The following is a 57351-nucleotide window of genomic DNA, read 5'->3' as shown; positions in this document are numbered from 1 at the left end:
TGCTGGGCAAGTTCTGGCGTGATTTCTCGGCCGCGATTGGTGAGACGTCCGAGCTGCGCATCTCGGAAGTACTGGACAAACTGGATGAAGCGCTGGCCCCGCAGCTTTACCCGCCGCGCGAAGACGGATCAGACCCGCGCGTCTGTCCCAAATGCGGCACGGGCCAGCTGCATCTGAAAACCTCGCGTACCGGCGGGTTCGTGGGTTGTGGCAATTACCCCGAATGCACCTATACCCGTCCCATCGCAGGTGAAGGCGCGGAAGGGGATGAACGCCTGCTGGGCGAGGATGCAGGCGATGAAATCTGGCTGAAATCCGGTCGGTTCGGGCCTTACGTTCAGCGTGGCGAACCGACGCCCGAGAACAAGAAGCCGCCGCGTGCCTCCCTGCCCCGAGGTTGGAGCAAGGACGATATGGACCTGGACAAGGCCCTGACGCTGTTGTCGCTGCCCCGCCAGATCGGCGAACACCCCGAAGGCGGCATGGTCAGTTCGAATTTCGGACGGTTTGGGCCGTATATCATGCACCAACTGCCGGAAGAGGCGAAGCCCGTCTATGTCAACGTCAAAGACCCCAACGACGTGTTCGAGATCGGCATGAATCGCGCGGTAGAGATGCTGGCCGAGAAACGCGCCAATCCGGGGCGCGGACGGCGGGCGGCTGCGACACCGTTGAAGGAACTGGGCGAACATCCCGATGGCGGTGCGATGCAGGTTCTTGACGGTCGCTACGGGCCATATGTCAAATGGGAAAAGGTCAATGCCACCATTCCCAAGGACATCAAGCCCGAGGACGTGACCCAGGAAATGGCCATCGAACTGGTCAATGAGCGGGCGGCCAAGAAAGGCACCAAGAAAAAGGCCGCGCCGAAGAAAAAAACTGCCGCCAAGAAAACCACCAAGAAGGCGGCGACCTAGGTAGAAATACCACCACCCCTTTGGATTCGTTGACTTCCCTGTGACGTGGCGGCACAACCTGCCCATCACCATGTCATTGGGGGAGTTTTCCATGAAAAAAATCTATGCCAATGCCACCGAAGCGCTGGATGGGGTGCTGACGGATGGCATGATGATCGCAGCAGGCGGTTTCGGCCTGTGCGGCATTCCTGAACTGCTGCTCGAGGCGATCAAGGACTCGGGTACGCAGGACCTGACCTTTGCCTCGAACAACGCGGGCGTTGATGATTTCGGCATCGGCATCCTGCTGCAGACCAAGCAGGTCAAAAAAATGATCAGCTCTTATGTTGGCGAAAACGCCGAGTTCATGCGTCAGTATCTGGCCGGTGAGCTGGAGCTGGAATTCAACCCGCAGGGTACCCTGGCCGAGCGTATGCGCGCCGGTGGTGCGGGTATCCCCGGCTTCTACACCAAGACCGGTGTGGGCACCGTGATTGCCGAGGGCAAGGAACACAAGGACTTCAACGGCGAAACCTATATCATGGAAGAAGGCATTTTCGCCGACCTCGCCATCGTCAAGGCGTGGAAGGCCGACGACACCGGTAACCTGATCTTCCGCAAAACCGCCCGCAACTTCAACGTGCCTGCCGCGACCTGCGGCAAGATTTGCGTGGCCGAGGTGGAAGAAATCGTGCCGCGCGGCTCGCTGGATCCGGACAGCATCCACCTGCCCGGTATCTACGTGCATCGTATCATTCAGGGCGATCACGAAAAGCGCATCGAACAGCGCACCACCCGCAAGAAGGAGGACGCATAATGCCCTGGGACCGCAATCAGATGGCCGCCCGTGCGGCGCAAGAGCTGGAAGACGGCATGTATGTGAACCTCGGCATCGGTATTCCGACGCTGGTGGCGAACTATGTGGGCGACAAGGACATCACCCTGCAATCCGAGAACGGTATGCTGGGCATGGGCCCCTTCCCGTTCGAGGGCGAGGAAGACCCCGACCTGATCAACGCGGGCAAGCAGACGATCACCGAACTGTCGCGCACCTCGTATTTCGACAGCGCCACGTCCTTTGCCATGATCCGGGGTGGCAAGATCGCCGCTGCCGTTCTGGGCGCGATGGAAGTGGATGAGGAAGGTGATCTGGCCAACTGGATGATCCCCGGCGTGCTGGTCAAAGGCATGGGCGGCGCGATGGACCTTGTGGCCGGTGTGGGCCGCGTGATCGTCGTGATGGATCACACCAACAAGCACGGTAAGTCCAAGCTGCTGAAGAAATGCACCCTGCCGCTGACGGGTAAAAAGGTGGTGGACCGCATCATCACCAACCTGGGCGTTCTAGATGTGGTCGATGGCGGCCTGAAGATCGTCGAAATCGCCGAAGGCGTGACCGAGGATGAAATCCGCGCTGCCACCGAGGCCAATATCGTCAACTGATCCGTATCACCGAATAGGCCCGCCGAAACTGGCGGGCCTTTTTTTAGTTCAGGGTCTGGAAGACGCAGCCGTCCGAAATCAGCTCGGGCGGAGTGGAACACAGAGCCTTGGCAATCTGAAAGGCCGCAAGCACCTTGGGCACATAATCCCGCGTTTCGGCATAGGGCGGCACGCCGCTATGTTTGCGCACGGCCCCTTCACCTGCGTTATAGCCGGCCAGCACCAGAATCGGATCATTGCCGAATTCTTCCATCAGCCAATTCAGGTATTTCACCCCGCCCGAAATGTTCTGAGAAGGCTGGAAACTGTCCTGCACCCCAAATCGCTTGGCGGTTGCAGGCATCAGCTGCATCAGTCCTTGCGCACCGGCCGAGCTGACCGCATCCGCACGGCCCGCAGATTCAACCGAGATCACCGCCAGCACCAGCGCAGGCGAAACCTCTGTCCCAACCGTCGAGCGCAGAATCTCGATCCCCTGCTGCTGTGCGATGGTTTGTAGGGTCTGCAGGCGCGGCGAGGCCACGTTGGTTGCAGCCAACGCTTTTATGGCGTCATTCAGCCGCCCCGCCCCCGAAGCAGAGAGTGCGGGCGAGATTTTATCCCAAAAGGCTTTATAAGACCCGACCGGCTTGTTCTGCGGTCCTGCGCCCGGAGCGCTTGGGGGGACGGCTGTGATACGTGTCGCAGCTTCGGGTATGGAAATCTCAGCCCCGGTGCTGGGTGCGTATGGCGCTGCCGCATGTTCCTCGGGCGAAATCTGAACGGTCACCTTGGGCCGCGTGCCGGGCTTGGGCGCCTTCACTCTCTTATATACGCCCCTGGGTTCAACCTCGGTTGCGACGGCTGGCATTGATGCTGACACCATTAGCGCCAGAATGCCGGCGCAGGTCATTGCGTCCCGGAGTTTCATTTTGCCTGCCTCGTGCTTTTTCTTTTCAATAGTTTGAACCGCGAATCCCTTTGAAAAGCCAGAAAAACACGGCGAATTGGGGCAATTTCGCCTCATTTGCCGCAATTTTGCATCGGCGGCGACAGGGGGCGCCTCCCATTGAGATTTTTAATCCTTTTGTTTTCAATGTGTTAAGTTAAAAACTACCAAAAAGTTAAGCTTGGAAGGAAAAAATCGGTGTTTGGCCCAATTCCTGCCACGCCTGACAGGCAAACATAATGCCATACCGAGACGGTCGGGAGCGGACTGAGAGAGAAAGCTCTGTTAGACGCCGAGGTTTAAATGACTTTTTTGATCCTTTAGGAGGGACGTAACATGATCAAGTTCATCAAGAACTTCCGTAAAGACGAAGACGGCGCCGTAACTGTTGACTGGGTTGTTCTGACCGCAGCTGTTGTTGGCCTGGCCGCCGTGGCCTACACGCAAATTGGCAACGGCACCGAAGCGATCGCAGACGCCGTTGGCTCGACCCTGAGCTCCGCAGCCTCGAATGTCGCCGACGATATTCCGATCAACCCGGACTCCAACGACTAAGAACAGCCGACCGAAGACATTCTTTAGTGGGGCCTTGCCTGTTTAGGCGTGGCCCCATTTCTTTTGCAACAACTCCAAGCCCGGCGCTTTCATGATGAGTAAAATCCGAAAATTCATAGAGCACGAAGAAGGGTCAGTGACGGTTGACTGGGTCGTGCTGACAGCAGCGATCGTGGGGATTGGCGCAGGTGTCTACGCTTACTTCGGCCAGCCCGTCAAAGAGCTGGACGCCAGAGCCGGTGCCGCCCTGAGCAACGTCGATGTCGCCGAAGAGATCAGCGTCAAATTCGACACGCCCGATCCCTGATCAACGCAGATTGGATTGTCCCGAAAACTACGGAGGCAAAATTTATCAAATATTGTCCCCTTTTTCGACACAATCTACCTTTATTCAAAACTGATCTTTGTCGTAACTTCTGCGGCAAAAAAAACGGAATAGAAAAAACGAGGGGACGCGAATGCGTTTGGTATTTGGACTTGTCCTGATTGCCGGGGTGGCTTTGGCCGGGGGCGCGGTCTACATGGCCCGCGACTATATCGCTCAGTACCAGGACCAACTCGCCCGTGAACGCCAAGCCACAAAAGATGCGCTTGCAAACGTCAAAACAGTGCCAACCGTCGGAGTAATCGTTACCAATCGGGCCATGAAGTATGGCGAGCCCTTGGTCAAAGACGATGTACGGATCGTGAACTGGCCCGAGGATGCGATTCCCGAGGGCAGCTTTGTGGACATGGCAGTATTGTTCCCGGAAGAAGCCAAAGGGGAACGATTCGTATTGAGAGCGGTGGAAAAAGACGAAGCGCTGATGAAGGTCAAGGTCACCAAGCCCGGCCAGGCGGCAGGCCTTGTTTCCCAAATTGAAAAAGGCATGCGCGCGTTTGCTATCAGCGTCGATGTTTCGTCGGGCGTTTCCGGCTTTCTGCGTCCAGGCGACAGCGTGGATGTGTATTGGACCGGCTCTGTCAGCCGCGAATTCGAAGGCGGCGGTGGCGAAATCACCCGCCTGATTCAGACCAACATAGAACTGATCGCAGTGGACCAGATCGCCGGATCTGACGTGACGGGCGCGACGATCGCGCGTACCGTGACCGTTGCTGCAACACCGGAGCAGATCGCGGCTTTGGCGCAGGCGCAGAACACTGGCCAGTTGTCTCTGGCTCTGGTTGGTGTGCAGGATGATACGGTCGCAACTGCGGTAGAAGTGGACCAGCGTAAATTGCTGAACCTCAAGGAATCGGCCCCTGCTCCGGCCCCGGTCGCAGAAAAGGTCTGCACCGTAAACACGCGGCGCGGCGCCGAGATCATCAAAACCCAGATTCCCTGCACAAACTGACGTTAAATCAGAGATTTACGACCACAAGCCGCGCCACGTGCGCGGCTTGTTTCGTTTCGGATGTTGCGCATTGTCCACATAAGGAAAATTCCGGAAACCATTGATTATTGCAATAAATTCGTAATTCGCGCAGTGTTACCCTGCATAGGGCATTAGACCTAAAAACGAGGCGTGATCGGAGAGGCAGGTCACATGAAAATACGTTCTTGGATCAGCGCAACCCTTCTTGGGTTGGCGCTAATAGTTGGTCCGGTCGGCCAAACGGCCTGGGCTGAAACTTTGCGCGTGGTGAAGAATGGCACAGCGGAAACGCTGAACGTTCCGATGAACCGCGCTATTGTCGTGGAAAGCGAAGAACCGTTCGCCGAGCTCAGCATCGCCAATGCCGGCATCGCCGACATCTCGTCGCTTTCGGATCGCACGATTTATGTGTTGGGCAAAACACCGGGCCTGACCACGCTGACCCTGTTTGACGGCGCGGGCAACTTGCTGGCGAACGTTCGGGTCCGTGTATCTCCGGATGTGTCCGAGTTTAAAGAGCGGCTGCGGCAGATTCTGCCGGCGGAACCGATCGAAGTCCGGACCGCCAATGATGGCATCGTGCTTTCGGGCGTCGTGTCGAGCAGCGCGAAACTGGAGCGCGCCCTGGAACTGGCTGAACGTTACGCACCCGATCGTGTTTCGAATCTGATGTCGGTCGGCGGTGTGCAGCAGGTAATGCTGAAAGTGCGCTTTGCCGAAATGAACCGTTCGGTGGCCAAAAGCCTGACCGCGTCGCTTGGTTTCGGCGGCGGTGACGTGACCGGCGGTTTCAACACCCTGAACACGCAGCCAGCGCTGAACAACGCTCTGAACAACAACATCCCCCCTCTTCAGACCAATACAGGTGCCATCCTGTTTGGCTTTGGGGCCGGATCGACGCAGGTACGCCTGTTGCTTGAGGCTCTGGAAGCCAAGGGGCTTGCACGCAGCCTGGCGGAACCCAACCTTTCCGCTTTGTCGGGACAGGAAGCGACCTTCCTTGCCGGTGGTGAAGTTCCAATTCCCGTACCGCAGGAATTTGGCGTAATCGCCATTGAATACAAGGCGTTCGGTGTTGAAATCGACTTCATCCCGCGTGTCGTTGATGGCGATTTGATCAATCTGGAATTGGCCACCTCGGTGTCGAGCATCGACACCAACTCGAACTTCACGATCCAGGGTGACACGATTCCCAGCTTTATCACCCGCCAAACCAGCACGACGATCGAGCTGCGCGACGGAGAGAGCTTTGCCATTGCCGGCCTGATTCAGGATGAATTCACGGACCTGAGCAGCCAGCTTCCCTGGATCGGTGACGTTCCGGTTCTGGGTGCCCTGTTCCGCAGCGCTGAATACCAGCGCGAGCAAAGTGAACTGGTCGTCATCATCACCGCCCATCTGGTGTCGCCGACACGCGGCGAAGCACTGGCTTTGCCGACAGACCGGGTCAAACCGCCCAGCGAATTTGATCTGTTCGTGAACGGCCGGGTCGGTCGTACAACGCGCCCGGGTGCCGGCGCAGCCTCGGAAGTGGCCAAGCAAGACTTTGGCAGCTCCTATGGCTACGTTCTGGATTGATAGGAGGATAAGACCAATGCAGAAGTGGATCATCACACTGGGTCTGTCGGTCGCTGTCGCCGCATGTACGCGTGAGGCCGGGTACGAAGTCGACCAAGGCGCGTTCGGGAATGCGACCCTGAACAACCTCCAGGTCATGAACGGCGAACTGACATACGCTCAGATTCTGGGCCAGCGATTCGCGGCCGAGGTTCCGACGCAGATCAACTTTGCCTTCAACAGCGCACAGCTGGATGAAACGGCTCAGCGGGTACTGCTGCGCCAGGCATCGTGGATCAAACAGTTCCCCGAGGCCAGGTTCCGCGTATACGGCCATACCGATGCGGTTGGTTCGACGTCGTACAACAAAGCCCTGGGTCAGCGGCGCGCCAATGCCGCCGTTGCGTTCCTGACGCAGCAAGGCATTTCTCGCTCGCGCCTCGAGGCTGTCGTGTCCTTTGGCAAGTCGCGGCCGCTCATCGACACTCCGGACAGGGACCGCCGCAACCGCCGCACCGTGACCGAAGTGTCCGGCTTTGTGGATCGCAACCCGCTTGTTCTGGACGGGAAGTACGCGGAAGTCATCTATCGCGAATACGTTGCAAGCGCGACTTACGGAAGCCGTCTGAGCAAAGATACCGCTCTGGGTGAGACCAGCGAGTAACAATAAATAGGAACTGGGCGGCATCGTCGCCCATTTCCCTACAATTGGTTCTTTTGCGCCCAAATCTTGCCTAAGTTCCAAGCCAAATTTTCAACAATTAGGTGACTTGCGGTCGATCATGGCCGCACTGGGGCAAAAGCGAACCAGACAGGGTCTTCAGGCCCACTGTGTTTGCCTGCCCCCGCGACGAGGATTGTGTTAATGACGAGCGCATCGCCACAAGATGATAAAAATGCCATTCTGGCCTGTACCATCAGCCGTGATGTCCAGAACTTCGATCTATTGATTGAGGATATGGAAGCAGCACTGGGGGAACGCTGGGGCGACCTGGGCTTTGCCGAAGCTCTGGCCTTTTTCAGCCAACCCGATGCCGATTCTCTGGAATTCGTGGCATTGGCCATTGATGGCGAAGATGAAGACAACCTGTCTCTGATGGGCGAAATCATCACTCGTGCCAAAGAAAAGAAGATCAAGGTTGTTCTGATCGCCGAAGATGTCACACCGGCATCTCTGCATCAGCTGCTGCGCAAGGGTGCGGATGAATTCGTCCCCTACCCTTTGCCCGAGGGCGAGTTGCAGGAAGCGATCGCCCGGATGAACCGTCCCGACCCGGTTGCGGTTCACGAGGCGGCCTCGCCACTGACACAAGGCGAATCAAAGGAAGGCGCCCTGTTCGTCGTGCACGGCCTGGCCGGAGGCGTAGGGTCCACCACAATGGCGGTCAACCTAGCCTGGGAACTGGCCACCGTTTCCGAAAAAGAAGAACCATCGGTCTGCCTGCTTGATCTGGATCTGCAGTTCGGCACGGTATCGACCTATCTGGACCTGCCCCGCCGCGAAACCGTTTTTGAAATGCTGTCCGACACCGACTCGATGGATGAGGAAGTGTTCGCGCAGGCGCTGCAGACCTATGAGGAAAAGCTGCAGGTTCTCACCGCGCCGTCGGACATGGTGCCGCTCGACCTGATCACCCCGGAAGATATCCAGCGGGTGATCGACACGGCCCGCCGCCACTTTGACTATGTCATCGTGGACATGCCCTCGACGCTTGTTCACTGGTCGGAAACCGTTCTTCAGGCCGCACACGTTTATTTCGCGCTGATCGAGCTGGACATGCGCTCGGCCCAGAACGCTTTGCGCCTGAAACGCGCCCTGCAGGCCGAGGAACTGCCGTTCGACAAACTACGTTTCGCCCTGAACCGGGCACCGAAATTCACCGATCTGAACGGCAAGAGCCGGGTAAAGCGGATGGGGGAAAGCCTGGGCATCTCTATCGACCTGCAACTGCCGGATGGTGGCAAGCAAGTCATGCAAGCCGGTGACCATGGGCAACCGCTGGCCAATGCGGCCGCCAAAAACCCGCTGCGCCGCGAATTCGCAAAACTTGCGAAGTCGCTTCATAGCCTGGGCAGCAACAACGCTGAAGCTGCATAACTCAGTTTGGAAGGGAACGAGCCGCCGTGTTTTCAAGATACAAGAAACAGCCCGAAGCGCAGCCGGTTCAAACCCCGGCCGCTACACCGGAACCCGCAGTTCAAAAAAAGTCCTCGGCCAATGCCGTTGCCCGGCGCCCCGCGCCGAAGAAAGCTGCCGAGCCCGTGGTCGCCGACAAAGACCGCAAGCGCAAAGAGCGTCTTGGCGAAATCAAGATCGAACTGCACCGGGAACTGCTCGAGAACCTGAACCTCGCTGCGCTTGAGAATGCCGGCGAATCGGAATTGCGCGCTGAAATCAGCGCAATTGCCAGCGAAGTTCTGGAAACGCGCAATATCGTCCTGAACCGCGAGGACCGCACGCAGCTGAACAAAGAGCTGTATGACGAAGTAACGGGTCTGGGTCCGCTTGAGACCCTGCTGCAGGACGACACGGTCAACGATATTCTGGTCAACGGTCCCCAACAGATCTTTGTGGAGCGCGACGGCCGGCTGGAAATCAGCGACATCACCTTCAAGGATGAAAAGCACCTGATGCGGATCATCGACAAGATCGTGTCCGCTGTGGGTCGTCGCGTCGACGAATCCAATCCTTATGTTGACGCCCGTCTGGCCGATGGTTCGCGTTTCAACGCTATGGTCCCGCCGATTGCGGTGGATGGTTCGCTGGTTTCCATTCGTAAGTTCAAGAAAGACAAGCTGGGCATCGACGATCTGGTCAATTTCGGCGCCTTTACCGAAGAGATGGCTGCCTATCTTCAGGCTGCTGTGTCGACCCGGCTGAACATTATCGTCTCGGGCGGTACGGGTTCCGGTAAGACGACCACGCTGAACGCCCTGTCCAGCTTTATCGACGACGCCGAACGCATCCTGACCATTGAGGATACGGCGGAACTTCAGCTGCAACAGACCCATGTGGGCCGTATGGAAAGCCGCCCGCCCAACGTCGAAGGCAAGGGCGAGGTCAGCCCCCGCGACTGTCTGAAAAACGCCCTGCGGATGCGTCCTGACCGCATCATCGTGGGCGAGACGCGGGGCGCCGAGGTGATCGACATGCTGCAGGCCATGAACACCGGCCACGACGGCTCAATGACCACGATCCACGCCAACTCGGCCCGTGATGGTATCTCGCGTTTGGAAAACATGATCGCGATGGCCGGGATCGAAATGCCGATCAAGGCGGTCCGCAGCCAGATATCATCAGCTGTGAACCTGATCGTGCAGGCCAGCCGTCTGCAGGACGGTTCGCGCCGGATGACCTCGATCACCGAGATCACCGGCATGGAAGGTGACGTGATCTCAATGCAGGAAATCTTTAAATTCCAGCGGGTTGGCCTGACACCGGACAACAAGATCATCGGTCATTTCACGGCAACAGGCGTGCGCAGCCACTATTCCGAGCGCTTCCGCCTGTGGGGCTTTGATCTGCCGACTTCGATCTATGAACCGACGACTATGTAGGAGATCTGGATATGCAACTGCCTGTTGAGGCGCTCATATATGTCGTGATCTTCATCGCGGTGTTCTTTCTGGTCGAAGGCATCTATCTGGTGGCCTTCGGGAAATCCATCAGCCTGAACAGCAAGGTCAACCGCCGTCTCGACATGCTCGACAAAGGTGTCGGGCGGGAACAGGTTCTGGAACAGCTGCGCAAGGAAATGCAGCAGCATATGAAGACGCAGAGCATCCCGCTCTATTCGCTGCTGGCCGACAAGGCGCAGAAAGCGGCAATCGCCTTCACTCCGCGACAACTGGTCATGGTCATGGTTCTGTTGTCCGGCTTTGCCTTTGTGGGCCTGAGCATCGGCACCGCGACGGATATGGTTCTTCGGGTCGCCCTGTCGGTCTTTATCGGCGTTGGCGGTGTTTACACCTGGGTCAACCGCAAGGCAAAAAAGCGCATGGCGCTGATGGAAGAGCAACTGCCGGATGCGGTTGAACTGATGGTTCGTTCGCTGCGCGTGGGTAACCCGTTCGTTTCATCCGTCCAGATCGTTGCGAACGAGGTGCAGGATCCGTTGGGTACGGAATTCGGCATCATCGCCGATGAATGCGCCTATGGCCGTGACGTCGGTGAGGCCCTGAAAGACATGGCAGAGCGTCTGGGTATGCAGGACCTCCGCTTTTTGTCGGTGGCCGTCGGTATTCAGCAACAGTCGGGTGGTAACTTGGCCGAAATCCTGGCCGGTCTGGCCAAGGTGATCCGTGCCCGTTTCCGCCTGTTCCGGCGCGTCAAGGCAATCACCGCCGAGGCGCAATGGTCCGGCAAGTTTCTGTCCGGGTTCCCGCTTTTCTGCCTGATGTTCATTCTGGTAACCGACCCCAATTACTATGACGACGTGATCGATCACCCCCTGTTCATCCCCCTCTGTTTCTTTGTCGGCATCATGCTGACGCTGAACCTGATCGTGATGCGCGTTCTTACCAACATTAAGGTCTGAGGGCATAGCAATGGAATTCCTGACCCAAATCAACGACCTGATCAAACAATACCTGGGCGAGTTCGGACCGCTGATCGTCATCGGCGTTCTGGGGCTGGCCATGATCCTGATCGCGGTTTCTCTGATGCTGAACCAGCCGGAGGACCCGCTGAAAAAGCTGCAGAAATCGACCGCTGCCCCCAAGGCGGACAAAAGGTCGAAAAAAGACAAGCTCCGCAACAGCAGCCGCAACGAGCAGCTGCAGAAATTCGCCACCTTCCTGGAACCCCAGAACGAGGAAGAACTGTCGGCGATGCAGCTCAAGTTGCGCCAGGCCGGGTATCACTCGAAGGATGCGGTGCGGTTCTTCCATTTTGCACAGTTTGCCCTGGGCATTGTCGGCATCCTTGTCGGCGTGATGCTGGTGACGGTGCTGGCAGGCGACCAGGAGTTCACCGGAAGCCAAATGACAATCCGCGTTCTGATTCCGTCAGCCGCAGGGTATTTCCTGCCGCGCTACTGGATCACCCGGCGCGTCGAGGAACGGAAAGAGGCGATCACCGCCGGGTTCCCGGATACGCTTGACCTTATGCTGGTCTGCGTCGAGGCCGGTCAGTCTCTGGACCAGGCCATCGTGCGCGTAGCCCGCGAGATGAGCGCCTCGTACCCTGATATCGCGCAGGAATTCGAAGTTGTCGCCCATGAAATGAAAGCAGGCAAGGACAAGGACACGGTGCTTCGTGATTTCGGAACCCGTTGCGGCGTTCAGGATGTCAGTTCATTTGTGACCGTGATGATCCAATCGGCAACATTTGGTACATCCATTGCCGAAGCCCTGCGGGTTTATGCCAGCGAAATGCGTGACAAACGCGTGATGCGGGCCGAAGAGGCCGCGAACAAGTTGCCAACCAAAATGACACTTGCCACAATGATGCTGACGGTACCGCCTTTGCTGGTCATTCTGGTCGGACCTTCGGCAAAAGGGATCGCAGATTTTGGAAAAGGTGCTGGCGGATAACCTCATGACAACCAGCTTCAGGCGTATTCGTTCAGGAATACGCCTGACAATTAGGGCCGCCGTGGTGATCGCCATGGTGGCCTCTTGTACGGATATGGGCACGACGGACGATCTGGATGCCCCCGGTATCGACCCGAAAGGCCAGGGTGCAGACGAAATCACTGTTGGAAACCGGCTGATGGCCGCCGGAGAATACGAACTGGCACTGGATTCCTTTACGCGCGCCGCGCTGGATCAGGGGATGACGGCGCAGATATTGACCTCGATGGGTACTGCCAATCTGGGGCTCAAACGCCTGGGACAGGCCGAAGACCTGTTGCGCCGCGCCGTAAAAACTGACCCCGAATGGTCCGTTGGGTGGAACAATCTGGGCGTTTTGCTGGTCGAGACGGGCGAATACCCCGAGGCCGCGCAGGTCTTCAAACGCGCCTATGCGCTGGACAATGGCGAAAGTGACGCAATCCGCGACAATCTGCGCTTAGCCCTCGCAAAAATGGAAAATCCTGCTAATAATACAGCCGAAGAACAAGAATATACGCTGGAGCGGCAAGGCGACGGGCAATACACGCTGCGCAAGCTCCCATAACACAGGCAAGAGCAGTAAGGGACGCAAAAAATGCGCCAACAATTCTTGATTGCGCCGATGATGATGTGCGGGCTGATCCTGTCCGCCTGCGAAAAAGAAACCGAGGAAGAAAAAGTCGAACGCACCTATCAGGAGGTCAACGTCATTGACGAAACCAACCTGAGCGAGGTGCTTCTGACCGCCGCTGACCCGAATGAAGCCGTCACCTACTTCCGGGGCGCAGCCGCCAAAAACCCGGACAGAATTGACCTGCAGCGTGGATTGGCGATTTCTTTGTCCCGCGCGAAACGAACGACCGAGGCCGCCGCCGCCTGGAAAAAAGTGACTACCATGAAGGGCGCTGCAAATGTCGACAAGGTCGAATATGCCGACGCCCTTGTGCGTGCCGGAAACTGGAGTCAGGCCAGAACCGTTCTGGATTCCGTGCCGCCCACTTATGAAACCTTCAAACGTTACCGCCTCGAGGCGGTGGTTGCGGACTCCAAAAAGGATTGGAAACGTGCGGATCATTTCTATGAAACCGCTGTCGGTCTGACCACACGGCCCGGCGGGGTGATGAACAACTGGGGCTATTCCAAGCTGACGCGTGGCCAATACGCCGAGGCCGAACGCCTGTTCAACGAAGCGATCCAGCAAGACAAGAGCCTGTTCACCGCCAAGAACAATCTGGTTCTGGCCCGGGCCGCGCAGGGCAACTACAGTTTGCCGGTTGTCCCGCTGACGCAGATCGAGCGCGCCATGTTGCTCAATACGATGGGAATTTCCGCAGTCAAACAAGGGGATGTGGCCACGGCCAAGAACCTTTTCCGCGAAGCCATCGCCACGCATCCGCAGCATTATGACGAGGCCGTCCGCTCGCTCAGGGCGCTTGAGGATGCCTGACAGATGAACATTCCCGCGAATGCGGCGCTGTTATTTCTGCCCTTCGTTCTGCCGATCTGCCTGTACGTGACGTTCACGGACTTGCGCGCCATGAAGATCAAGAACCAGGCGGTCTACGCGGTGTTTGCGGTGTTCGTTATCGGTGGTCTGTTCGTTCTGCCACCATGGTCGACTGCGTGGACAACCGCCACGGTGGGTCCATTGTCAATCTCGTTGCCCCCCTATGTCTGGCATCTGCTGCATGTCGTACCGGCTCTGGCCTTTGGCATCCTGTTCTACGTGATGCGCCAGATGGGGGCCGGTGACGCCAAGTTTCTGGCAGCAGCCTCGCCGTTTATCTGGCCCGGCGACTATCTTCTGGTGGTTCTTATTCTGACCACGATGAATGTGGCGGCTTTGACCACTCACCGGCTGGCGCGCAACACGGGGCTGCGGAATTTCGCACCGGATTGGAAAAGCTGGAGCAGGGCCAGACACATACCGATGGGTCTTTCGCTGGGCGGCAGCCTTGCCCTCTATCTGATTCTTGGCACTGTTTACGGCTCGTAAACTATCATTAAGCCGCCTTGTCCGTGCCTTGGTACTGACACAAAGCCGGGCCAGATTTTCCCCAAGCGGCCCTTTTTGGGGCCTTTGGCGCGAAAACTGGATAGACGGGCAACGCTCATGAATATGCAGACGACCTCGGTAATGGCCCCCCCTGCCCCCAAGGGTTTGGGCGAAATGAAACTGCCCATCGTCATGATGCGCGACATTTTGTTGAAGACAATCTTCCGCAAGAACGTGGACACCGTTTCCGAGATCGCCGGTGCGGTCTGTCTGCCGGGTTCCGTCACGCAGGAACTGATCGACATGGCCCGCGAGCAGAAGCTGATCGAGGCCACCGGTACCCTGAACGCCAACAGCGGTAACGAGATGGGCTATCAGTTGACCGATGCCGGCAAGGCCCGCGCCCTGGACGCGCTGAGCCAGTCTGAATACTTCGGCGCCATGCCCGTGCCGTTGGATGTGTATCGCGAGCAGGTCAAGCGCCAGTCGATCCGCAACATTCAGGTCACCCGCGATCAGCTGACGGGTGCGATGGGCCATCTGGTTCTGCCCGACAGCCTGCTGGACCATCTTGGCCCCGCGGTCAGCGCCGGCCGGTCGATCCTGATGTATGGCCCGCCGGGCAACGGTAAGTCCTCGATCTCGAACGGAATCAAGGATGCGCTGGGGGACAATGTCTATGTGCCCTTTGCCATCGAGTATGCCGGTCAGGTGATCACCGTCTATGACCCGATCGTGCACACCGCAGTCGAGCAGGAACCCGATGATCCCAACAGCCTGCGCCGCCGCAAAAGATTCGACACGCGCTATGTTCAGTGCGAACGCCCGACCGTTGTGACGGGTGGTGAACTGTCGTTGAGCATGCTGGATCTGGTCTACAACCCCACCGCGCGGACCTATCAGGCACCGTTGCAGCTGAAATCGACCGGCGGCATCTTCATCGTGGACGACCTTGGACGTCAGCAGGAACCGCCGCAGGCGCTGATCAACCGCTGGATTGTCCCTTTGGAAGAGAAAAAGGATATTCTCGGCCTGCAATCGGGCGAAAAGTTCGAGGTCCCCTTCGACACGCTGGTCATCTTCTCGACCAACTTCCACCCCAACGAGATATTCGACCAAGCGGCCCTGCGCCGGATCTTCTTCAAGATCAAGATCGACGGCCCAAATCAGGAGAACTTCCTGAAAATCTTTGCCATGGTGGCCCGCAAACGCGGAATGCCGCTGGATGAGGCCGCGCTGGTGCATCTGCTGAAGGTCAAATACCCGACCATCAACAATATCTACGCCAACTATCAGCCGATCTTCCTGATCGATCAGATGATCTCGATCTGCGAATTCGAGGGCATCCCCTATCAGATGAGCCCCGATCTGGTCGACCGCGCCTGGGCCAATATGTTCGTCAAGGAAGAAAAGATCATTCACTGACCCCTGCAATTCTGATCCAGGGCAGGTAATCATGCGACAATGACGCAGATTCCCGCCCGGATCACCGATTGGTTCACCGCCAAAGGCTGGTCGATCCACCCCCACCAACAGGACATGTTCGACCGGGCCTCGGACCCGGCCACGCTGCTGATCGCCCCGACCGGCGGCGGCAAGACCATGGCGGGGTTCTTGCCCACTCTGGCCGAGTTGGCCGAGGGGGATCATGCAGGGCTGCACACGATCTATGTCTCGCCGCTCAAGGCATTGGCCGCCGATATCCGCCGCAATTTGCGCGGCCCAGCGGATGAAATCGGACTGCCCATCCGGATCGAGGACCGCACCGGGGATACCTCGGCCACGCAGAAGAAACGCCAACGCGTGGACCCGCCGCATATCCTGCTGACCACACCGGAAAGCCTGGCCCTGCTGACCTCGTACGAGGACGCACCCCGGATGTTTGCAGGTGTGCAAAGGGTGATCGTCGATGAAATCCACGCCTTGGCGGAAAGCAAGCGAGGCGATCAACTGATGCTGGCTTTGGCCCGGTTGCAATCGCTCTGCCCTGAACTGCGCCGGGTCGGGCTGTCGGCCACGGTCGAAGACCCCGCAGCCATCGCGCGGTTTCTAGCCCGGCACCCTGATCCCTGCCAGATCGTGCAGGCCGACCCCGGCCCCGACCCCGACATCCGGATGCTGGAAACGCAGGAAATGCCCCCCTGGTCCGGCGGTGGGGCGGCTTATGCGATCCCGGCGGTGTTGGAGCAGATCAAGCAACACAAGACCACGCTGATCTTTCACAACACCCGCGCGCAGGCCGAGATTTTCTTTCACAACCTCTGGCTCGCCAACGAAGACGGCCTGCCCATCGGCATCCACCACGGCAGTCTGGATCGTCAGCAACGCGAAAGGGTCGAGGCCGCCATGGTCCGCGGCGACCTGCGCGCCATTGTCTGCACCGGTTCTCTGGATCTGGGTATCGACTGGGGGAACGTCGACCTGGTGATCCAGATCGGGGCGCCGAAGAACGTCAAACGTCTGGTGCAGCGGATCGGGCGGGCCAATCACCGCTATAACGCGCCCTCCAAGGCCTTGCTGGTGCCCGCCAACCGGTTCGAGGTGGTGGAATGCGTCGCCGCGCTCGAGGCGGCCAAGGCCCATGATCTGGACGGTGAGCCGCGCGGCGCAGGCCCTCGCGACGTCTTGTGTCAGCATATTCTGATCGCGGCGGCGGCCGGACCGTTCGACGCAGATACGCTGTTCACTGAAATGACCGCCGCCGGGCCTTATGCGGATCTGACGCGCGCAGAATTCGACGCTTGTCTGGAGTTCTGCGCCACCGGAGGCTATGCCCTGCGTGCCTATGACCGCTGGCAACGGCTGCAACAGCGCGCCGATGGCCGCTGGCAGCTGCGCGACCCGCGTGCAGCGCAGCGCATCCGCATGAATCTGGGCACCATTCAGGACACCGACACGCTAAAAGTGCGGCTGAAGCGCAATCGCGGGGGCAAACCTCTGGGTGAGGTCGAAGAGGGCTTTGCCGCCTCGCTGACCCAAGGGGACACGTTCCTGATTGGCGGGCAGATCGTTCGCTATGAAGGCCTGCGCGAGATGGTGGTCGAGGTCAGCCGCCGCGCGGATCGCAAGCCTAAGGTTGCCGTTTTCTCGGGTACGAAATTTGCCACCTCAACGCAGCTGAGCGATCGCATCCTGCGGATGTTCGCGCAACCCCACTGGCCGCAACTGCCCGGGCACACGTCCGACTGGCTGGCCCTGCAACGCGACATGTCCCGCCTGCCCCAACGTGACCGTCTGCTGATCGAGAGCTTTCCCAATGACGGGCGCGAGAACCTGTGTGTCTACGGTTTCGCCGGGCGCAACGCGCAACAGACGCTGGGCCTGTTGCTTACCAAACGGATGGAGGAAACCGGGTTGGCACCGCTGGGTTTCGTGGCCACCGACTATGCGACGCTGATCTGGGGGCTGGATGCGGTAACCGACCCACGCCCCCTGTTTCAATTGCAGACCCTGCGCGACGGGCTTGAGACCTGGCTGGCCGGAAACGCAGTGATGAAACGGACATTTCGCGCCTCGGCCACCATTGCCGGTCTGATCGAACGCAACACCGGCGGGCAACGTAAAAGCGGGCGTCAGGCGACGTTTTCCTCGGATATCCTCTATGACACCTTGCTGAAATACGACCCCGACCACCTGCTGATGCAGATCACCCGCCAAGAGGCCATGCGCGGACTGGTGGATTTCGGGCGGATCGAGGCGATGGTTGAACGCATCGGTGACCGGATTGACCTGCTGCGGCTGGATCGCGTCTCACCTCTCGCGGCGCCGCTGTTCCTTGAGGTCGGCAAGGTGCCGGTCAAAGGCGCGGCCGAGGAACGCCTGCTGGCCGAAGAAAGCGCCCGTCTGATGCAAGCCGCAGGACTGAAACCCGGCTGATATCGCTTGCGCACCGGACGGAAACGCGCAAAGAACGTATCATGAACAGCATCGCGTTTTCTTTCGCCGGGCAAGGCCTCTGCGCGCTGGGGTCCGGGGCATTGTGGTGGCCCGAGCAGAACCTGCTTTGTGTCTCTGACCTGCATCTGGGCAAGTCTGAGCGTATCGCCCGGCGCGGCGGCCCGACCCTGCCGCCTTATGACAGCCAGGAAACGCTGACGCGTCTGGCCGCCGATATCACGCACACCAATCCGGGAACCGTCATCTGTTTGGGTGACAGCTTCGACGATCTGGATGCGTCCATGGCGATGGGTTCGGATGAGAAACGGGATATCACCGCCCTGCAGGCCGGGCGGCGCTGGATCTGGATCGAGGGCAATCACGACCCCGGCCCGATTGATCTGGGCGGGGCGCACTTGTCTGAAAGCAAAATCGGCCCGCTGACCTTTCGACATATCGCTCAGGCAGAGGCCCAAGCCGAAGTGTCCGGCCATTACCACCCCAAAGCCCGGCTGCGCGCACGCGGGCGCGCGATCATCCGCCCCGCCTTTCTGGTCGATCAGACACGGCTGATTCTACCCGCCTACGGTACCTATACCGGCGGGTTGCGCAGTTCGGATAACGTGTTGAATGCATTGATGGACGACCGGGCCATGGCAATCCTGACCGGCCCCCAGCCGCGGATCATTCCCATGCCAAGATGAGCTGGCTCAGATAACGCCATCCTGCTCTAGCATCGGTTTGTATTTTCGGCTGACGGGAACCAAGTCATTGTTCTTCAGCCGCATAAAGGTCTTGCCCCCCTGCCGCTCGACCCCGGCAATGGCAGCATCCGCTACCCAGTGCGAGCGATGCGTGCAATGACCCGGCACCGGCTCCATCTCGGCAATCGCATCAACCAGGCGGGACCGGATGGTGAATGTCCCCTCGGACGTGACCACATCCACGGCGTGGTCCCGGACAGTCAGTCGATAAATCTGGCCCTGAAAGGTTTCCGGCAGACGCTTTGCCAGCCGCGGCTGCACGGGATCGGCCTGCTCCGGTGGCACCTCTATCCGCCTGCGTCCCCTCACCAGCATCAGCCCGGTGACGAACAGCGCCCCGTACGGGGCCACTGACAGGAACCCGGGGGCTTGGTGTCCATTGATGGTGATTAACAGGTAGGACAGCAGCCAAAGCGCCGGAACGAAAAGCGCCAGATTTACCAGAACCAACGCGGTATCGCGCCAGGAAAAGTGAATTCCCGACAAACAGGTCCGCGTCACTTGTCTGGCGGTCCATGTCACACACAGCGCCAGCACCACGACCCCAACCCAAAACACCAGGCGTTGAAAATAGGTCAGGTCAATGGCTGAGAACGGTTGAAAAGCAGAGGCCAGCAACGGCGGAAAGGCAAGCGCGGCAATAATTCTGCGCAGCGAGACCTCGGCCAGAATTGGGCTCAGTATTATGTTCATACCTACTCAACAATAAGCCTACGGGTCCAGCACAAACCCCGGAGACTCGCAATACCACAACGTAACTGGCTGGATTCACTTGTTTATCACTGAACCCGTTACATTCAAACCCCGAGATTTAAAACTTAGCGCGAGCATGTTGAAACAATCGGGCCGAAGAGCGTTTCCACCCCTCGGCCCAAAATCAATTGCAGTGCGCCAAGGATCAGGCCGTCAGGCCCTCGGGCTCTGGCAGGCCGTTTGCGCGGCAGCAGGCGGTCAGGGTGTTGGCCAGCAGGCAGGCGATGGTCATCGGACCAACGCCACCCGGAACCGGGGTGATCGCGCCTGCACGCTCGGCAGCGCTGGCGTAGTCAACGTCACCGACCAGTTTGTTCTTACCGTCACGCTCGATGCGGTTGATGCCCACGTCGATCACGGTGGCGCCTTCCTTGATCCAGTCACCCGGAACCATCTCGGGGCGGCCAACGGCGGCGACAACGATGTCGGCGCGGCGGACGACATCCGGCAGGTCCTTGGTGCGCGAATGCGCGATGGTCACGGTGCAGCTGTCGCCCAGCAGCAGTTGCGCCATCGGTTTGCCCACGATGTTCGAACGGCCAATGACAACAGCGTCCATGCCCGACAGCGAGCCGTGGTGGTCGCGCAGCATCATCAGGCAGCCCAGCGGGGTGCAGGGCACCATCGACTTCTGACCGGTACCCAGCAGGCCCACGTTCGAGATGTGGAAGCCATCAACGTCCTTGGCAGGATCGATCGAGTTGATCACCAGATCTTCGTTCAGGTGCTTGGGCAGCGGCAGCTGCACCAGGATGCCATGCACGGCGGGATCGTTGTTCAGCTTGTCGATCAGGGCCAGCAGGTCTTCTTCAGACGTATCTGCATCCAGTTTGTGCTCGTACGAGTTCATGCCGACTTCGACAGTCATCTTACCCTTCGAACGGACATAGACCTGGCTGGCCGGGTCTTCACCCACCAGAACCACGGCCAGACCGGGCGTGATGCCGTTTTCCTCTTTCAGCTTTGCAACCTGATTGGCCACTTGCGCGCGCACCTTCGCCGCAAAGGCCTTACCGTCGATAACCTGGGCTACCATCCTGTGATCCCTTCCTTCCAAAAACAAATCGGGCGCTGGGCGCCCGGGTGTTCAATCAGGGCCGAGCACACGTTCTTCACGTGCAATCGACCAGTCAATCAGAATGCGCCAAAGCTGCTCGGCAAGATCGGGGTCCATCCCCAGTTCACCGGAACTTGCGCGCACGCGCTGCACCACGTCTTCGACGCGCTCCGGGATGCGGGCCGGCAGGCCCTCGCCGGGTTTCAGCTGCGAGGCGCGGTCAATGTAACCTGCGCGCGTCACCAACATCTCGATCAGTTGGCGATCCAGCTTGTCGATCTGAGCCCGCAATTCCTGCATCGATTGGCAGTCTTGCGGTGGTGTCAGAGTGGGCATAGCGATCTCCTCATGGCCCGGGGATATCCCCGGACCACGAGATGTCCTATTCGGAGGCTTAGAACAAGCCCTCGATCTGGCCTTCTTCGTTGAGGCGGATTGTCTCAGCCGCCGGTTTGCGGGGCAGGCCGGGCATGGTCATGATCTCACCGCAGACAACCACGATGAAGCCGGCACCTGCGGACAGGCGAACTTCACGTACAGGAACCGAGTGGCCAGTGGGCGCACCGCGCAGCGACGGATCGGTCGAGAACGAGTACTGGGTTTTCGCCATGCAGACCGGCAGGTTGCCGTAGCCCGCTTCTTCCCACTCGCGCAGTTGGTTGCGGATTTTGTTATCTGCCAGGACCTCGTCGGCGCGGTAGATGCGCTTGGCGATGGTTTCGATTTTCTCGAACAGCGGCATTTCGTCGGGGTAGATCGGCGCGAAGTTCGCGGTGCCACCTTCGACGATTTCGACAACCTTCTCGGCCAGCGGCGCAGAGCCGTCCGAACCCAGTTCCCAGTGACGCGACAGAACCGCCTCGACACCGTGATCGGCGCAGTAGCTCTTGACCGCTTCAACTTCGTCATCGGTGTCGGTGACAAAGTGGTTGATAGCGACAACAACCGGAACACCGAAGGACTTCACGTTCTCGATGTGGCGGCCCAGGTTGGCGCAACCGTTGACCACGGCGTCGACGTTCTCGGCACCCAGATCGGCCTTGGCAACGCCGCCGTTCATTTTCATCGCGCGCACGGTGGCAACCAGAACAACTGCCGACGGTGCGATGCCAGCTTTGCGGCACTTGATGTTCATGAACTTCTCGGCGCCCAGGTCGGCACCGAAACCGGCTTCGGTCACGACATAGTCAGCGACTTTCAGAGCGGTCTTGGTCGCGATGACCGAGTTACAGCCGTGCGCGATGTTCGCGAAGGGGCCGCCGTGGACGAAGGCCGGGTTGTTTTCCAGCGTCTGCACCAGGTTCGGCTGCATGGCGTCTTTCAGCAGGACGGTCATTGCGCCTTCGGCCTTGATGTCGCGGCAGTAGACCGGGGTCTTGTCGCGGCGGTAGGCCACGATGATGTCGCCCAGACGCTTTTCCAGGTCTTTCAGGTCGTTTGCCAAGCACAGGATCGCCATGACTTCGGACGCAACGGTGATGTCAAAGCCGGCTTCGCGCGGGAAGCCGTTCGATACGCCACCCAAGCTGGCGGTGATCTGACGCAGGGCGCGGTCGTTCATGTCGACCACACGACGCCATGCAACGCGGCGCACGTCGATCTCAGCTTCGTTGCCCCAGTAGATGTGGTTGTCGATCATCGCCGACAGCAGCGAGTGGGCCGAGGTGATGGCGTGGAAGTCGCCGGTGAAGTGCAGGTTCATTTCCTCCATCGGAACAACCTGCGCGTAGCCGCCACCTGCAGCGCCACCCTTCATGCCGAAGTTCGGGCCAAGCGAGGCTTCGCGGATACAGATCATCGCGTTCTTGCCGATGCGGTTCAGGCCGTCACCCAGACCAACGGTGGTGGTGGTTTTACCTTCACCCGCCGGGGTCGGGTTGATCGCGGTGACCAGGATCAGCTTGCCGTCTTCACGGTCCTGAACCGAGTTGATGAAGTCTTGGCTGACTTTGGCCTTGTCGTGGCCATAGGGCAGCAGATCGGCGGAATCGATGCCGATCTTGGCACCGATTTCCTGAATCGGCTTCTTGTTCGCTTCGCGGGCGATTTCGATGTCGGATTTATAGCTCATTGGGCAGGGTCCCTGATTGAATGCCGTGCAAAACCGGCGCAGAGCGTCGGCGCTGCGCAACCCATACCGTCGTGTACCAAACAGATGGCTGTGGATTCCGACATAATTATGCCGCGAAACGGCGTTGCGTCATTTCAGCGGTTTCAGATCGGAAACGAGTGCCCCTTATGGTGCCCACGTCCTTTGATCTGGCACAAACAGGGTCATCTGGTCGCCCAGCTTCAATTCACCCGGCCTTTCAACCCAGGCGGTGACCCCGCGCCGCCCCTGTGCAGCCGGTTTGAATGCAGCCCCATGTCCGGGCAGATCCGCCTCGATCTCACGGCCGGGGATCACGCAGGGACGGTTTTCCATATCAACCGTGATGGTGACACCACCCGTGACCTGTAGCCGTGAAGAGGGTGGGATGTGGGTAAAGTCCGGGATCCCCCGCAACACGATGCTGGCGCCCAGAAAGGACGGGTCCAGCTGGTCCAGCGCCATCTCTTGTGCGGTCGCCTCAATCTCTTCGGCTGACAGTACCGACAATTGCCGGACATTGCGGATTTCCGTGCCCTGCGGATAGAGATTTCTCATCCGCACGCATGAGGCCCGGTTCTCGCCTTCATGCCGTGCACCGCGATCCCCGGCAAAGCCAAGGTCCATCGCATTAACCGCATGGGCGCGGATCGAACCGCCCGCGGGAACATGGCCCAGCCAGACCACTTCGCCCTTGTACTCGGTCTCACGCATCACCGGCATGTTCGCCCCTCACTTTCGCGTTTTGTCGCCTCGCACTAGAAAGCAGCCAATCCGGATTGGAAAGAAAAAAGACCCGGGACAATGCCCGGGTCTGATGTCGTTATGCCGAAGGTTCCGGCTCCATCCCGCCATCGGGCGGAGACTTCTTGACCTTGGTCTTCGGAATCGCGGTCACGCTGGGCGCGCTGCCTTCATCCGGCTTGTCGCCCTCGTCATCACCCTCGCTGGGCGATTCCCCGTTCATGACGCGCTTGATCTCATCTCCGGTCAGGGTCTCGTATTCCAGCAGACCTTGCGCCAGACGTTCCCATTCTTCGTTCTTTTCGGTCAGAATTTCGTGGGCGCGTTCGTAGCCCTGCTGGATCAGGCGCTTCACTTCTTCTTCGATCAGCTCTTTGGTATGAGCCGAGACTGAGAACCCGGCAGTGTTGCCCTGATAGCCTTCGTGGGCTTCGGCGTAGTCGATATTGCCGACCTTGTCCGACATGCCCCAGCGCATCACCATGGCGCGCGCCAGTTGGCTGGCCTGCATGATGTCACCGGCTGGGCCGTTCGAAACGTGATCTTCACCGTATTTGATCACCTCAGCAGCCTTACCCGCCATGGTCATGGCCAGCTTCTGCTCACACTCATCGCGGTGATAGTTCAGGCGGTCCATCTCGGGCAGCGAAACCACCATACCCAGCGCACCACCGCGCGGAATGATTGTCGCCTTGTAGACCGGATCGCACAGCGGCAGTTCCAGACCAACAACGGCGTGACCAGCCTCGTGATATGCGGTCTTTTCCTTCTGGTCCTGGGTCAGCACCATCGAACGACGCTCGGCCCCCATCATCACCTTGTCCTTGGCGTTCTCAAAATCTTCCATGGTGACAAAGCGACGACCCACACGGGCAGCCATCAGCGCGGCCTCGTTCACGAGGTTTGCCAGATCGGCGCCCGAGAAGCCTGGCGTACCACGCGCGATGATGCGCAGATCGACATCGGGACCCAGAGGTGTCTTGCGCGCGTGAACGCCCAGAATCTTTTCACGGCCCTTGATGTCGGGGTTGCCGACGGTGACCTGACGGTCAAACCGGCCCGGACGCAGCAGCGCCGGGTCCAGAACATCTTTCCGGTTGGTTGCGGCCAGAATGATCACACCTTCATTGGCCTCGAACCCGTCCATCTCGACCAGCAACTGGTTGAGGGTCTGTTCGCGTTCGTCGTTGCCGCCGCCATAACCGGCGCCACGATGGCGGCCCACGGCGTCAATCTCGTCGATGAAAACGATACAGGGCGCGTTCTTTTTGGCCTGCTCGAACATGTCGCGCACACGCGATGCACCGACACCCACGAACATCTCAACAAAATCGGAACCCGAAATGGTGAAGAACGGCACGCCTGCCTCACCCGCGATTGCACGAGCCAGCAGCGTCTTACCAGTACCCGGAGGGCCAACCAGCAGCGCACCTTTGGGGATTTTGCCACCAAGGCGCGAGAATTTCTGCGGATTGCGCAGGAATTCCACGATCTCTTCAAGTTCTTCCTTCGCTTCGTCGATACCCGCAACGTCATCAAAGGTCACGCGCCCATGTTTTTCGGTCAGCATCTTGGCCTTGGACTTGCCAAAGCCCATCGCACCGCCTTTGCCGCCACCCTGCATCCGGTTCATGAAGTAAATCCATACACCGATCAGCAGCAGGAAGGGCAGCAACGTAATCAGGAAGGACTGAAAGCCCGATTGCTGCTGTTTCACCGCCTGAACAGGAATGTCTTCCTTGATCAGCAGCTGGGTGACCTCGGCATCGCCGGGCTTGATGGTGACATAGGTCGCGCCGCTTTGGGTGGTATAGCGAATCTGCTCACCATCCAGCGTCACATTCTTGACTTCGCCGCCTTCAACAGCGGTGACAAAGTCGGAATAGGTTTTTTCATTGCTCTGAAGTGTTCCGCCCTGACCACTGAAGAAGTTGAACAGTGCAAGGATCAGCAGAAACAGAACGACCCAGAAGGCGATGTTACGAGCGTTGCCCAAGGAAAATCTCCCAAAAGATTTCGGCAGATGGGGACCTGCCGGGTTGCTCTATAAAATAGAGATGATTCAAGCATGTTCAATGCGATAAAAGAGAAGAGTAAAACTCGGGTCTGTGCGAGGCGAATTCAGCCGACCAACCGTTTGAATAATCGGCCAGAGGTGCTGCCAGCAGGCTTTCCCCGCTCCAAACCGCGGGCGAAGACAAGAGCGCCTGGCGCGGTTTACCCAAGGCGCGCCACTCGGGCACCTGCGGCAAACCGGCCTCTCCCAGTGCGCGGACCTCGGCGTCTGCAGTCAGCGGCCCGGTCAAAACCCAGCGGTCATCCCAGACCTCCTGCGGGTTGGCGGTTTCCGTTGCCACCGCGTTTAGCTCTCTGCAAAACCACATTTTATCCTGATGCGGGATCAGAAGGCAGCCCGCCAGGGTCAGCGTCTGCCCTGCGCCAACAGCAGTAACTGCCTGATCAACGGCCGCCCCGCGCGGCGGGTAGCCCTGCCCCGCAATCCAGCCAATGATGCCGACGACCAGCCGCCTTTGGATTTCCACAGGAAGCAGTCCAAAACCGTTACGGTCGATACAGACATCCCCGCCGTCCACTTTCGCGAACTTTCGCGCGGATTCCTGCGTATAAAGCGCCAGCGCCTCACGCGCTTGTGCAAGATTTTCAGCGACCCGGGCCAGAGATTGTGCCGAAATCCCAAGCGCCCCAAGCCCCGTCAGTGCCTCGCGCGCCTTGATCCGATCGAATTTCTGATCGTGATTCGAGGGATCTTCGATCCATCCTTCACCAAGGTCCGACAAGTAATCCCGCAAGCTTTGGCGCGTGACCCCCAGCATCGGACGCAACAGAGTGACTTCGTTCTGATCCCGCGCATAAGGCATACCTGAAAGACCACGGACCCCTGCCGCCCGGCCCAGCCGCATCAGCACCGTTTCGGCCTGATCATCTGCGGTATGGCCCAGAGCAATCGCCGGGATGTCATTGCGTCGCGCCCAGTCGGTCAACAACCGGTATCGCGCCTGCCGCGCCTGATCCTGCAAGTTTCCCGCACCATCCCAGCCCTGCCACAGCAGCGTTTCGTGGGGGATGCCCAGACGCGCGGCCAGTTCGGCCACCTGATCGGCCTCGGCGGCCGCTTCGGGGCGTAGGCCGTGATTCACCGTCGCGGCAAACAGCCGGATTGGTTCGGTTTGTGCAATTTCGTGCAGCAGACGCAGCAAAGCCACCGAATCTCCGCCGCCCGAGACGGCAACACCCAAACGCGGCGGCAACCGGTCAGGCAGCCGCGCGCGGAGTTCGGATCGGAGCGTGTCGGCCTGCTTGGTCAAGAACAGCCCAGCGACGCCATTTCCTGCGTGGCGGCGGATGCGGTGGCCGAGGCCGGAAAGCGCACGCCAACCTCGGACAGGGTGATGCAGGCCTGATCGGTCTGGCCAAGACGCCCAAGTGCGGCCCCCAGTTCGAACAGGGCTTCGGGCGCGAATGCGCCTTCGGAATCACCGGTGAAGCTGGCCAGGAACGCCCGAGCCGCCTCACGCGTGTCACCCAGACCTTCCAGCGCCTGCCCGCGTTTCAGGTTAGCCTCGGGCGCAAGGGGGCTGCCGGGGTATGAGGTTTCGAATTGCGCAAACTGATCGGCGGCGGCCTGAAAGTTGCCCTCGGCCAGAGCCAGCGCAGCGGCATCGAAATCTGCCTGTTCACCTACCGCCAATTCTCCCTGTTCGATCACCGGAGGCGTCGTTGGTGTTGCAGTTGCTGCTGCGGTGATCTGCGTATCTCCGCCAAGGGTCGAGGTTTCACCCAATGTGCTCAGATCACCACCTTCCAGCTCAACCAGACGGAATTCCAGATCGCCGATCCGGTTGGTGCCATCAGTCACAATGTTCTGCACCCGCTGATTCAACTGTTCGGTCTGCCGGGTCAGACGTTGCAATTCAGCCTCGATGGCGTCCACCCGTTCCAAAACGGAACTGCCGGACAGGTTCGGGGCCGGAGAGCCGGTGGTCGAAAACTCGCGCTTCAGGCGCTGAACTTCCACATGCAGCACCGTCAGTTCCTGCCGGATATCCGCCAGAGTCTGCTGATCCTGCGCTTGTGCCATACCCGCGGTCGCAACAACCGCGGCCAGAACCCATCCTGCAACTTTCATCGTCTTACCCCAAGGTTGAACCGGTCAGCACCGTCACCGCGCGGCGGTTCTTGGAATAGCAATCCTCGGTGCTGCAAATCTCGATCGGGCGTTCCTTGCCATAGCTGACAGTGGTCAGACGGTTGCCCGCCACACCGCGCGAAATCAGAAACTCGCGCGCGGCATTGGCCCGGCGTGCGCCCAGAGCGAGGTTGTATTCGCGTGTGCCCTGCTCATCCGCATGGCCTTCGATAGTGGCCACATAATCCGGGTTCGCCATCAGCCAATCGGCCTGCCCTTGCAGAATCTGCTGCGCCTGCGGTGTCAAAGTCGACTGGTCCACCGAGAACAACACCCGGTCGCCGATGGTTTGCTCGAAATAGGCCGGCGAGCGCGGATCGCTGGGCGAGCCCGGTGCGATTGCGCCATTCGCGCCGTTGCCGAAACCACCACCCAGCGCGGACGGATCATTGTTGGTACAAGCGGCCATCACGCTCAGCGTGCCCAAGGCCAGGATTTTGCCCAATACGTTCATTTCAAGTGCCTCGTTGTTTTATCGGTTTATTGCCGTCTCTGTAGCACAGTGCAGGTTTTTTGTGAACTTTTCCAAGCCCCTGCCCCGATCAATTCTGCAATGGGCCCCATGACGGGTCACTGCCGCCATCCGGGGTGCGCACAGGGCGCAGGTTCCGCCCCGAGATATCCACCGAATACAAGCTGGCCCGGCCGCTGGCCCCCTGCGTTTCGCGGGTGAACATGATGACCCGGCCGTTGGGCGACCAAGTGGGGCCTTCGTCCAGGAAAGACGAGGTCAGCAGACGTTCCTCACTGCCATCGGTGCGCATGACACCGATATGGAACCGGCCCTTGTTCTGTTTGGTAAAGGCGATCAAATCCCCGCGCGGCGACCAGACGGGCGTGCCGTAACGGCCTTGCCCGAAACTGATCCGGGTCGCCTCGCCGCCATTTGCGGGCATGATATACAGTTGCGGCGTACCGGAGCGGTCGCTTTCAAACACGATCTGAGAGCCATCCGGCGAATAGCTGGGCGCGGTCTCAATCGCCGGCGTGTTGGTCAGGCGCACGCTTTGGCCCGAGGCAATGTCCATCTTCCACAGATCGGTGTTGCCGCCCTGAATCAGCGAATACACAATCGACCGCCCGTCCGGCGAGAAGCGCGGCGAAAAGCTCATCGTGCCGTCCTGTGTTTTCAATTCGGTCCGGCGGACGCGGTCCACGTCCAGAACGTAAATACGCGGTTGGCCGCTTTCGTAGCTGGTATAAAGCAATCGGTCGCCCGTGGGCGAAAAGCGCGGGGCCAGAACGATGGCGGCGCTGTCGGTCAGGTACTGCACATTCGCGCCGTCGTAATCCATGATCGCCAGACGCTTCAGGCGCTGATCCTTGGGGCCACTCTCGGAAACAAACGCCACGCGACTGTCAAAATAACCGCCTTCACCAGTGATCCGGCTATAGACCTGATCGGCCACCTTATGCGCCATGCGCCGCCAGCCATCGGTGGTACCTGCAAATTGCAGACCATTGCCCAGTTCCTGACCCGAGAATACATCCCACACCCGGAACCGTACCGTCAGGCGGTTGCCCGAGACGTTCACTGCACCGGTCACCAGCGCCTCGGCATTGATGGCTTTCCAGTCGGCGAACTGGACCGGGGCCTCGAAACTGCTGACCCGGCTGATGAAAGCCTCGGGTGCGATTTCGCGGAACAGCCCAGTGCCCGTCAGATCGGCCGCAACGACCCGAGAGATGTCGTTGGCGTATTGCGTCGCCGCAGGGCCATCTGGCACGAAGTTCGGCACGGCAAAGGGCAAGGGCTCGATGATCCCCTGATCCAGTTCCAGACGCAGCGGTCCGCTCTGGGCATGTACCGGTGCCGCCAAAATCGTCAGGCCAAGCAACAGGCTGGTCAGAAATCTCATCATTTGATCCGCATCCTCTCGGGATTGAATGTAATCTCAATATCCCGCCATTGGTCGTATTTGTCAGCAGGCAGGGTGTATCCTTTGGCGCCACAGCGCAAAATTGCTCGTCTGGCGGCTTCATAGGCTTGTTTCGCTGACGCCGCTGTGCCGCCAGAGCTGTCGATCATGCGCAGGCTGCCGCCGACGATCTTGCCGTCCTGGGTCAGCGAAAACCCAACAACCACAACAGTTTGCAATGCGTCCGTGGACAAGGAACCCACGTTCCAGCACTTAGACACGGCCAGACGCATGGCGTCTTTCTCTCCGCTGGTCAGCGGCGGGCCAGAGGGCTCGCTGCCCTGCCCCAATGCCTCGGCCAGGGCATCGTCGATTGCAGTGTCGTCCTGCGCAGGCTCGGGCGGCGTCGGGTCCCGCTCTTCGGCCACTTCGGGCTGTGCAGGAGGAGCAGGCCGGTTCGGCCGCACCCGCGGTCGCGGAGAGGTGCGCGGGGCGTTGTCCTTGGTCTCTTCCGCCTCGGTCACGATCTCATCGGTCGCCTCTTCCGGGGCGGTCTGATCCTGCTGTTCCTCTTGGGTTTCGGCCCCTTCATCCAACGACACGGCGGGAGTCTCCACCTCGTCCGGCTGCGCCTCGGGCGGTGGCGGCGCGATGGGTTCCGGTGCCACCTTGTCGGCGGGGCGCGGCTGCGCCTCGGGACCCGGAGGCACCGGCAGCACTTCGGTCACGGGCTCGGGCTGTTCCAGCGTCGGGGGTTCCTCAACCACTTCGGGTTCGGGCGGTTCCTCGACCGGATCGGGCACCGGGTCGGGCTCTGGTTCCGGGGGTGCCACGACCTCGGGCGGGGTCAGTTCCTCTTCCACCGGCGCGGGTGGGATCACCTCTTCCTCGGGTGCTTCAGGTGGTTGCAAGGCGGCGGGGGTCGGCACCTCGGGGGCGGCGCGCTGCGCGGTCATCGCTGCAAATTGCTCACCCGTGACCACCGACACCTCCTGCACCGGAATCGGCAGGGGTTCGGACCGGAATGTTCCGCCGAAAAAAGCCCATCCAATCAAAACGACGTGGGCAATTGCCGAGATCTTGGTGCCGGTATCCACCGTGCGGCCTCACTCTCCGCCTTCTTCCAGCGTCGGGCCACCGGTGTCTGTCACCAGGCCCACATTGGAAAACCCACCTGCGTTCAACGCGCCCATGATCTGCATCACCTGCGCGTAAGGGATCGCCCCGTCGGCCCGCAGGAACACGCGGTCGCTGCTGCGTTCTGACGCAATCGCGCGCAATTTGCCAATCAACTCTTCACGCACGACATCCGTAGTCTGAATCTGCACCCGGCCATCTGCGGTCAACGTCACGGTCAGCGGTTCCTCGTTGTCGCCGGGCAAGGCGCTGGCCGCCGTTTTCGGCAAATCCACCGGCACTCCTACGGTCAGCAGCGGGGCCGCCACCATGAAAATGATCAGCAACACCAGCATGACGTCCACAAATGGGGTCACGTTGATCTCGGCCATCGGCTGTGCGCGGCCGCGGCGCCGCCCGCGTCTGCGTCCATTCCCGCCGCCGTTTTGCTGAACTGCCGCGCCCATGTCAGCTGTCCAGCTGCCGCGACAGGATGGTGGCGAATTCGTCGGCAAAGGCCTCGTAGCCGTTGACGATCCGGTCGCTATCCGCGCTGAGTTTGTTGTAGAAAATCACCGCCGGGATTGCTGCCAGCAGGCCCAGACCTGTGGCCAGCAGCGCCTCCGCAATACCGGGGGCCACAACGGCGAGGTTGGTATTCTGCTGTTCGGCAATCTCGATGAATGCGTTCATGATGCCCCAGACGGTGCCGAACAGGCCGATAAAGGGCGCGGTCGAACCGACAGTTGCCAGAATGGACAGGCCCTTTTGCAGCCCCTCGGCCTCTTTCGCGATCGCCACGTCCATCGAGCGGTCGATCCGCGCCGTAGCCCCGGCGATCAGCCCGCCATCGGTGCGATGCGACCGTCGCCATTCGATCATCCCGGCCGCAAAGATTTTTTCCGAACTGCCATCGGGCTGAGTGCCAATCTGTTCGAACAGCTCATCCAGAGGGTTCCCGGACCAGAAGCTTTCGTCAAACCCCTGTGCCTCACGACGGGCACCGCGATAATTGATCAGTTTCTGAATGATGATCGCCCAGGACCAGATCGATGCGCCAACCAGCATCAGCATCACCAGTTTGACGATAAATGTCGCGCGGGCATACAGCCCCCACATGGAGAAATCGATCTCCTGCGCCAGCGCCAGCGTTTCAGCTTCCATGAACCTGCTCTTTTTTGCCTGATGGCCGTTGGTTTGGCCTTGTTTTGTCAAACGCTAACCCAGATGGTCCTGAAAAGCCAACAGAACCACCCCAGTGCCGCAATTTGTTACAACAATGCGCGAATCTCTGCCGGAAGCCGCACCGGTTTACCCCGAGCGTTCATGCAAACTGCGGTGACGGTGGCGCGAAAAACCTCGGTTTCGCCCCGCTTTATCAACTGCCCCATGGTAAGCCGCACGCCCGAGCGGGACAGGAATTGGGTTTCGATGGTCAGTTCATCGTCGAACTTCGCCGTCGCCAGATAATCCGCCTCGATCCGCCGAATGACCCAGACAACCCCGTCGTCGCGCATGGCGTTCTGGTCGTTGCCCAGACGACGCACATAATCCGAGCGGGCACGTTCGATGTATTTCAAATAATTCGCGTGATAGACCACACCGCCCATGTCGGTGTCTTCATAAAAAACCCGGACCCGGTAGATATGCGTGTCTTGCGCTTGGGTGCTTTCAGCCATGGTCACACATCCGGTCATTCAATCCGCTTTAAACATCTGGCTCGGGGCGAGCCTCCCTCAACAGATGCACCCCCGTCAGCGGTCGTGCAATCCCTGCGGGACTACAAATTTCGGCTTACACGGTCCTCGGTATCGAAATCCCGTCCTTTGCCGACTAACCTGCGAAAATTGAGATATGAACATAACAGGTGATTGAATGGCAGGATCGCACGGAAAGAAGGGCAGATTTCCGCTTCCCATCCTGCAGGGCATCCTGCCGATCCACCGCTCGGCCCTGCCAGCCGAGGTTCTGGCCGGGCTGACATTCGCCTGCCTCGCGATCCCCGAGGTCATGGGCTACACCAAGATCGCTGGCACTCCGGTCGTGACTGGGCTGTATACGATCCTGATCCCGATGGCTTTGTTTGCCCTGTTCGGATCATCGCGGCATTTGGTGGTGGGGGCGGATTCCGCCACAGCAGCGATCACGGCATCGGCGCTGGCAGGTATGGCGGTCTCGGGGTCGTCCGAGTATCTGGCGCTGGCCTCGCTGCTGGCACTGATGGCGGCCGTGCTGTTGATTGCAGCCCGTCTTGTCGGCCTGGGGTTTCTGGCGGATTTCCTGTCACGCACGGTACTGGTCGGATTTCTGACAGGCGTGGGCATACAGGTGGCCAGCGGCGAAATCCCCGGAATGCTGGGGATCGAAGGCGGAGGTCACGGAACCCTCGCCAAGCTCGGGGATGTCGCACGGCACTACGCCCAAACACATTGGCCAACGGTCGCCGTATCCGCTGCAGTGCTGGCAGTTGTCATCGGGTGCAAACGGCTGTCCCCCAAGCTTCCCGGCCCGCTATTCGCCATACTGGGCGTCATTCTGTGCAGTTGGGCGTTTCAGTTCAGTGCATCCGGCATTGGCGTTCTGGGCACGGTTCCCGGCGGTCTGCCCGCCCTGTCGATCCCGGACATGGATTGGAGCTGGCCGCTGTTCAAACAGCTCTTGCCTACGGCATTGTCCATCTTTGTGGTGATCCTGGCGCAAAGCGCAGCCACCTCGCGCGCCTACGCGGCACGCTACGATGACAAGTTCAGTGAAAACACCGATCTTGTTGGCCTCGGGCTGGCCAATCTGGGCGCGGCCTTTACCGGAACCTTCGTGGTCAACGGCAGCCCCACCAAGACCGAGATGGTGGCCAGCGCCGGTGGCCGCAGCCAGATCGCGCAACTGACGACAGTTGCAATTGTCCTTGTTGTGATCCTGTTTCTGACCGGCCCTCTGGCGTTTCTGCCGAACGCTGCCCTATCGGCCGTAGTGTTTCTGATCGGCGTCAAGCTGATCGACCTCAAAGGCCTTGCTGCCATATACAGGCAGGCCCGGTCCGAGTTCTGGATTGCAATCACCACCGCCGCCGTGGTGGTTCTGGTTGGCGTCGAGCAAGGGATTATCTTTGCAATGGTCCTGTCGCTGATCGATCACACGCGCCGGGGCTACCGGCCCAAGAATGCAGTGATCGTCAAAAGCGATGATGGCGGCTGGCGGTCGAAACCCATCACTGCCCCAAACCATTTTGAGCCGGGCCTTGTGATCTATCGTTTTTCCCACAGCCTATACTACGCCAACACCCAACGCTTGTCGGATGAAGTCACGGCCATCGTCAACCAATCCGACCCGCCGCTGCGCTGGTTCTGCATCGATGCCTCTGCTGTCGATGATATCGACTTCACCGCTGGCTATACGCTGCGCAGCCTCCACGACCTGCTCAAGTCCAAAAACATCAAGCTGGTTTTTCTGCTGGTCGAACCCAATGTCCGTAAAGAGCTTGATCGCTACGGGATCACGGATCTGGTTGGGGACGACGCCTACTTCGAATCAGGGAACGCCCTGATCAGAGCGTTTCATACTCGGGGCAAACCGCCCTCCTGACCCTTATTGCGGCGGCTGCATCCGCGCGAACAGCCGCAAAACATGAGACGCGTCCTGTGCCGCCCCCGGCAGAACCGGATCATAGGCCGCCCGGATCAGCTCGGCGATGTCGGGGCGCAGGACTGTTGTATCTCCGGCCACTGCCAAAGGGGACTGGGATCGAAAGGCGGTATCCGACCACAGCAAAATGGTCTGCACAACCTGGCTGAGCGCCAATGCCTCAGCAGGCACCTTGGACATCTCTTTGTCCATCCGCAGAAAAACAAAGGCGGCACGGATCGCGCCATCTTCCTCGAACCGGAAGATGCGATACTGGTTGGCGTCTGCCGAAACCAACCGCTCGACCAGAGGCGCAAGATCAGGGATCAACCGATCCAGATCCGGAACCTCCAGCAACTCCTGCCAGTCGCGGAAGAAAAAGATCATGCAATTGGCACCAAGCTCCGGGTCGGTCTCGGCCATCTTGTGCCCGGCCAGCGCCACCACGGCCTCGAACGCCCCCTTGACGGTGGCCAGCGTTTCATCCTGAACACCAAAGACGATGGGCACGATGGGCCGCCCCCAGCGGGCAAACAGAAACTCGCCACTTTCGCGGGTGAACAACGTCTGGATGTCTTCGGGGGTCACGCCCAATCCTTCATCTTTTCGAAAATACTCTCGCCGAAGGCATAAAATCTCTTTGACCCGGCTTCAACCAAACAGATCGCTTTGCCCTCTGGGTGCGGCCATCCCCAAATGCGTCCATGCCTTTTGGGCCAGCATTCGACCGCGCGGCGTGCGCTGGATCAGACCCTGTTGCAACAGATACGGCTCAATCACTTCTTCCAGCGAATCCCGGCTTTCCGAAAGGGCCGCGGACAAGGTCTCAATCCCCACCGGCCCACCTGCGTAGTTCTCGGCAATCAGCTTCAGATATCGCCGGTCCGCGCCATCCAAACCCAGGTTATCGACACCCAGCCGGGTCAAAGCCCCGTCTGCCAGTTCGCGGGTAATCCGCCCATCGCCTTCGACAATGGCGAAATCCACCACACGCCGCAGCAGCCGCCCGGCGATCCGCGGCGTCCCACGCGAGCGGCGGGCGATCTCACGCGCGCCGTCGTCATCGGCTGGCGCACCCAGCTTGCGAGCGTTGCGGGTGACGATCTCATGCAACTCATCGACCGTGTAGAACTGCAGCCGTGTTGGAATACCGAACCGGTCGCGCAAGGGCGTCGTCAACAGACCCATCCGCGTGGTTGCTCCGACCAGAGTAAAGGGCTGTAGCTCAATCCGAACCGTGCGCGCGGCGGGGCCTTCGCCAATCACCAGATCCAGTTCAAAATCCTCCATCGCCGGGTACAGCACCTCTTCTACCGCCGGGTTCAGACGGTGAATCTCGTCGATGAACAATACATCCCGCGATTCCAGATTGGTCAGGATCGCCGCCAGATCACCTGCCTTGGCCAGCACCGGCCCCGAGGTCATGCGGAAATTCACCCCCAGTTCGCGCGCCATGATCTGTGCCAGTGTCGTCTTGCCCAGACCCGGAGGCCCGTGGAACAGCGTGTGATCCATCGCCTCGCCTCGTTGCCGGGCGGATTGGATGAACACGCGCAAGTTTGCGCGGGCCTCGGCCTGACCGATAAATTCGTCCAGCCCCTGAGGGCGCAGGGCGCGGTCATTGTCCTCGGGCAGAGGGTCCGGGCGCAGGGTGGGATCGGCATCTACCATTCAGTCACCCTTTCGGTGCAAGCAATTTCAGCGCCGCGCGGATCAGGTCGGCCTCACCGGCATCCGGCAAGCTGGCCGCTGCTTCGGCTACGGCAGAGGCGGCGTCGGAAGGTCCATAGCCCAGATTGGACAGGGCCGACAATGCACCCGCCGAGGCCGCCGCCGATCCCAAGGCCGGTTTCGCTGCCCGTTTCGTAGCCGGTGCAGGTACGGCGGATTCGACAACCTCCAAGGCGGGTCCGTCCATCGCCTCGGTCACAGTTCCGCCCATTGCCATGACACCCGGCGCCTTGTCCTTGAGGTCCAGCACGATCCGCTGCGCCGTCTTCGGCCCCACGCCCTTGGCCGCCTTAACCGCGCCCCAGTCGCCCAAGGCAATCGCCCGGCTGACCCCATCCGGCCCCAGCGCTGACAAAATGGCAAGCGAGACCTTGGCTCCGACACCCTGAACCGAGCACAAAAGGCGATGCCATTCCTTCTCGACCAGAGACAGGAACCCATAAAGCTGCATCAGGTCTTCACGCACGACCATGTCGGTATAGATCGAGACCGCCTCTCCCACGCCCGGCAAAGCCGCCATGGTGCGGTCCGAGCAATAGACGATGTACCCAACCCCGCGCACGTCGATCAGCACGTGATCCGCCGCGCGATAATCCAGCCGTCCTGTCAGTTTTCCAATCATGCCCGTACCTCTTTCATCCGCGCATGCGGTGCTGTGCCGTAATACGAGTGACAGATGGCAATCGCCAGAGCATCCGCCGCATCCGCGCCTTTGGGCTGACAGCCCGGCAATTGCAGTTTGACCATGTGCAGAACCTGCTCTTTCTCGGCGTGACCAACACCCACGACGGTTTTCTTGACCCGGTTGGGCGCGTATTCCCCCACCGGCAGCCCAGCCTGCGCCAGCGTCAGCAGCGCCACACCGCGGGCCTGACCCAGCTTCAGCGTACCTGCGCCATCCTTGTTGACGAAGGTCTGTTCGATGGCGGCCTGATCGGGTTGGTGTTCGGCAATGACCTCGACGATCTGATTATGCAGCGACAGCAACCGTTCGCCCAGATCGTCCCCGTCGGACTTGCATAAACCATTCGCAACATGACTCAGGCGGCTGCCATGCGATTCGATGACGCCCCATCCCAGGGTCCTGAGCCCCGGATCAATGCCCAGAATTCGCATTTTTTGCCTCAGCCTGCTCGGGTTTTTGTGATCTTTCTTACGGATTAGCACGAAGCGTGAACATTTTCCAAGCGAATTGACCCCGCGCCTGAAAACGACACGCCTGTCTCAGGGGCGACAAAACGGCCTGTTTGCGACTGCGGAAAGTCCGAATTCGACACGCTTTCTTACCGCCTAATGGCCTATAAATTAAAGGTTTTTAAGGATTCAGCACCCTTGCAAAAAACGCATAGGACACATGCAAATTCCGCACTTGCGCGACCAGATCGACGGAACTAGATGCCGCGTATATCGGATGATCAAAAGTTAAACACTAACCAGAAGGAAACAGGATATGGCTGCACTGGACACCACTCGCACCACCACTGGCTCGTTCGGCCTCGTCGGCCGTATCGGCGAAACTTTCGCATCGGTCGTGAACGCCGTTGTCGAATGGAACGACGCCCGCGTGACACGCAACGTGCTGAGCGGTCTGACAGATCGCGAACTGGAAGATATCGGTATGTGCCGCGGTGATATTGACGTCGTGGCAGAAGGTCGTCGCTAAGAGACAACCACCACTCACTCGCCCCACTCCCCTATGGGGCACACAAAGAACGCCGCGCATCTCATGATGATGTGCGGCGTTTTTCGTCAAAGCTGATCGGTTCAGTGAAGGAAGCCGCTGATCTGGGCCGCCAGATACTCGGACACCGGGTCGACTTGCATGACCCATGCGCCGGCTTTTTCAACAGATGTCCCCTGCGCCAGACTGTCGACGCGATACTGATAGGCCGAAGCCCCCAAGCTTGTTAGCAAAAAGACCTTGAACGCGAACAGGCCCAAAAAACACCCCACAAGTGCCTTGACCGGAAGCGCAGATTTGACCCGCTGCGGCCTCATGACCACAAGGCCATCCTTACGCATCGTGGCGCGATAGCCCCGGCTTAGCTTGGCGTGTTTCTTGTTCAGGCGATGAACGCGCTGATCGAATTCCAGTTGTTTTCCCGTCATGGCAGCCTCCAAAAACCGCCCCCGTAACCACGTTATGACGGTAGTTACAGATTGCGACAAAAAAGAGGCAAGAATCTACGGAACTCCTGCAAATGGTCTAATTTAGGCCTTTTTTGCACAAAATTAGCGTAGTCCATTCACCAATTTCATCTCTTTTGGTCAGATTGAACCCGTTTTGTAAATAAACCGAGACCACGTCATCGGCCTGTTCATTGAGGATTCCCGACAGGATCGCATATCCACCACCCCGCAGATTCGCCGCAATTTCGGGGGACAAGGCGACCAGCGGGCCTTTGAGAATATTGGCAAAAATCAGATCGTAGGGGGCGTGCGACTGCAGGTCGGGGTGGTCGAAACCGGCGGCCTCGACGCAATCCACCTGCCCCGACATGCCATTGGCCTTGAGGTTGGCTTCGGCCACATCCACCGCGACCTGATCGATGTCACTGGCGATGATATCGCCGTCCCAAACCCGCGCCGCTGCCATCGCCAGAACCGCGGTGCCGCAGCCGATATCGGCCACTTTGGTCGCTGCAAACCCGTCGTTCAGAAGGTGATCCAGCGCCTTGAGGCAGCCCAGCGTGGTGCCGTGGTGACCGGTGCCAAAGGCCATTGCGGCCTCGATCAGCAGGGGGATGCGCCCCTCGGGCAGCTTGTCGGCATCGTGGCTGCCATAGACAAAGAAGCGGCCAGCCTCGACCGGGGCCAGTTCACGGCGCACATGGGCAACCCAGTCGGTTTCGGGCAGTTCCGAGACCACAAAGGGTTTTGCCTCGAACGCGGCGGCCAGAACAGCCAGAGCGGTTTCGTCAGGCGCTTCGGTGAAATAGCCGCCGACCTCCCACAGGCCCGAGCCATCCTCGACCTCGAACACGCCAACGCCGGTGGGCTCCGGGTCCAGTCGCTCCATCGCTTCGCCCAGACCTTCGGCAGCTTTCTTGCCGGTCAGAGTGGTAAGCGCGGTGAATGTGGGCATGGGGGCCTCCTGTCTCAGTTGAGACAGCGCCTAGGGCGTGGGCCCGCCAAGGTCAAGCATTTGCGCCTATTCGGCGAGGGCCGGGGCGTATTTCGACAGGATGGTTTCATTGCCGGGCTCGGGGTGGCGCGGGATCAGCAGCGACAGGGCCAGTGACACCAACGCCATGGCAGCGGCCAATCCAAAGACTGCACCGGGCGACACGACCCAAAGCAGCCCCAGCAGCGCAGGCAGGAACACGGCTGCAATGTGGTTGATGGTAAAGGCCACCGCAGCCGTCGGCGCGATATCCGCCGGGTCGGCGATCTTCTGAAAATAGGTCTTCAACGCCAGCGCCAGAGCAAACAGCACGTGGTCGATCACATAAAGGATCGCTGCCAGCAGCACACCCCAGCCGAACCAATAGATGCCGCCATATGCGGCAAAGACGATGGCCAGCCCCGTGTATTCGAAAATCAGCGTGCGCCGCTCACCAAACATCGACACCGCTTTACCCAGCATCGGGGCTGCGGCCATGTTGATCACGAGGTTGATCAGATAGAGGCTGGTCAATTCGTGCACTTCAAAGCCGAATTTCTCGACCATCATGAAGCCTGCAAAGACAACGAAAATCTGCCGCCGTGCGCCAGCCATGAATTGTAGTGCATAGTACAGCCAGTACCGTTTGCGCAGGATCAGCTTTTTGGTCTGGGGCGTGGGCGCATTGAATTGCGGATAGGCCAGCAGACAGAACAGCGCCAGCAGGGCGGTTACCCCACCCGCAGCCATGAACACGAAGTCGTAGGACAGATCGAGCCGGTCCCAGGTCAGCACGATCAGGCCATAGACCACCGCCGTGGCCGCCGAGCCCATAGCAACCAGCCAGCCCAGCACCTGCGGCGCGCGATCCTTGGGCAGCCATTGCAATTGCAGAGACTGGTTCACCGTTTCGTAATAGTGAAAGCCAATCGAACTGAACAGCGTCACGAACAGCAGCCCGCCCAGGCTTGGGAACCATGCGGTCACCGCCGTCGCCACGCCCAACATCATCAGCGAGATCATCGCCAGCACCTGTTCGCGGACGAAAATGATCACCGCAATCACGCCAACGGCCAGAAAGCCCGGGATCTCGCGCACCGTATGCAGCAACCCGATATCCGCACCGTCGAAATTGGCAACCTCGATGACGAAGTTGTTGAGCAGCGCGCTCCATGCGTTGAAGGCGATGGGCATGGTCAGCGCCATCACGAACAAGAGCGTGATTGGGCGGCGCCAGAACGGCAGGCTCTGCGCCTCGGAAAGCGGCATGGGTGTCAGCATGGGACTCCCTCTACGCCCATTTTCGCGGTTTGGCGAGGGCCAAGGACGCGATGCACACTGGCTCTGCGTTGGCGCAGGGTCAGTAAAAGTTCTGCGGGTCGATATCGACGGTCAGGCGGATATCCCCTTTTAGGCGCAGCGGAGCAATCCATCGGGAGATGGCATCCTGTATGGGCGCGCCTTTGGGGGCTTTGACCAGCAAGCGTACGCGGTGCCGCCCCCGGATACGCGCAATCGGCGCCGGAGCCGGGCCGAAAACCTGCGCCCCGATGTCACGCAGCGGTGCATCGTTTCGGGCCATTGCATTGCCGATATCAAAAACCGGCCCGACCTCTGGCCCCGACAACACGATCCCCGCCATACGCCCATAAGGCGGTACTCCGGCGGCCTGCCGCCCAGCGGCCTCTGCTTTCCAGAACCCCTCTTCATCGCCTGACAGAATGGCGCGGATCACCGGGTGTTCCGGCTGAAAGGTCTGCAACAGCGCCTGCCCTGGCTTGTCCGCCCGGCCCGCCCGGCCCGCGACCTGCCGCATCAATTGGAACGTCCGTTCTGCGGCCCGCAGGTCAGCCCCATGCAGGCTGAGATCGGCGTCGATCACCCCTACCAAGGTCAGCTTGGGAAAATTATGCCCCTTGGCAACCAGTTGCGTGCCGATGACAATATCCGCATCGCCCTCGGCAATCTCTTCGATCTTGGCCTTCAGGGCACGGGCAGAACCAAACAGATCAGAACTGAGCATCGCGATCCTGGCCTCGGGGAAAGTTGCCTCGGCCTCTTCCGCCAGCCGCTCGATCCCTGGCCCGACCGGAGCCAGTTTCCCTTCGACCCCGCAGGACGGGCAGGTGTCGGGCATCGGTTTGGTCTCACCGCATTGGTGGCACATCAGACGTTTCAGGAACCGATGCTCAACCATCCGCGCATCGCAATGATCGCAAGCGATCTGCTCGCCACAGGCCCGGCACAGCGTCACCGGCGCATAGCCGCGGCGGTTGATGAACAGCAGCGACTGTTCGCCCCGCTCGATCCGCTGCCGCACCGCCTGCCGCAGAGACGGAGAAATCCACGTTCCCGGCTGCATCTGCTCGGCCCGCATGTCGATGGGCTTCATCTCGGGCAGCACCGCCGCCCCAAAGCGTGATGTCAGGTCCAGCCGTTCATACTTACCGGCCTCGGCATTGGCCCAGCTTTCCAGCGAGGGCGTGGCGCTGGCCAGAATCACCCGCGCGCCGCAGATGGCAGAGCGCAGCACCCCCATGTCCCGCGCGCTATAGTGCACCCCGTCTTCCTGTTTGTAAGAGGTGTCGTGTTCCTCATCGACCACCACCAGCCCCAGATTGCGGAACGGAAGGAACAACGCGGACCGCGCGCCCACGACCAGCTGCGCGTCGCCCTGCCCGACCATCCGCCAGACCCGGCGGCGCTCGGTCATGGTCGCGCCCGAATGCCATTCAGCCGGACGCGCACCGAACCGCGCCTCGACCCGGGTCAGGAATTCTGCCGTCAGCGCGATCTCGGGCAGCAAGACCAGCGCCTGCCGTCCCATACGCAGGGCTTCGGCCACCGCCTCAAGATAAACCTCGGTCTTGCCCGAACCCGTCACCCCTTTCAGCAGCGTCGTGCCATAGTCGCCCGTCCGCTGCCCGGCCTGCAGCCGGATCACTGCAGCGGCCTGATCGTCGGTCAGGTCCTTTCCCGGCAAATCCGGGTCCAGATGCGGATAGGGCAGATCGCGCGGGCTGTCCTCTTCCCGCACAGCGCCCTGTTTCACCAGACCTTTGACCACCGAGGACGTCACGCCCGCCTGCTCGGCCAGCTCTTTTAGCGTAAACGCCAATCCGCCATATTCACGCAGAACCTCCAGCACACGGGTCCGCGCGTCGGTCATCCGATCCGGCTGATCATCACCAAGGCGGTAAATCTTGCGCATCGACGGCGGGTCCCCCAGCCCCGGCGCGCGGGTCGCCAGCCGCAGCATCGCAGGCATCGGCGTCAGCGTGTAATCGGCGACACGACCCAGAAACAACCGCATCTCCTCGCGCATCGGCGCGACCTCAAGCACCCGGATCACCGACCGTGCCTTGGCCAGATCAAAACCGCCTTGCCCCGGCCCCCAGACCACGCCCAGAACCTTGCGCGGCCCCAACGGCACCTCGACAAACGCGCCCAAAAAACACCCACCTTCGGGCGCCTTGTAGTCCAGCGTCCGGTCCAACGGCTGGGTGGTCAGCACGGCCACCAGCGCGCCTTGGTCGAAATACTCCTGAATGCTCACCGCATATCCTTGGGTCGGGGGTTTCAGCATGGGTCTCTTTGAGGTAAAGGCATCCGCAACCAAGGCCAACCCATCAAAGGACTGCCCTCATGAAATTCTTCGTAGACACAGCCGAGATCGACGCCATCGCCGAACTGAACGATCTGGGCATGGTGGACGGCGTCACCACCAACCCCTCGCTGATCCTGAAATCGGGCCGTGACATTCTGGAAGTCACCAAGGAAATCTGTGATCTGGTCGACGGTCCCGTATCCGCCGAAGTCGTCGCAACCGAAGCCGACGACATGATCGCCGAAGGCCGCAAGCTGGCCAAGATTGCCCCGAACATCGCCGTGAAGGTTCCGCTGACATGGGCAGGCCTGAAAACCTGCAAAACCCTCAGCGACGAAGGCCAGATGGTCAACGTGACCCTGTGCTTCTCGACCAATCAGGCGATTCTGGCTGCGAAAGCGGGGGCCACATTCATCTCGCCCTTTATCGGTCGTTTGGACGACATCAACCTCGACGGCATGGACCTGATCGCCGATATCCGTCAGGTCTATGACAATTACGGGTTCGAAACCGAAATCCTCGCCGCCTCGATCCGCACCGTGAACCACGTGACCGACAGCGCCCGCATCGGTGCCGACGTGATCACCGCCCCGCCCGCCGTGATCAAGAAACTGGCCGATCACCCCCTGACCGACAAAGGCCTTGAAACCTTCCTGGCCGACTGGGCCAAGACCGGTCAGAAAATCCTCTGATACTGTGCGCGACCGCGCGGCGCCGTCAGGCGCCGCGCCCGGCCCAACTGCAAAACCTGATCTTGGATCAGGATGTTGCAGGCGGGAGCCATTCCGACACACCCCCACATGAAATCCACTTTTGCCTGCATTTTTCCCAAGGCAATTCCCGTGTCTCGTGTTATAAGCTGCTCAACAAAAAAAGACCGGACGGGACATGAGCAGCAACACCAAACTCAAGGATAATCTCCGCGCCGCGATTCTGGCCGAACCGGACGCTGTGCTGGACGACAAGGATCTGATGCAGGCGCTGGTAGCCGCCAACGAACAGGCGCGCGGCGACAATGTCATAGACCTGCGCGGCATCGCCATGCAACGGCTCGAGGCGCGGCTGGACCGGCTCGAGGACACGCATCGCTCGGTCATCGCTGCGGCCTATGAAAACCTCGCAGGCACCAATCAGGTGCATCGTGCCATTCTCCGCCTGCTGGAGCCGGTGGAATTCGAGGATTTTCTGCGCACGCTCGGTGATGAAATTGCCGATATCCTGCGGGTGGACTACATCACCCTGGTGCTGGAAACCACTGTCCGGCAGGAAGACCCTGCCATCGAAAAGCTGGGTGGAGTGCTGACCGTGGTCGAACCGGGGGCTGTCGATGCCTACCTCCGTCAGGATCGCGGCGGTCCGGCCCGGCAAGTTGTCCTGCGCCCGATTGCACAGGCCAACCCCCGAATTTTCGGCGCCAAGGCCAACCAGTTCCGCTCGGAAGCATGTCTGAGTCTGAATTTGGGTGAAGGCCGCCTGCCCGGCATGATCGTCATGGGGGCCAAGGACGCCAACCACTTCACCCCGCAACTGGGCACTGACCTGCTGTCCTTCTTCGCTGGCGTGTTCGAACGCTCGATGCGCCACTGGCTGTCGTGAGCCTGATCTCCCCAGCCTGCCGCGATGCGCTACAGCATTGGCTGGACAGTCTGGGGGCATTGGCCGGACGGTCCGAGAACACGAAAACCGCCTATGGCGGGGATGTCACCGATTTCCTCTCTTTCATGACCCTGCATCATAGCGAACGCCAGGGACTGGCGGCTTTGGCCCGGATCACCGTGTCCGACATGCGCGCGTGGATGGCGGATCAGCGGGCCTCGGGCGTCGGCGCGCGGTCGCTGGCGCGCAAACTCTCGGCGGTCAAAAGCTTCTACCGCTGGCTGTCCGAGCGTGAGGGGTTCGAACCCACAGCCGTGCTGTCGATCCGCGCGCCCAAGTTCACCAAGAAACTGCCCCGCCCGCTGGCCGAAGACGCCGCTCGCGCCATGATCGAAACGGTCGAACTGCAATCGACCAACGATTGGGTCTCGGCCCGTGATGTGGCCGTGGTCACACTGCTTTACGGCTGCGGGTTGCGCATCTCTGAGGCCCTGTCCCTGACCGGTGCCGACGCCCCCCTGCCCGAAACCCTGCGAGTCGTCGGCAAAGGCAACAAAGAGCGGATCGTTCCCGTCCTGCCCGCCGCCCGCGCGGCCGTGGATCGTTATCTGCAGCTGTGCCCGCACCCGCAAGACAACGACAAGGCCCTGTTCCGCGGCGTGCGCGGCGGCCCGCTGAACCCGCGGGCCATTCAGGAGGTGATGGCCAAGGCGCGAATGCAGCTCGGCCTGCCCGCGACAGCCACGCCGCACGCTTTGCGACACAGCTTTGCCACTCATCTTCTGTCCGCCGGCGGCGACCTGCGCGCCATTCAGGAGCTGCTGGGGCACGCATCGCTCTCGACCACTCAAACCTATACGGCGGTCGATACGGCGCGATTGATGGAAATCTACAACCGCACCCACCCCAAAGCGTGATGTCTTCGCATCGCGACGTCGGGCAATCCCATTAACCCGGCTTTTGGTTTGCATCTGGCGAACGCATCGGTCATGACACCTGCATGACCCTCAGATTCAAAGCGCTTTTCGTCCATTTGTTCACCGCCACCGGCGCCGTTTTCGCCATGCTGGCCATGCTGGCCGCCGTCGAAGAAAAATGGAGCCTGATGTATCTGTGGCTGGTGGTCTCGTTCATTGTGGATGGTATCGACGGCCCTCTGGCCCGGCACTACCAGGTGAAAAAGAACGCACCCGAGTTCGATGGCGTGCTGCTGGATCTGATCATCGACTATCTGACCTATGTGTTCATCCCGGCTTTTGCATTGTTCAAATCCGGGCTTATGGACGGCTGGACCGGTTGGTTCGCGATCATCGTCATCACCTTTGCAAGTGCGATGTATTTTGCCGATACGCGCATGAAAACAAAGGATAACTCCTTTTCCGGCTTCCCCGGCTGCTGGAACATGTTCGTGATCGTGATTTTCGCGCTAGAGCCCAATTTCTGGATCATCCTGCTGCTGGTGTCGCTGCTGTCACTGGCGATGTTCCTGCCGCTGAAATTCATCCACCCCGTCCGAACCGAGCGCTGGCGCGCCGTATCGCTGCCCATAGCCTTTGCCTGGACCTTCTTTGCCGGATGGGCCGCTTGGGTCGATTTCCACCCCGAAAGCTGGGCGCATTGGGGCCTAGTGATCACCAGCCTCTATCTGGTGTCGGCGGGAATTGCACAGCAGATCATACCGCAGCGCAAAAGCGCGGATTACAGGACTTCCTGAACCTCGAACTCGGTGCCGTTATGGGTGAAGATGTCACCCTCTTGCAGGCCGACCATGGCCAGATAGATCGGGCTTTGGGTTGAGATCCCCATATAGGTCTTGCCGTCCACATCAAACCGCGTGGTCGAGACGCAGACCACAAATCGGCGATTGTTGAACTTGACCACCGCACCGGGCTGCACCGTGTCGGTCAAACCGAAATCGGTGTTTTCAATCACGTCGATCTTGGCGTGATGGGCGTGGACCGGCGCATCAAAGGCCGCCGCCAGATCCGCATTCTCGCGCGAGGCGGCAATGTCGTCCTTGTCGTGCCCTTCCCGGTCATCCAGCTGGGAATCCTTCAGGAAGGCGTCGTAATGCGCCTGGGCGGTTGCCAGTTCCTGCTCTTCCAGCGACATCAGTCGGTCAATGATGGCCTTCTTGCGGGCGGCCGGGTCTGTTTGGGCGGTCATGCAATGCGGTCCTTTGAATTCTCTGTCTGATACAAGTTGGGCTTCAAGCAACCGGATTGCAATAGAATTCCGCGCCTCAGATCAGCAGACCCGCTGCCCGTTCATGGCGCAGCAGGGCAACCTTGGTCTCGATCCCGCCGTCCCCGGAAAAACCGCCCAGACCGTTGGCCGCCAGCACCCGGTGACAGGGGATGATGACCGGAATCGGGTTGGCGCCGCAGGCTTGCCCCACAGGCTGAGCGGGTTGCCCAAGCTCTTTGGCGATATCGCCATAGGTGCGGGTTTCGCCCAAGGGAATGGCATACATCAGATCACAGACCTGTTGTTGAAACGCGGACCCGACAACGTGATACGGCAGGTCAAATCGATCCAGGCGACCCTGATCATAAGCTGTCAGTTGCGCGGCAGCCTCTTGCAGCAGAGGCGTCTCAGGCCCTTCGTCCCGGCCATTCCAGACAAGACGTGTGATGGCTCCGTCGGTTTCTTCGACACCAAGGCGGCCAAACTGGGTTTCAACGGCGATCATCGGCATGAGGGCAACGTTTCAGATCGCCGCTCCCTACGCAACGAAAAACCCCCGGCGTTTAAGCCGGGGGTCTGATCTTAGCTCAGCGCATCGTCGCAGCGTCCGCAGACGCCTTCGTGGGCGTGGCGGCCCACATCGGGAAGGATTTTCCAGCAACGCTGGCACTTTTCGCCCTCAGCCTTTTCGAATACCACCGCGACTCCTTCGATCTCCGGCACACGGAAGGCCTCGGCCGGGGCCGGGTCGCCAGTAACAGTCAGGCCAGAGGTGATGCACATGTCATCCACGTCAAAGGTCGCCAGCAGATCGCGGGTTTCCTGATCCTCGACATGCACGATCGGCGCGGCCTCAAGGCTGGAACCGATCACCTTGTCCTGACGCTGAACCTCCAACGCGGCGGTCACGGCGCGGCGCACGCGGCGCACTTTGGCCATGTAGGTTTCCATCACCTCGTTGCGCCAGTCGGCGGGCGTTTCCGGGAAGTCCACCAGGTGAACCGAGCTGTCGTCGCCCGGGAAACGTTCCAGCCAGACCTCTTCCATGGTGAACACCAGAACCGGGGCCAGCCATGTGGTCAGGCGGTGGAACAGGATATCCAGCACGGTGCGGGCCGCGCGGCGGCGCAGGCTGTCGCCGTCGCAATACAGCGCATCCTTGCGGACGTCGAAATAGAAGGACGACAGATCGACCGTGGCAAAGGTGAAGACCGCACTGAACACGCCCTGGAAGTCGAACGCGGCATAGCCCTTGCGGACCTGCTCATCCAGATCGGCCAGTCGGCTGAGGACCCAACGTTCCAGACGCGGCATCTCCTCGGGCGCGACGCGGTCGGCCTCGGTGAAATCGGCCAGCGAGCCCAGCATGAACCGCATCGTATTGCGCAAACGGCGATAGCTGTCGGCAGTGCCTTTCAGGATTTCAGGCCCGATCCGCTGGTCGGCGGTATAGTCGGTCTGAGCCACCCACAGACGCAGGATATCGGCGCCGTATTGCTTGACGACCTCTTCCGGCACGATGGTGTTGCCCAGCGATTTGGACATCTTGTTGCCCTTGGCATCCAGCGTGAAGCCATGGGTCACAACGTTGCGGTACGGTGCGCGGCCCTTGGTGCCGCAGGCCTGCAGCATGGACGAGTGAAACCAACCGCGGTGCTGGTCGGTGCCTTCCATATAGACGTCAGCAATCCCATCCTCGGTTCCATCTTCACGGTCGCGCAGAACGAAGGCATGGGTCGAGCCAGAGTCGAACCACACGTCCAGCACGTCGAACACCTGATCGTAGTCGTCCGGGTTGGCGATGCCGTCGAGAATCTGCTCTTTGAAGCCGTCGGTGTACCAGATATCGGCGCCGTCTTTCTCGAACGCCGCCTTGATGCGAGCGTTCAGGTCTTCGTTGCGCAGCAGGTAATCCGCATCGGTCGGCAGAGCCCCCTTCTTGGTAAAGCAGGTCAGCGGCACGCCCCAGGCGCGCTGGCGCGACAGAACCCAATCCGGACGCGCTTCGATCATGGAATACAGGCGGTTACGACCGGTCTGCGGGGTCCATTTCACCAGCTCGTCAATCGAGCGCAGGGCACGTTCGCGGATGGTATCGCCCATCTCGCCCATGCCATCGTTCAGCTTGCGGTCGACCGAGGCAAACCATTGCGGCGTGTTGCGATAGATGATCGGCGCCTTCGAGCGCCACGAATGCGGATAGCTGTGCTTGATCTTGCCACGCGCCAGCAGTCCGCCGACCTCGACCAGCTTGTCGATCACAGCCTTGTTGGCGTCACCCTCACCGCCCTTGCGGGACAGGATGAACTTGCCACCAAAGAACGGCAGATCGGCGCGGAAGCTACCATCGTCCATCACGTTGTAGGTGATGACCTGTTCCAGCATGCCCAGATCGCGGTAGAGTTCGAATTCCTCCATACCGTGCGAGGGCGCACAGTGGACGAAACCGGTCCCTTCGGTATCGGTCACGAATTCGGCGGCGCGGAAATCGCGGATGTCGTCCCATTCGCCATTGCCGCCCTCGGCCCCGGCCAGCGGGTGGGTCAGTTGCACGCCTGCAAGCTCATCCGTGGACACATCACGGACGCGGGTCCACTGGTCGTCGTTCAAGCGGGCGCGGCCCAGAACATCAGCGGCCAGATTGTCGGCCAGCAGGAACTTGTCGCCGACATTGGCCCAGCATTCATCGGGTGCTCCGGTGACTTCGTACAGGCCGTAAGAGATGTCTTTGCCGTACACGACCGCCTTGTTGGACGGCATGGTCCAAGGGGTGGTCGTCCAGATCACGACGAACGCGCCCACCAGATCAAAGGAAGGCATTGGAACCGACTCGACCGGTTCGTTTACATCTCCAGAAACCCGGCGAGTGGGGATGGTACCAGCACTTGCGACCTTGAACTTCACCCAGATGGTGAAGCTTTCCTTGTCGTGATACTCAACCTCGGCCTCAGCCAGAGCGGTCTTTTCGATGGGTGACCACATCACGGGTTTCGAACCCTGATAGAGCGTACCGTTCATCAGGAACTTCATGAACTCATCCGCGATCACAGCCTCGGCGTGATAGTCCATGGTGATGTAGGGATCGGGCCAGTTGCCGGTGATGCCCAGACGCTTGAACTCTTCACGCTGGATATCGATCCAGCCCTCGGCGAACTTGCGGCATTCCTGACGGAAGTCGACGACGTTCACTTCGTCCTTGTTCTTGCCCTTCTTGCGGTATTGTTCCTCGATCTTCCATTCGATCGGCAGGCCGTGGCAGTCCCAGCCCGGCACGTAACGCGCATCAAAGCCCATCATCTGATGGGAACGCACGATCATGTCCTTGATGGTCTTGTTCAGCGCGTGGCCGATATGCAGGTGGCCGTTCGCATAGGGGGGGCCGTCGTGCAGAGTAAAGGGCGCGCGGCCCTCTTTTTCGCGCAGGCGGTCATAGACGCCGATGGTCTCCCAACGCTCCAGCCATGCGGGTTCGCGCTTGGGCAGGCCGGCGCGCATGGGGAACTCGGTTTTGGGCAGGTTCAGCGTGTCTTTGTATTCAGGTGTCTGGATCGTGTCGGCGCACATTGGGGGCGTCCTTTGGATGATCTGGTCGTACTAGGATCGAAGCGGTCGGTGCGAAGTCTCAAACACCTTTGCCCGGCGTCTCAGAGGGTCAGAGCGCCGGGGATATAATTCGAATAATGATGGCCGTCCGGTCATGCATGGCCGCGCTTATAGGACGCCCGCGCCTAATGGTCCAGAGGGTTCGCCCCATGCGGCGAATGGCGCAGCTTGGCCCAACGGTTGAGCCACGCAAGGCCCGCCAGCGCAAGCCCCAACGCCAGCAGCGAGAATACCCGGATCAACCCTCCCAGCCCGGCGATATCGACCAGGAACACCTTGGCCACTGCCAGCCCGATCACAGCCAGCCCCGCCTTGCGCATCAGATCGGACCGGCGGGCCAGAGACTGGTAAAACAGCGCCGCGCCGATCAACAGCAAGGCCATGGTGTAGGTGTAAAGCTCGGGCTGGGTCACGCCGTTGCCCTCAAACATGCCCGCGGCACCCTGCCAGACATGACGGATTGTCAGGCCCAGCCAGACGGCGGCCAACAGACCGCTCAGCCCCCAGCTGGCGCGCTTCAGCCAAAGAGGCGTGGCTTGGATGCGCCAGACCGAGAACCCGATGGCCAGCGCAGGCAGCAGGTAAGCCACGGCCAGCGTGTTCAGCACCGGCGGGCCCAGAACCGGCGGCACGAGCGTACTGAGCAGCGGGTTCGCCTCGGTCAGCGCCTGCGCCAGCCTGAACAGGCCATGCCCGGCAAAGAACGCGGCCAAAAGATAGCGCGCATAGTTCAGCTTGCCGCCCAGTTCGAACCGCTGCACCTGTGCAAAGGCCAGCAGCAGCCAGATGATCGCCAGCAGACCCAGCCCCCAGTGACTGTTGGTGGCATTGCCTTCGCCAAAGCTCTGCAGCCAGCGTTCCAGCAGAAGCGACAGCAGGATCCCCCCGGTTGCCCAGGCCGCACTCTCCAGCAGCAACGTCGCCAGGGGGCGTTTCAACGGTCGGATCAGCAGCCAGCCAGCCAGGAACCCGGCGGTGGCCGCGCTGTAAACCAATGCCATCTCGGCCACCGGAGCTGTGCTGGCCCACACAAGACCCGGATTCAGGACCAGCCGCACGGTGACCGTGAACACTCCGGCCCAGATGAACCAGCTCATCGGCGGCAGGGTGAATTTGCGATCCAGCCCGGCGGCAACGACAACCATAACGACCAGAGCAATGGTCAGCGCCGCTGAACTGAGGACGATGACACAGGCGAAGGTCAAACAGGACAGCGCCGAAAGTGTCGCCAATGACGGACGCATCCGGTTGTCGCCGTCAACACGCGCAAAGCGTTCGGAAAAGACAACCATCAGCACGCCCAAAGCAATGCCGTGCAGCGCCCAGGGGTAGGCTCCGATGACTGCCGCCGGGTGCCAGCCGACCTCAAGCGCGATGGCGAGTGCAGGTCCAAAGACAGCGGCCGCACCGGCCCAGACGGCTGCAAACCTGCACGCCTGCATCGAGCGCCACGCTGCGGTGACGGAAATCACCGCGCCCAGAGCGGTCAAAATCGTGACCACCCACGGGTAATCTGCTTCGGCGGTCTCGGTATAGGTATCGGCGAACTGGCGCAGCACAACGCCATTGTCCCAACCGTGCATCAGGACAAACCAAATAAGGCCGAGCGCAGGTAATACGGTCGCATCCTGCAAGGCCTCTGCCCGCCTGCCCCACAGCATCAATCCAAGCGTCAGCCCCGCCAGCAGAACAACGCCCAGCCAAAACTCTGCCGGACTGTCGGCCCAGTGCACTGATAGAATGGCAGAACTTACGGCAACTGCGCCAAAACCCAGCCGGGCCGGAAATTCAGGCCACGCATCGCCCTTTTTACGACCGATGATCTGGCTGATCATCGCGCCGCCATGATCGGGCCAAACGCGCCGGACAGGGATGGCAATCGCAATCACCGCCAGCGCCGTGACGCAGATCAGGTAATCCGGTTCAGTCAGCGGCGAGGACAGCACCAGCAACAGGCAGGCAGTATACGCCCCAAACAGGGTCAGAACCGAGATCCACGCCCAGCGCCGCACCGTATCGATTCCCAGCCCCAACACGGCGATCACAAAGAAATAGGCGTACAGCCAGCTTAGGTCCTCGGAGGTTCCGCCAACGACGAAGGGGGCTGAAAAAGCTCCGATCAAACCGACGGCGGCCAGCAAGGGGCCGTGGAACCAGCCCAGGACCAGCCCCAGCAGCGCGACCACAACCATCGCGGCCAGCGCGGCCTCGGGGCCGATCAGGTCATAGAGCTGGCGCGCGGCCAGAATACCTCCGAACAGGGTAACAAGACCGGCGCCGGAGAAGACCGAGGGCAGATAGGCGGTGGCCGAGGTTTCGTCATCGCCGAACCGGCGGCGGATCACTTCCCCTGCAACGATCAGCGCGGCACCGAACAGCAAGGCCGCTGCCACGCGCGCAAACGGAGGCAGCAGCCCGTTTTCGACGCCATATTGCACCAGAAAAATCCCCGCCAACGCCAGCGACAGGGCCGACACCGCGTAAAACCAGTTCTCGCGCAGCCAGGTCGAGAGGGCGGCAAACCGATCCTCGCGAAACACAACGGCTGCGGGTGGGGACGGTTCGGCAGCAGGCTGGGAAGTTTGAGCCTTGGACCACGGGGCGGGCTTTGGCGTCTTGTCCGGCTTTTCCGTCGGTTTGCGCGGCTCGGATCGGGTTGGCGCAGGGCGCGCTTCGGGAACGTCTCCGCCCAGCGCGCGAAGTTGCTTTTCAAGCTGTTCGACCCGGCGGCGCAGGCGCGTGTGGCCGACAAGCAGAACAACGATGGCCACCGGTATGGCCAGCACGATCAATCCGACAAGAACAAGCAGGGATTCCAATGGGCTCTCCGAGTGGTTTCAACGCCAAGCTACCCGAGGCGCGCAGCGGGCAACAGTCAGAAACCCCACGATTTGCACGCAGATTCCCGAGCTATGTCCAACCAATCGTCGGGCGCGCGATCATCAGCCAGAGGATGATCAACACCGCCGCGAAAGCGGGAAACCCGCAGGCGAACCAGATGCGGAACAGGCGATGATAGGCTTGTGGCAGGGGCGCGGCGCGGTCAGCCGACGCCTGCGCCAGGTCGCGCATTCGAACCTGTATCCATACGACCGGAAGCCAGAACACCCCGGCCACTGCGTAAAGCGCTAGCGAGGCCAGCACCCACCCTTCGGTCAGAGGCCAGCCCAGCCGCCATGCCAGCAGGCCACCGGTGATTGGCTGGGCAACAACAGCCGTGGCCGTGAACACCAGATCGGCCAAAACCACCACTCCGGCGGTCTGCGCGATAAACCGGGCATCGCCCGAACGGTGCGCGATCAGCATGAAAAACGCGATCCCCGCGCCGGTGCCCAGCAGGACGCAAGCTCCGATGACGTGCAGCCAGCGCAGGATCAGGTCCGGGTCCATCAGCGGCTCTGCAACAGGGGCCATGCGATCAACGACAACGTCATCACCGGCAGTATCTTGATCAACGGGCCGAGCGGGTCGAGCCACAGGCCGGGAACGGTGAAACTGGCGGCCAGCAGGTAAATCAGAGCAACCGCAACCTGCGCCAGACAGACCCGCGCAGCCCAGGGCCGCCACAAGATGGCAAGCCCCAGCGCGATATCCACTAGGGACCAGAACAGGACGCTGGCCACGGCCATGGCCATGCTCCACTCGGCATCGGTCAGAAGGGCCGCGGCCCGGGGCAGGCTGATCAATCCGATCAGGCCGGATACCAGCCAGAACAGGCTAAGCACCGCGACAACCACAGGCATCAACAGCAACATCCGCGCGGTCAGCCGATGCTCACGTGAACAGGTCAGACCCGCATAGACCTGCGGTAATCCGGCCAGCGTCCGGCCCGTGGCCACACGGTAGGGCTCTGGGTCACCCACCACACCGTCGGCCATCACCGTCATCGCATTGCTGCGCAGGGGCGAGCGCCACCCCAAATGCCCCAGCCCATCTGCACAGGCCGAGATCAGGCCGATCACCATGCCCGGCACCGCCACCGTAACCCGCGCGTCGGGGAATCCCATCCATTTGCGGGTCTCCGCCAGCACATGAGACAATGGGGCCGGAGTGTCTTCGACCAGATCATAGTCCCCCTGCGGCAAGTCTTGCGCCACGGCCAGTACAACGGCGCGGCACAGGTCCTGCATTCCGACGCATTGAACAGGGGTGTCGGGATACGCGATGGGCTGCACCAAAGGCACCGCCGCCAGCATCCGCAACAACGCGGTGCCGCCATAATCCGATTGCCCGATCACCAGACCCGGTTTGAGTATACACAACGGAACGCCGCTGGCCCGCAACGCCGCATCCCCGGCGGCCTTGGTACGCATGAAATCGGTGTCGGCATCGGGTTCGGCCCCGATGGCCGATATCTGGACCACTGCAATATTCCTTTGCGCGCAAGCCTCGCCCAAAGCTGCAATGGCGGTGTGGTGAACGGCCTCAAGATCATCGGCCGGACCATCCTGCAATGCGCCCGCGCAGTTCACGACGCAATCAATGCCCCGCAGGTGGCTGTCCCAATCCTCGGGCTGCAAACAGGTCCGCAAATCACCTTGTATCTGCGGAATGCCCCCAAGAACCTGAGCCGCTGATTTCCCACTGCGCACAAAGGCCGAAACATGCGCGCCCTCAGCCCGCAGCGACCGCGTGACAGCGGCACCGATAAAGCCATAAGCCCCTAAAACCAGAACGTTTTTATGCGCAAGCTGCAATTGGCACTCGATCACTTGAACCTATTTGCAGCAGCCTAACCGCTGGTCGGGGATTGACCAGCCATATGCGCCACCCTGCGACAATCTTGGCCGTCATGGGTGAAACAGCGACCCGACAAGATAGGCGATCAACGCGGCGGCCCCGCCGATCAAAAAGGTCTCGAACCCGGATCGCCACCAAGGGGCCAGTGACCAGCGGCTCTTGAACGCGCCGATGGCAAAGAAAACACCCATGGTCATGCAGGCCGAGACAGCAAAGGCCTGATCAAGCGACAGAAGGAACGGCAGCAGCGGCACCATACCGGCAACGAGGAACGCGATGAAGGTGGCCATCGCGGCCTTGAACGGATGGGGATCGACACTGCCTAGCCCATATTCGCCCTCGACCATCAGGTTGATCCAGTTTTCGTGGTTGGCGGTGATCGCATCCGTTGCCTCGTCCAACACGCGGCCTGACAGGCCCTTCTGCGCCAGAATCTCGCGCACTTCACGGCGCTCACCGTCGGGATAGAGGTCGATATGGCGCTCTTCGATAGCGCGGATGCGGCGGATATTGTCCAACTCGGCCTTGGTGCCCGAGTAATTCCCCGCAGCCATGGAAAACCCGTCCGCCAGCACATTGGCCAGACCCAGCGCCACGATGATGAAGGGCGACAGCCCCGCGCCCGCGACCCCGGCCACGATGGCAAAAGTGGTCACCGAGCCATCGATGCCGCCATAGACCACATCGCGCAGCACACCCCGACCGGGCGGCGCGTTGATCCGCGCGACGATTTCCTGCTGGCTGTGTCCGTGATCGGTCATGGCTGGCTCCGGCTTTATATTGCGCACCAGCAGACCGGAGGACTTTGCGTCAGGTCAAGTTTTCGAAAACAACCCGCTGAGCGCCCGTTTGATCATCCCGCGCGTCGAGGGTTGGTGCCGATCGGAAAACGGCAGCGGACGGCAGACCTCCATCGCGGCAACGCCGACCCGCGCGCTGAGCGCGCCGTTCACCAACCCCTCGCCAAACCGGCGCGACAGTTTGCTGAGAACCGAGCCGCCCAGAACCGGCTCAAGCAGGTCATCGCCCACAGCCACGGCCCCGGTCGCCACCAGATGCATAAAGACCGCGCGTGTCAGGCGCCAACTGCCCAGAAACCCTGCGCGGCCACCGTAAATCTCGGCGACCCGGCGGATCATCCGCAGAGAGGCGGCCAACGCCGTCACCACATCCGCCAGCGCCAGAGGCACCAGCGCAGTCACAGTGGCGACCTGCCGGGCGGCGGCCTCGACCTCTCGGCTGGCGGCGGTGTCCAGCGGGGCCAGCAGTTCGTCTTCGGCCAGGGTCAGCAGAGTCGAGGCATCAAACTGCTCGCCCATCCGTTCGGCCAGACGGTCGCGGCCCCATTGGGTTTCGTCACGCCCCTTGTAGAACGCAATCAGACGGTTGGTGACCGCACGGGCCCGCGCCAGATCACCTTCGGCAAGAGCGACGTCGGCAGCGTGCCGCATCCCGTCCACGCGGGACAGCCGCCCGATGGCGGCCAGCTCTCGCAGGGCGATAATCAGGGCAACCAGAACAAGCGCCCCGATCAAACCGGTCACGACCCAGCCCAAAACAGGCGCGCGCAGCAGCAGCGAATTGACGAAGTCCCAGGCGGCAACCGAGATCACCGCGCCAATTACGGCCAGCGCCAAGCCCCAGAACCACCGCGACAGGGCCGAGGGTTTCCGCGCCGCCAGCCGCGCCGCCGTCTGCATCGCCTGCCCCTGCGGTGGAGCAAAATCGGGCACCGGCGGGGCCTGCGCCACGTCAGCTGCGGGTTCTTCCGCATCCAGATCGATCAGTACCGGACCTTTAGCCATCCGCCACCCTTTCCCTGCGCCAGACATATTTGATGTCCGGCAGGTTTTCATCATTGTCCGCCCCGCCGCTGCGGGCAACCTCGGCAAACCCGTTGCGTTCATAGAACCGGCAGGCGCCGGGATTGGCCTGAAACGCAAATAGCGAAAGCTCAGGCCGCCCGGTTTTTGCGTGATCCAGCAGACGCTGCCCGATCCCGCGCCCACACTCGACGGGCGTCAAATACAGGGAATGGACCTGCGTTCCGTTGAGCGCAAGAAAGCCTGTAACCGCGCCGTCATCCTCGGCCACGGTGACCCAACCCTGATCGATCATCCACCCGCAGAAAGCGATCGTTTCGGCGCGCGAATGCAGCACCGGCATCCAGTCGTTATCACGAGAGAACGCGTGCAGGATCTCTCCGATACTACCGGCATCCGTGCTGCGGGCGGGGCGGAGGGTGACGGTCACAGGCGGTCTCCGATCAGGAACTGCGCGGCGCGGTCCAGCCGGATATGCGGCGGGCCATCGCCCGGGCGCAGGGTCAGGTGCGCGGGCGCGAAGGCCATGAACCCGAAATCCTCACCCAGCCAGCTCTCAGCCCCGTTGCGGGCCGGTCCCAACAGATGG

At 60.5% G+C, this 57351-nt stretch carries 57 protein-coding genes (2 of these 57 running past the window's edge); 24 read left to right on the top strand and 33 right to left on the bottom strand.

Annotated features, from left to right (window positions below):
- From topA to ACR0DO_RS10150, 3 genes are all read left to right on the top strand, one after another.
- Nucleotides 1-917, top strand: the end of a protein-coding gene (gene topA, locus ACR0DO_RS10160) for a type I DNA topoisomerase (protein ID WP_480558423.1). It extends 1702 nt beyond the left edge of the window; only the last 917 of its 2619 coding nucleotides appear in the window; the start codon falls outside the window, past its left edge; it ends in the stop codon at nt 915-917.
- A 91-nt stretch (nt 918-1008) separates the two neighbouring features.
- Entirely contained in the window at nt 1009-1713 is a 705-nt protein-coding gene (locus ACR0DO_RS10155) for a CoA transferase subunit A (protein WP_480558421.1), read from the top strand.
- Nucleotides 1713-2339, top strand: a complete 627-nt coding sequence (locus ACR0DO_RS10150; protein WP_170445341.1) for a CoA transferase subunit B — start codon at nt 1713-1715, stop codon at nt 2337-2339. The genes ACR0DO_RS10155 and ACR0DO_RS10150 overlap by 1 nt, the downstream gene beginning before the upstream one ends.
- A gap of 43 nt (nt 2340-2382) precedes the next feature.
- Here the strand turns inward: ACR0DO_RS10150 and ACR0DO_RS10145 are convergent, their stop codons facing one another.
- Nucleotides 2383-3249, bottom strand: a complete 867-nt coding sequence (locus ACR0DO_RS10145; protein ID WP_480558419.1) for a lytic transglycosylase domain-containing protein — start codon at nt 3247-3249, stop codon at nt 2383-2385.
- Nucleotides 3250-3603: 354 nt separating this feature from the next.
- On the opposite strand from ACR0DO_RS10145, the gene ACR0DO_RS10140 reads away from it, so the two are divergent.
- The 15 genes from ACR0DO_RS10140 (at nt 3604) to pdeM (ending at nt 18866) form a co-directional block, all read left to right on the top strand.
- Nucleotides 3604-3822: a Flp family type IVb pilin gene (locus tag ACR0DO_RS10140; RefSeq protein ID WP_480558417.1), complete on the top strand. Its 219-nt coding sequence runs from the start codon at nt 3604-3606 to the stop codon at nt 3820-3822.
- Nucleotides 3823-3916: 94 nt separating this feature from the next.
- Nucleotides 3917-4129, top strand: coding sequence for a hypothetical protein (locus ACR0DO_RS10135; RefSeq protein WP_480558415.1), 213 nt, complete (start codon nt 3917-3919; stop codon nt 4127-4129).
- Nucleotides 4130-4280: 151 nt separating this feature from the next.
- Nucleotides 4281-5156 carry a Flp pilus assembly protein CpaB gene (gene cpaB, locus ACR0DO_RS10130; RefSeq protein WP_480558413.1) on the top strand — a complete coding sequence of 292 codons (876 nt, stop codon included), beginning with the start codon at nt 4281-4283 and terminating at the stop codon, nt 5154-5156.
- A gap of 192 nt (nt 5157-5348) precedes the next feature.
- A complete protein-coding gene (locus ACR0DO_RS10125) occupies nt 5349-6755 on the top strand; it encodes a type II and III secretion system protein family protein (RefSeq protein ID WP_480558411.1) in 1407 nt (468 codons plus the stop codon).
- A 16-nt stretch (nt 6756-6771) separates the two neighbouring features.
- Complete coding sequence (locus tag ACR0DO_RS10120; RefSeq protein WP_480558409.1) at nt 6772-7398, top strand: OmpA family protein; 627 nt, start codon at nt 6772-6774, stop codon at nt 7396-7398.
- Nucleotides 7399-7599: 201 nt separating this feature from the next.
- Nucleotides 7600-8832, top strand: coding sequence for a CpaE/TadZ family protein (locus ACR0DO_RS10115; protein WP_480558407.1), 1233 nt, complete (start codon nt 7600-7602; stop codon nt 8830-8832).
- 26 nt (nt 8833-8858) lie between these two features.
- The gene (locus tag ACR0DO_RS10110; RefSeq protein WP_480558405.1) at nt 8859-10292 is read left to right on the top strand and encodes a TadA family conjugal transfer-associated ATPase; all 1434 of its coding nucleotides are present in this window, start codon (nt 8859-8861) and stop codon (nt 10290-10292) included.
- Nucleotides 10293-10303: 11 nt separating this feature from the next.
- The gene (locus tag ACR0DO_RS10105) at nt 10304-11272 is read left to right on the top strand and encodes a type II secretion system F family protein (RefSeq protein WP_170445359.1); all 969 of its coding nucleotides are present in this window, start codon (nt 10304-10306) and stop codon (nt 11270-11272) included.
- A gap of 10 nt (nt 11273-11282) precedes the next feature.
- On the top strand, nt 11283-12269 hold the full coding sequence (locus ACR0DO_RS10100) for a type II secretion system F family protein (protein WP_170445362.1): 987 nt from the start codon (nt 11283-11285) through the stop codon (nt 12267-12269).
- A gap of 4 nt (nt 12270-12273) precedes the next feature.
- On the top strand, nt 12274-12855 hold the full coding sequence (locus ACR0DO_RS10095; protein WP_480558403.1) for a tetratricopeptide repeat protein: 582 nt from the start codon (nt 12274-12276) through the stop codon (nt 12853-12855).
- 30 nt (nt 12856-12885) lie between these two features.
- Nucleotides 12886-13737, top strand: a complete 852-nt coding sequence (locus ACR0DO_RS10090; protein WP_170672268.1) for a tetratricopeptide repeat protein — start codon at nt 12886-12888, stop codon at nt 13735-13737.
- A gap of 3 nt (nt 13738-13740) precedes the next feature.
- The gene (locus ACR0DO_RS10085; protein ID WP_480558401.1) at nt 13741-14286 is read left to right on the top strand and encodes a prepilin peptidase; all 546 of its coding nucleotides are present in this window, start codon (nt 13741-13743) and stop codon (nt 14284-14286) included.
- A 117-nt stretch (nt 14287-14403) separates the two neighbouring features.
- Nucleotides 14404-15711: an ATPase gene (locus ACR0DO_RS10080; protein ID WP_170445371.1), complete on the top strand. Its 1308-nt coding sequence runs from the start codon at nt 14404-14406 to the stop codon at nt 15709-15711.
- Nucleotides 15712-15750: 39 nt separating this feature from the next.
- On the top strand, nt 15751-18162 hold the full coding sequence (locus ACR0DO_RS10075) for a ligase-associated DNA damage response DEXH box helicase (RefSeq protein WP_480558399.1): 2412 nt from the start codon (nt 15751-15753) through the stop codon (nt 18160-18162).
- A 41-nt stretch (nt 18163-18203) separates the two neighbouring features.
- Nucleotides 18204-18866, top strand: coding sequence for a ligase-associated DNA damage response endonuclease PdeM (gene pdeM, locus ACR0DO_RS10070; RefSeq protein ID WP_480558397.1), 663 nt, complete (start codon nt 18204-18206; stop codon nt 18864-18866).
- A 6-nt stretch (nt 18867-18872) separates the two neighbouring features.
- Here the strand turns inward: pdeM and ACR0DO_RS10065 are convergent, their stop codons facing one another.
- From ACR0DO_RS10065 to ybgC, 14 genes are all read right to left on the bottom strand, one after another.
- A complete protein-coding gene (locus ACR0DO_RS10065; RefSeq protein ID WP_480558395.1) occupies nt 18873-19619 on the bottom strand; it encodes a LytTR family DNA-binding domain-containing protein in 747 nt (248 codons plus the stop codon).
- A gap of 205 nt (nt 19620-19824) precedes the next feature.
- Complete coding sequence (folD, locus tag ACR0DO_RS10060; RefSeq protein WP_480558393.1) at nt 19825-20715, bottom strand: bifunctional methylenetetrahydrofolate dehydrogenase/methenyltetrahydrofolate cyclohydrolase FolD; 891 nt, start codon at nt 20713-20715, stop codon at nt 19825-19827.
- Between the two features lie 51 nt (nt 20716-20766).
- Nucleotides 20767-21072: a chorismate mutase gene (locus tag ACR0DO_RS10055; protein ID WP_480558391.1), complete on the bottom strand. Its 306-nt coding sequence runs from the start codon at nt 21070-21072 to the stop codon at nt 20767-20769.
- Nucleotides 21073-21130: 58 nt separating this feature from the next.
- The gene (locus tag ACR0DO_RS10050; RefSeq protein ID WP_480558389.1) at nt 21131-22807 is read right to left on the bottom strand and encodes a formate--tetrahydrofolate ligase; all 1677 of its coding nucleotides are present in this window, start codon (nt 22805-22807) and stop codon (nt 21131-21133) included.
- A 165-nt stretch (nt 22808-22972) separates the two neighbouring features.
- Nucleotides 22973-23548 (bottom strand): MOSC domain-containing protein, encoded by a 576-nt coding sequence (locus tag ACR0DO_RS10045; protein WP_480558388.1) that lies wholly within the window; start codon nt 23546-23548, stop codon nt 22973-22975.
- Between the two features lie 100 nt (nt 23549-23648).
- Nucleotides 23649-25565: an ATP-dependent zinc metalloprotease FtsH gene (gene ftsH, locus ACR0DO_RS10040; RefSeq protein ID WP_170445398.1), complete on the bottom strand. Its 1917-nt coding sequence runs from the start codon at nt 25563-25565 to the stop codon at nt 23649-23651.
- A 76-nt stretch (nt 25566-25641) separates the two neighbouring features.
- On the bottom strand, nt 25642-26895 hold the full coding sequence (gene tilS, locus ACR0DO_RS10035) for a tRNA lysidine(34) synthetase TilS (RefSeq protein ID WP_480558386.1): 1254 nt from the start codon (nt 26893-26895) through the stop codon (nt 25642-25644).
- The gene (gene ybgF / locus ACR0DO_RS10030) at nt 26892-27716 is read right to left on the bottom strand and encodes a tol-pal system protein YbgF (RefSeq protein ID WP_480558384.1); all 825 of its coding nucleotides are present in this window, start codon (nt 27714-27716) and stop codon (nt 26892-26894) included. Before ybgF ends, tilS begins: the two co-directional genes overlap by 4 nt.
- 4 nt (nt 27717-27720) lie before the next feature.
- Nucleotides 27721-28230 carry a peptidoglycan-associated lipoprotein Pal gene (gene pal / locus ACR0DO_RS10025; RefSeq protein WP_480558382.1) on the bottom strand — a complete coding sequence of 170 codons (510 nt, stop codon included), beginning with the start codon at nt 28228-28230 and terminating at the stop codon, nt 27721-27723.
- Between the two features lie 88 nt (nt 28231-28318).
- Nucleotides 28319-29638 (bottom strand): Tol-Pal system beta propeller repeat protein TolB, encoded by a 1320-nt coding sequence (tolB, locus tag ACR0DO_RS10020; RefSeq protein WP_480558380.1) that lies wholly within the window; start codon nt 29636-29638, stop codon nt 28319-28321.
- Nucleotides 29635-30732, bottom strand: a complete 1098-nt coding sequence (locus ACR0DO_RS10015; protein WP_480558378.1) for an energy transducer TonB — start codon at nt 30730-30732, stop codon at nt 29635-29637. Before ACR0DO_RS10015 ends, tolB begins: the two co-directional genes overlap by 4 nt.
- Before the next feature lie 9 nt (nt 30733-30741).
- Nucleotides 30742-31218: a protein TolR gene (gene tolR / locus ACR0DO_RS10010; RefSeq protein ID WP_170445416.1), complete on the bottom strand. Its 477-nt coding sequence runs from the start codon at nt 31216-31218 to the stop codon at nt 30742-30744.
- A gap of 1 nt (nt 31219) precedes the next feature.
- Nucleotides 31220-31915, bottom strand: a complete 696-nt coding sequence (gene tolQ, locus ACR0DO_RS10005) for a protein TolQ (protein ID WP_170445419.1) — start codon at nt 31913-31915, stop codon at nt 31220-31222.
- A gap of 107 nt (nt 31916-32022) precedes the next feature.
- Nucleotides 32023-32430: a tol-pal system-associated acyl-CoA thioesterase gene (gene ybgC, locus ACR0DO_RS10000; RefSeq protein ID WP_480558376.1), complete on the bottom strand. Its 408-nt coding sequence runs from the start codon at nt 32428-32430 to the stop codon at nt 32023-32025.
- Nucleotides 32431-32626: 196 nt separating this feature from the next.
- Here ybgC and ACR0DO_RS09995 point away from each other — a divergent pair, with 196 nt between their 5' ends.
- Nucleotides 32627-34333, top strand: a complete 1707-nt coding sequence (locus ACR0DO_RS09995) for a SulP family inorganic anion transporter (protein WP_480558374.1) — start codon at nt 32627-32629, stop codon at nt 34331-34333.
- 3 nt (nt 34334-34336) lie between these two features.
- Here the strand turns inward: ACR0DO_RS09995 and ACR0DO_RS09990 are convergent, their stop codons facing one another.
- From ACR0DO_RS09990 to ruvC, 4 genes are all read right to left on the bottom strand, one after another.
- On the bottom strand, nt 34337-34960 hold the full coding sequence (locus ACR0DO_RS09990; protein ID WP_480558372.1) for a hypothetical protein: 624 nt from the start codon (nt 34958-34960) through the stop codon (nt 34337-34339).
- 63 nt (nt 34961-35023) lie between these two features.
- Nucleotides 35024-36043: a Holliday junction branch migration DNA helicase RuvB gene (gene ruvB / locus ACR0DO_RS09985; RefSeq protein ID WP_480558370.1), complete on the bottom strand. Its 1020-nt coding sequence runs from the start codon at nt 36041-36043 to the stop codon at nt 35024-35026.
- 4 nt (nt 36044-36047) lie between these two features.
- A complete protein-coding gene (gene ruvA / locus ACR0DO_RS09980) occupies nt 36048-36725 on the bottom strand; it encodes a Holliday junction branch migration protein RuvA (RefSeq protein ID WP_480558368.1) in 678 nt (225 codons plus the stop codon).
- Entirely contained in the window at nt 36722-37219 is a 498-nt protein-coding gene (gene ruvC / locus ACR0DO_RS09975) for a crossover junction endodeoxyribonuclease RuvC (RefSeq protein WP_170445436.1), read from the bottom strand. Before ruvC ends, ruvA begins: the two co-directional genes overlap by 4 nt.
- A 334-nt stretch (nt 37220-37553) precedes the next feature.
- Here ruvC and ACR0DO_RS09970 point away from each other — a divergent pair, with 334 nt between their 5' ends.
- Nucleotides 37554-37766 carry a DUF1127 domain-containing protein gene (locus ACR0DO_RS09970; protein ID WP_170445439.1) on the top strand — a complete coding sequence of 71 codons (213 nt, stop codon included), beginning with the start codon at nt 37554-37556 and terminating at the stop codon, nt 37764-37766.
- Nucleotides 37767-37867: 101 nt separating this feature from the next.
- Here ACR0DO_RS09970 and ACR0DO_RS09965 read toward each other — a convergent pair whose 3' ends face one another.
- The 4 genes from ACR0DO_RS09965 to ACR0DO_RS09950 form a co-directional block, all read right to left on the bottom strand.
- Nucleotides 37868-38212: a hypothetical protein gene (locus ACR0DO_RS09965; protein ID WP_170445444.1), complete on the bottom strand. Its 345-nt coding sequence runs from the start codon at nt 38210-38212 to the stop codon at nt 37868-37870.
- Between the two features lie 97 nt (nt 38213-38309).
- Nucleotides 38310-39188 (bottom strand): 50S ribosomal protein L11 methyltransferase, encoded by an 879-nt coding sequence (locus ACR0DO_RS09960; protein WP_170445446.1) that lies wholly within the window; start codon nt 39186-39188, stop codon nt 38310-38312.
- 66 nt (nt 39189-39254) lie between these two features.
- The gene (locus ACR0DO_RS09955; RefSeq protein ID WP_480558365.1) at nt 39255-40487 is read right to left on the bottom strand and encodes an MFS transporter; all 1233 of its coding nucleotides are present in this window, start codon (nt 40485-40487) and stop codon (nt 39255-39257) included.
- A 79-nt stretch (nt 40488-40566) separates the two neighbouring features.
- Nucleotides 40567-42792 carry a primosomal protein N' gene (locus tag ACR0DO_RS09950; RefSeq protein ID WP_480558363.1) on the bottom strand — a complete coding sequence of 742 codons (2226 nt, stop codon included), beginning with the start codon at nt 42790-42792 and terminating at the stop codon, nt 40567-40569.
- Nucleotides 42793-42851: 59 nt separating this feature from the next.
- Here ACR0DO_RS09950 and fsa point away from each other — a divergent pair, with 59 nt between their 5' ends.
- The 4 genes from fsa (at nt 42852) to ACR0DO_RS09930 (ending at nt 46123) form a co-directional block, all read left to right on the top strand.
- Nucleotides 42852-43505: a fructose-6-phosphate aldolase gene (fsa, locus tag ACR0DO_RS09945; protein ID WP_152457215.1), complete on the top strand. Its 654-nt coding sequence runs from the start codon at nt 42852-42854 to the stop codon at nt 43503-43505.
- 196 nt (nt 43506-43701) lie between these two features.
- Complete coding sequence (locus tag ACR0DO_RS09940) at nt 43702-44409, top strand: DUF484 family protein (protein ID WP_480558361.1); 708 nt, start codon at nt 43702-43704, stop codon at nt 44407-44409.
- Nucleotides 44406-45326 (top strand): tyrosine recombinase XerC, encoded by a 921-nt coding sequence (locus tag ACR0DO_RS09935; protein ID WP_480558359.1) that lies wholly within the window; start codon nt 44406-44408, stop codon nt 45324-45326. The genes ACR0DO_RS09940 and ACR0DO_RS09935 overlap by 4 nt, the downstream gene beginning before the upstream one ends.
- A gap of 83 nt (nt 45327-45409) precedes the next feature.
- Nucleotides 45410-46123, top strand: coding sequence for a CDP-alcohol phosphatidyltransferase family protein (locus ACR0DO_RS09930; RefSeq protein ID WP_480558357.1), 714 nt, complete (start codon nt 45410-45412; stop codon nt 46121-46123).
- Here the strand turns inward: ACR0DO_RS09930 and ACR0DO_RS09925 are convergent.
- The 10 genes from ACR0DO_RS09925 to ACR0DO_RS09880 form a co-directional block, all read right to left on the bottom strand.
- Nucleotides 46108-46575 (bottom strand): hypothetical protein, encoded by a 468-nt coding sequence (locus tag ACR0DO_RS09925; RefSeq protein ID WP_170672302.1) that lies wholly within the window; start codon nt 46573-46575, stop codon nt 46108-46110. The genes ACR0DO_RS09930 and ACR0DO_RS09925 overlap by 16 nt on opposite strands.
- 76 nt (nt 46576-46651) lie before the next feature.
- Nucleotides 46652-47107, bottom strand: a complete 456-nt coding sequence (locus ACR0DO_RS09920) for a methylated-DNA--[protein]-cysteine S-methyltransferase (RefSeq protein ID WP_480558355.1) — start codon at nt 47105-47107, stop codon at nt 46652-46654.
- A gap of 71 nt (nt 47108-47178) precedes the next feature.
- Nucleotides 47179-50160 carry an isoleucine--tRNA ligase gene (gene ileS, locus ACR0DO_RS09915; protein WP_480558353.1) on the bottom strand — a complete coding sequence of 994 codons (2982 nt, stop codon included), beginning with the start codon at nt 50158-50160 and terminating at the stop codon, nt 47179-47181.
- Nucleotides 50161-50324: 164 nt separating this feature from the next.
- Nucleotides 50325-53018, bottom strand: coding sequence for a DUF2339 domain-containing protein (locus ACR0DO_RS09910; RefSeq protein WP_480558351.1), 2694 nt, complete (start codon nt 53016-53018; stop codon nt 50325-50327).
- Between the two features lie 91 nt (nt 53019-53109).
- On the bottom strand, nt 53110-53589 hold the full coding sequence (locus tag ACR0DO_RS09905; RefSeq protein ID WP_480558576.1) for a DUF2269 family protein: 480 nt from the start codon (nt 53587-53589) through the stop codon (nt 53110-53112).
- Nucleotides 53589-54911: an SDR family oxidoreductase gene (locus ACR0DO_RS09900; protein ID WP_480558349.1), complete on the bottom strand. Its 1323-nt coding sequence runs from the start codon at nt 54909-54911 to the stop codon at nt 53589-53591. Before ACR0DO_RS09900 ends, ACR0DO_RS09905 begins: the two co-directional genes overlap by 1 nt.
- A 78-nt stretch (nt 54912-54989) precedes the next feature.
- Nucleotides 54990-55700 carry a VIT1/CCC1 transporter family protein gene (locus ACR0DO_RS09895; protein ID WP_170445471.1) on the bottom strand — a complete coding sequence of 237 codons (711 nt, stop codon included), beginning with the start codon at nt 55698-55700 and terminating at the stop codon, nt 54990-54992.
- Nucleotides 55701-55754: 54 nt separating this feature from the next.
- A complete protein-coding gene (locus tag ACR0DO_RS09890; RefSeq protein ID WP_480558347.1) occupies nt 55755-56744 on the bottom strand; it encodes a YcjF family protein in 990 nt (329 codons plus the stop codon).
- Nucleotides 56737-57192, bottom strand: coding sequence for an N-acetyltransferase family protein (locus tag ACR0DO_RS09885; protein ID WP_480558346.1), 456 nt, complete (start codon nt 57190-57192; stop codon nt 56737-56739). Before ACR0DO_RS09885 ends, ACR0DO_RS09890 begins: the two co-directional genes overlap by 8 nt.
- Nucleotides 57189-57351, bottom strand: partial view of a YcjX family GTP-binding protein gene (locus tag ACR0DO_RS09880; protein WP_480558345.1) — the 3' end only. It continues 1250 nt past the right edge of the window; only the last 163 of its 1413 coding nucleotides appear in the window; the start codon falls outside the window, past its right edge — the gene reads right to left on this strand; the stop codon is at nt 57189-57191. The genes ACR0DO_RS09885 and ACR0DO_RS09880 overlap by 4 nt, the downstream gene beginning before the upstream one ends.

Source organism: Ruegeria sp. AM9 (genome assembly GCF_056540565.1).
Note: the sequence above shows the minus strand (reverse complement) of the source record. Positions and strands in the feature narration are given on the sequence as shown.

Bases quoted from the DNA above. Each gene is read 5' to 3' on its own strand.
- ACR0DO_RS10155 (WP_480558421.1), top strand. From the start codon at position 1,009: ATGAAAAAAATCTATGCCAATGCCACCGAAGCGCTGGATGGGGTGCTG.
- ACR0DO_RS10150 (WP_170445341.1), top strand. From the start codon at position 1,713: ATGCCCTGGGACCGCAATCAGATGGCCGCCCGTGCGGCGCAAGAGCTG.
- ACR0DO_RS10145 (WP_480558419.1), bottom strand. From the start codon at position 3,249: ATGAAACTCCGGGACGCAATGACCTGCGCCGGCATTCTGGCGCTAATG.
- ACR0DO_RS10140 (WP_480558417.1), top strand. From the start codon at position 3,604: ATGATCAAGTTCATCAAGAACTTCCGTAAAGACGAAGACGGCGCCGTA.
- ACR0DO_RS10135 (WP_480558415.1), top strand. From the start codon at position 3,917: ATGAGTAAAATCCGAAAATTCATAGAGCACGAAGAAGGGTCAGTGACG.
- cpaB (WP_480558413.1), top strand. From the start codon at position 4,281: ATGCGTTTGGTATTTGGACTTGTCCTGATTGCCGGGGTGGCTTTGGCC.
- ACR0DO_RS10125 (WP_480558411.1), top strand. From the start codon at position 5,349: ATGAAAATACGTTCTTGGATCAGCGCAACCCTTCTTGGGTTGGCGCTA.
- ACR0DO_RS10120 (WP_480558409.1), top strand. From the start codon at position 6,772: ATGCAGAAGTGGATCATCACACTGGGTCTGTCGGTCGCTGTCGCCGCA.
- ACR0DO_RS10115 (WP_480558407.1), top strand. From the start codon at position 7,600: ATGACGAGCGCATCGCCACAAGATGATAAAAATGCCATTCTGGCCTGT.
- ACR0DO_RS10105 (WP_170445359.1), top strand. From the start codon at position 10,304: ATGCAACTGCCTGTTGAGGCGCTCATATATGTCGTGATCTTCATCGCG.
- ACR0DO_RS10100 (WP_170445362.1), top strand. From the start codon at position 11,283: ATGGAATTCCTGACCCAAATCAACGACCTGATCAAACAATACCTGGGC.
- ACR0DO_RS10095 (WP_480558403.1), top strand. From the start codon at position 12,274: ATGACAACCAGCTTCAGGCGTATTCGTTCAGGAATACGCCTGACAATT.
- ACR0DO_RS10090 (WP_170672268.1), top strand. From the start codon at position 12,886: ATGCGCCAACAATTCTTGATTGCGCCGATGATGATGTGCGGGCTGATC.
- ACR0DO_RS10085 (WP_480558401.1), top strand. From the start codon at position 13,741: ATGAACATTCCCGCGAATGCGGCGCTGTTATTTCTGCCCTTCGTTCTG.
- ACR0DO_RS10080 (WP_170445371.1), top strand. From the start codon at position 14,404: ATGAATATGCAGACGACCTCGGTAATGGCCCCCCCTGCCCCCAAGGGT.
- ACR0DO_RS10075 (WP_480558399.1), top strand. From the start codon at position 15,751: ATGACGCAGATTCCCGCCCGGATCACCGATTGGTTCACCGCCAAAGGC.
- pdeM (WP_480558397.1), top strand. From the start codon at position 18,204: ATGAACAGCATCGCGTTTTCTTTCGCCGGGCAAGGCCTCTGCGCGCTG.
- ACR0DO_RS10065 (WP_480558395.1), bottom strand. From the start codon at position 19,619: ATGAACATAATACTGAGCCCAATTCTGGCCGAGGTCTCGCTGCGCAGA.
- folD (WP_480558393.1), bottom strand. From the start codon at position 20,715: ATGGTAGCCCAGGTTATCGACGGTAAGGCCTTTGCGGCGAAGGTGCGC.
- ACR0DO_RS10055 (WP_480558391.1), bottom strand. From the start codon at position 21,072: ATGCCCACTCTGACACCACCGCAAGACTGCCAATCGATGCAGGAATTG.
- ACR0DO_RS10050 (WP_480558389.1), bottom strand. From the start codon at position 22,807: ATGAGCTATAAATCCGACATCGAAATCGCCCGCGAAGCGAACAAGAAG.
- ACR0DO_RS10045 (WP_480558388.1), bottom strand. From the start codon at position 23,548: ATGCCGGTGATGCGTGAGACCGAGTACAAGGGCGAAGTGGTCTGGCTG.
- ybgF (WP_480558384.1), bottom strand. From the start codon at position 27,716: ATGAAAGTTGCAGGATGGGTTCTGGCCGCGGTTGTTGCGACCGCGGGT.
- pal (WP_480558382.1), bottom strand. From the start codon at position 28,230: ATGAACGTATTGGGCAAAATCCTGGCCTTGGGCACGCTGAGCGTGATG.
- tolB (WP_480558380.1), bottom strand. From the start codon at position 29,638: ATGATGAGATTTCTGACCAGCCTGTTGCTTGGCCTGACGATTTTGGCG.
- tolR (WP_170445416.1), bottom strand. From the start codon at position 31,218: ATGGGCGCGGCAGTTCAGCAAAACGGCGGCGGGAATGGACGCAGACGC.
- tolQ (WP_170445419.1), bottom strand. From the start codon at position 31,915: ATGGAAGCTGAAACGCTGGCGCTGGCGCAGGAGATCGATTTCTCCATG.
- ybgC (WP_480558376.1), bottom strand. From the start codon at position 32,430: ATGGCTGAAAGCACCCAAGCGCAAGACACGCATATCTACCGGGTCCGG.
- ACR0DO_RS09995 (WP_480558374.1), top strand. From the start codon at position 32,627: ATGGCAGGATCGCACGGAAAGAAGGGCAGATTTCCGCTTCCCATCCTG.
- ruvB (WP_480558370.1), bottom strand. From the start codon at position 36,043: ATGGTAGATGCCGATCCCACCCTGCGCCCGGACCCTCTGCCCGAGGAC.
- ruvA (WP_480558368.1), bottom strand. From the start codon at position 36,725: ATGATTGGAAAACTGACAGGACGGCTGGATTATCGCGCGGCGGATCAC.
- ruvC (WP_170445436.1), bottom strand. From the start codon at position 37,219: ATGCGAATTCTGGGCATTGATCCGGGGCTCAGGACCCTGGGATGGGGC.
- ACR0DO_RS09970 (WP_170445439.1), top strand. From the start codon at position 37,554: ATGGCTGCACTGGACACCACTCGCACCACCACTGGCTCGTTCGGCCTC.
- ACR0DO_RS09965 (WP_170445444.1), bottom strand. From the start codon at position 38,212: ATGACGGGAAAACAACTGGAATTCGATCAGCGCGTTCATCGCCTGAAC.
- ACR0DO_RS09960 (WP_170445446.1), bottom strand. From the start codon at position 39,188: ATGCCCACATTCACCGCGCTTACCACTCTGACCGGCAAGAAAGCTGCC.
- ACR0DO_RS09955 (WP_480558365.1), bottom strand. From the start codon at position 40,487: ATGCTGACACCCATGCCGCTTTCCGAGGCGCAGAGCCTGCCGTTCTGG.
- ACR0DO_RS09950 (WP_480558363.1), bottom strand. From the start codon at position 42,792: ATGCTGAAACCCCCGACCCAAGGATATGCGGTGAGCATTCAGGAGTAT.
- fsa (WP_152457215.1), top strand. From the start codon at position 42,852: ATGAAATTCTTCGTAGACACAGCCGAGATCGACGCCATCGCCGAACTG.
- ACR0DO_RS09940 (WP_480558361.1), top strand. From the start codon at position 43,702: ATGAGCAGCAACACCAAACTCAAGGATAATCTCCGCGCCGCGATTCTG.
- ACR0DO_RS09930 (WP_480558357.1), top strand. From the start codon at position 45,410: ATGACCCTCAGATTCAAAGCGCTTTTCGTCCATTTGTTCACCGCCACC.
- ACR0DO_RS09925 (WP_170672302.1), bottom strand. From the start codon at position 46,575: ATGACCGCCCAAACAGACCCGGCCGCCCGCAAGAAGGCCATCATTGAC.
- ACR0DO_RS09920 (WP_480558355.1), bottom strand. From the start codon at position 47,107: ATGCCGATGATCGCCGTTGAAACCCAGTTTGGCCGCCTTGGTGTCGAA.
- ileS (WP_480558353.1), bottom strand. From the start codon at position 50,160: ATGTGCGCCGACACGATCCAGACACCTGAATACAAAGACACGCTGAAC.
- ACR0DO_RS09905 (WP_480558576.1), bottom strand. From the start codon at position 53,589: ATGGACCCGGACCTGATCCTGCGCTGGCTGCACGTCATCGGAGCTTGC.
- ACR0DO_RS09895 (WP_170445471.1), bottom strand. From the start codon at position 55,700: ATGACCGATCACGGACACAGCCAGCAGGAAATCGTCGCGCGGATCAAC.
- ACR0DO_RS09890 (WP_480558347.1), bottom strand. From the start codon at position 56,744: ATGGCTAAAGGTCCGGTACTGATCGATCTGGATGCGGAAGAACCCGCA.